The sequence below is a fragment of the Streptosporangium sp. G12 genome, from assembly GCF_052983175.1.
Genome location: NZ_JBRIQO010000029.1, coordinates 1 through 54,320, shown reverse-complemented (window position 1 = coordinate 54,320; position 54,320 = coordinate 1). Strand labels below are relative to the sequence as shown.

Genomic DNA, 54,320 nt, shown 5'->3' with positions numbered 1-54,320 from the left:
CCGAATCCCCGGCCGCGACGATGCGCACGTCGTCCACACTGGTCAACGTCTCGTCCGTGCGCAGACGGCCCAGGGCGTCGGTGCTCAGCCCGCTGCGGCCGGCCAGATCCGGCACGCCGAAGCCGGCGGTCCAGATGGTCACCGTGCTCGGCAGCTCGCGGCCGTCGCTGAGCCGCACGGCGTCGCGGGTCACGGCCGTCACCGTCGCGCCGGGGCCGTCGAGCACGCTCACCCCGAGTTCGGCCAGCCGCCTGGCGACCGAGCGCCGGCCCCGCGGGTGCAGGTACGGGCCGAGCACCTCGCCGCACACCAGGGTCACGCTGCGGCCGGCCTCCGCCAGCTCGGCGGCGGCCTCGATGCCGGTCGGACCGGCTCCGACCACCGTCACCACGGCCGTGGCGGGAGCGGCGTCGACGACGGGCCGCAGCCGCTGCGCCTCCTCCAGGGTGGCGATCGGGTAGGCGAACTCGGCCGCTCCGGGCACGCGCGGATCGGCGCTGCCACTGCCCACCGCGTAGATCAGGTAGTCGTAGCCGACCGTGGCGCCGGTCGCCAATGTCACGCCACGCTCGGAGGCGTGGATCCGTGTCACGGTGTCGACGACCAGCCGGACGCCCTCGGCCAGGACGTCCGCGTAGTCGACGACCGCCTCGTGGGACCCGCCCACCAGCTGGTGCAGGCGGATCCGGTCGACGAAGGCCGGGCGCGGGTTGATCAGGGTCACCGTCACGTCGTCGCGCCGGGTCAGGCGATTGGCCGCCATGACGCCGGCGTATCCGCCGCCGATCACGACCACGTCGGTGTTCTCGGTCATGGTGTGTCTCCTTCGTCTCCAGAGGTACGACCACAAGACACCGCGTGATTGATCGTTGTGACAGCACGTGAGACAGATCACTCCAGCCGGGTTCCGCAGGACATCCGGGTCGACTCCGACCTCGCGGCGACCGCGCGGCCGCACCCCGGCCCGTACGCACGAAACCCGTGCGCACGGGAAAGGCCCGCCCCCATGGGGGCGGGCCCTGCGCTGTCTGTGGGGGTGGTCAGCGGAGGACGGGGTGGCGGCGCACCAGAGGGGTGGTGGCCCACCAGGCGCCGATGCCCCAGGTGGTACCGGCGCCGATCCGCCTGGCGCACCCGACGACTCCGACCAGCCGATCGGCGAGCGTGAGCCGACACCGACGACCCTCCCTCACACGAAAGGGAACACGTCACCAAGACCCCATCCTCGGCGCGACCGTGTCGCGGCTGTCCACACGGACGATCGCCCGGACCCGCGTCGCGACCGCCGTCAGGTGATCGGCGGCGTGGCTCTAGCCGAAACTGCTCCGGTAGGTGTGGGGACTGACGCCGACGACGCGTTTGAACCGGTCGCGGAAGGCGGTGGGCGAGCCGAAGCCCACCTGGGCGGCGATACGTTCCACGGAATGGCGGGTGGTCTCCAACAGGTGCTGGGCCCGGCGGACACGGGCCCGGTGCAGCCACTGCAATGGTGTGGTGCCGGTCTGCTCACGAAAGCGTCGTATCAGGGTGCGGGTACTCGTGCCGGCGTGGCCGGCGATGTCCGCCAGGGTGAGATCGCGGGCGAGGTTGTCCTCGATCCAGCGCAGGAGAGGTTCGATGGCCGAGCCGCGGGGGGTGGGCGGGTACTGCTGCACGATGAACTGGGCCTGGCCGCCCTCGCGTTCCAGCGGCATGACGGACAGCCGGGCGGCGTCGGCGGCGACCGCGGAGCCGTAGTCGCGGCGGATCATGTGCAGGCACAGATCCAGCCCCGCCGCGGCGCCGGCCGAGGTGAGGATCTGCCCGTTGTCGACGTAGAGCACGTCCGGGTCGACGTCGATGTCGGGGTAGGCGGTGGCGAGCCGGGTGGCGGCCAGCCAGTGGGTGGTGGCGCGCAGCCCGCCGAGCAGTCCGGCGGCGGCGAGGATGAAGGTGCCTGAGCAGATGGAGGCGATCCGGACGCCGTCGGCGGCGGCTCCGCGGAGCGCGTCACGGACGGCCGGCGGCAGGGACCTGGCGGGATCGGCGGTGCCGGGCACGATGACCGTGTCCGCGTCCGCGAGTGCCTCCAGTCCCCACGGGGCGCGCAGGGTGAAGAGGCCGGCGTCCACGTCGGGCCGCTCGGCGCAGACCCGCACCCGGTAACCGGGGCGGCCGTCGGGCAACCGGGTGCGGGTGAACACCTCGATGGGGGTGGACAGATCGAAGGGGATCACCTGATCCAGCACGAGAACGACGACGGTGTGCATGGCGAGAACATATCCCCGCACCGGATTCCCGCCAACGGCTCCCAACTGCCCTTCGTCGGCCCGCGGGGCACGAACAGCCGTTGGCGATAACCCGTTGGGAATTGTCATTCCTGCCACTAGGAGCCAGGAGACGCCGCTGGCTAGCCTCGACCGCGTCCCGACACTTCTCAACGAAACGGACACCTTCGTGATCGCCTGGCTCGATACCGTCACAGCCTTCGCGTTCCTCCGCGCGGACGGCGCCGCGGGCACCTCCGCCGCGCCGGGCGGCCGCCGGCAGGAAGGGCACCGACGATGAGCCTCGCCGCACCGATCATGATCGGCGTCGTGTACGTGTGCCTGATGTCCCTGATCCGCGAACCGCACCGACGCAGGTTCAACGCGATCATGGTGGCCGGAGCCGGCGCCGCCTACCTCAGCGGCGGGGGTTTCGGCCCGTGGGAGTTCGCCTTCACCGCCGCCATGACCTACTGCGCCTACCGCGGCCTGGAGTCGTGGACGTTCATCGGCATCGGGTGGCTGCTGCACACCGGCTGGGATCTGCTGCACCACCTGCACGGCAACCCGATCATCCCCTTCGCCGACCACTCCTCCCTGGGATGCGCCATCTGCGATCCCGTGATCGCCGTGTGGTGCCTCTCGGGTGGCCCCCCGGTCACCGCCCTGCTCCGCGCGCGTCTCGGCCGGCCCCGCGTCGAACCGCCCACGACGCCACCGCCCTGATCGCACCGGCACGCATCCCCTCCGGGCGAATCCTGCACGGCGTGGCCAGGTGCTGGGGCCTGTACGGACTTCGGATCTTCTGGGGGTCGAAGGCTTCGGATCCACGAGATGGCTCCGCGTAGATGCAGGCCGGCGAGGTAGCTTTCGGAGGTCTTGTCGAAGCGGAAGGCCGGTCCGCGCCACTCCTTGATCCGGTTGACGCAGCGTTTCGCCGTGTTGCGTTGCTTGTAGAGCTCTGCATCATGGCTGACCGGGCGGCCGCCGCGGGGGCGGCGTTTCTTGCGGTTGGCCGCCTGGTCGGCCTTTTCGGGGATGTCGTGGGTGACGGCCTTGATGCGGCGCTTGCGTAGACAAAGACGGTTACCGCGGGAGGAGGAGGCCTTGTCGGCGGCCACCGTGGCCGGACGAGTGCGCGGTTGGCCGATGGGCGGGCGGATCGTGACCCCGGGCCAGGGCAGCGCGAAACTGCGGGTTGTCGCCGGCGCCTGTGGCGGGCCCCGGCGGCGATCCGCATACGGGCGCGGTGTGGAAGACCGTCCGCGCGTGCGGGGCCGCCGCTCAGGGCCCATCCTTGCCGGCCGCGGACTTGCGCGTGGCGTGCGCTTTTCCGGTACTGCGCAGCAGGGCGGACTGGTCGAGGGCGACGTCTCGGGCCGCGCCGGTGAAATCGGCGAGGAACCGGAGTTGGTCGGTGGTGCAGGCCGTCAGGCGCTGCTGCAGGAAGACGGCCATCGGCCGGTAGAGCTCGCCGAGCTCGGCGAGGCGGTCGGGCAACTGGCTGATGATCACGCGTCGGCGGTCACCGGGGTCGTGCTCGCGCCGGATCAGCCGCTGTTCCTGCATCCGGTCGAGCATCTTCGTGACGGCGCCGGTGGTCATGCCCATGCGCTCCGCGATCTGCGTGGGGGTCACAGCCTGGCCCGAGCCCACCAGGTTCAGACAGTGCAGGTCGTTGACCGGCACGCCGAGCTGGTCGGCCACGGCGTTCTGAAACAGCGTCGTCGCGCTGACGAACTGCGGGATCAGCGCGACGACGGCGGCCTCCAGTTCTCCTCGTCCCTTTGACATCTCGCTCCTCGGCAAAGTAGCTTCCTTAAGAAGTAATCATCTTGAAGATGCTACTTCTTCAAGTTGTTGACTCACCGTGAAGGGTAACCAATGAAAGCTCTGATCATCGGCGGCGGAGTCGCCGGGCCGGTGGCGGCCCTGGCGCTGCAGAAGGCCGGCATCGACTCGACCATCTATGAGGCCCACCCCCTCAGCGCGCACGGCGTGGGCGCCTCGATGGGGCTGTCCACCAACGGGCTGGCGGCGCTGCGAATCCTGAACGTCCACCGCGCCGTCGCCGACGCCGGATTCCCCTGCCCGCGAGGCGTCATGTGGCTCGGCGACGGCCGACGACTGGGTGAAGACGTCCCGACCCCCCTGTCAGACGGCACGACGGCCGTCCAGATCCTGCGCGCCGACCTGTACGCCGTGCTGCACGATCACGTCACAGTCAAGGGTGTGCGTACCGAGTACGGCAGACGCCTCGTCGAGGTCGGCCACCGCGGACAGCACGTCGTCGCACGCTTCGCCGACGGCGGCGAAGCGGTCGGCGACGTGCTCATCGGCGCCGACGGCATGCGTTCGACGACCAGGCGATTCGTGGCTCCCGACGCCCCCCGCCCCCGCTACTGCGGCGTCTTCGGCACCAACGGATTCGCAGAACTCGACCTGAAGGGCGAGCCCGGCACCTTCCACATGGTGTTCGGCAAACGAGCGTTCTTCGGCTACGCGCGACACCAGGACGGCCGCGTCTGGTGGTTCGTCAACATCCCCGCCGGTCAAGAACCCTCCCCCGCCGAACTGGCGGCGATCCCCGCCGGACAGTGGCACCACCGGCTGCAGGAACTCCTCTCGGCCGACACCTCGCCCGCCGCTCGGATCGTCCAGGCCACGCCGGCCGGGTACGACTGGTTCGTGTCCCACCAGATGAAAGCGCCAAGAACCTGGTACCGGGGCCGGACCGTACTGATCGGCGACGCCGCCCACGTCACCTCTCCCAGCTCGGGACAGGGGGCCGCGATGGCCATGGAGGACGCCGTCGAGCTCGCCCGCTGCCTGCGCGACCTGCCGGTGGCCGACGCTTTCGCGGCCTACCAACGGCTTCGCGAGGGACGCCTGCGCAAAGTGCACGCCGGTGCCCAGCAGGTCAACCGGAGCAAGTCCGCCACCGGACCGGGCCGAGTGATCCGCGACGCGATGTTCCCCGTGCTCATGAAGCGGCTCGGCGGCCCGCAAGCCCTCAGCTGGCTGTACGACCACCGCATCGACTTCGACGACAAGGTCACGACCTGAACGGGCACGCCCATCCGACGGTGTTCGCGATGCGGACGACGAGCGAACGGGTGAGGAACCGTCTGGTCGCCCATGCCGACCTCCTGGCGGCTGTTCGTACCCAAGGAATGGGACGACGACGCTGCACGCCGCTTCAGGGCCTGTACGGAGTCGAGATCACAGGGATTCGCCTGCGCTTTGGTCTGCGGTCCGGGTAGGCCATCGTCATGGCGCGTGGAGAGCTCACCGATGAGGAATGGTGCTTGATCGAGCCTCACCTGCCCCTGGGTGAACGAGGCCCGATCCCGGACTTGCGGCAGCAGTTCAATGCGGTGATGTGGCGATGCATCAAGGCCGTCATCCCGGACAAGGCCGACCAGGCGGCCAGCCGCAAGAGACGCGGCTCTCTCGGCGGCCGCCCGATCAACCATGACTCCGAGCTCTACAAGCAGCGCAACCCGGCCGAACGTTGCATCAACCGGGTCAAGGAATGGCGCGGGCCGGCTTTCCGCTTCGATAAGACGCCCGAAAGCTACCTGGCCGGCCCTCATCTACGCGGAGCCGTCTCGTGGCTTCGAAGCCTTCACCCCGCTTAAAGATCCGAACTTCGTACAGGTCCCAGGAGTGCGCCGCGTAACCGGAATGATCACTCTTGAGAGTGAGGGCAGCAGGCGGACGAATCCGGATAATAGGCGGATGTTCGCAGCGGCCCGGGCCAGTAGGACGGTCGACGGGGTACTCACGGTGAGCGTGGTCCTGGCCACGATGGTGCCGCTTCTCCCGCCCGACCCCCATCCATGGTGGATCATCGGGCTGGGGCTGCTGGCGTCGGTACCGGTGGGGTGGCGCAGGCAGGCGCCGATGGCGGTGGCGGTGGTGGTCGGGGCGGCGATGTCGGTGCTGGTGACGTGGGAGAAACCGTTCCTGCCCTTCGGGCCGCTGCTGGCCGTCTACACGATCGCCGACCTGAGCCCCGCCCGGAAGAGGCTGGCGGCGATTCCACTGATCGTGGCGGCCGTGGGTTCCTCATTGGTACTGCCAGGAGAGAGCGAGGAGACCTTCCGGCTGGTGGGGACCGCCTTCGTGGCCGCCTACGCGCTGGGCACCAGCACCAGGGCGAGCCGCTCACGAGCCGCCGAGCTGACCGAGCGGGCGCGGCGACAGCAGCAGGAGCACATCGCGGCGGCGGCCGAGGAACGCACCCGGATCGCGCGCGACATGCATGACATCGTCACCCATTCCGTTGGATTGATGGTGGTCCAGGCCGAAGCCGGGCCAGTGGTGATACGCAGCGACCCCGACAAGGCCGAAACGGTTTTCGACACGATCGCCGACACCGGAAGGGGCGCGCTGACCGAACTCCGAGGGGCGCTCGCCGCCCTGCGAATCCCGGGCGAAAGCAACGGACCGGCATGGGGCCATACCGGCGAGCGCCTGAGCGAGTCACTGTTTCAGCCGCGTCTGGCCAACCTCCCCGCGCTGCTCGACCGCAGCGGTCTCGATGTGGTGAGCACGACCGCCGGCACCCCGCGCCTGACCACAGAAAACATCGAGGCCGCCGTCTACCGCATCGTCCAAGAGGCACTCACCAACGTGCGCAAGCACGCCGGTACGCGTGCCGCACGCCTCACTCTGACCTGGGGACAGAACCTGACAGTGGAAATCGCCGACGACGGGCGAGGACCGGGCGAGGGCGGCGGATACGGGGTGGCCGGGATGCGGGAACGGGCGACGGCATGCGGCGGGACACTCAACGCCGAAGCGGGACGGAACGGAGGATTCATGGTGAGAGCTGAATTTCCGCTTGAATAGCCCGCATGTTACGGGTGCTCATCGCCGACGACCAAGACCTCTTCCGCGCGGGATTCGGGCTGATCCTGGAAGCGCAGCCGGACATGGAAGTGGTCGGTGAAGCCGCCGACGGACAGGAGGCGATCGCCGCGGCCAGGCGACTCCAGCCGGACGTGGTCCTGATGGACGTGCGAATGCCGGGCATGAGCGGCATCGAGGCGACCAAGGAGATCTGCGCCACCACCACCGCCAAAGTACTCGTACTCACCATGTTCGACCTCGACGAGTACGTCTACGACGCGGTCCGGGCAGGAGCGAGCGGTTTCCTGCTGAAGGACATCCGGCGCGACGAACTGGCCCACGCCGTGCGCACCGTCGCCTCGGGTGAGGCCCTGCTGGCCCCGGCGGCGACCAAAAGGCTACTCGACGACCTGGTGCGCAGACCCGCCCACGGCGTCGCCCCCCGCCTGACGACCAGGCTGAACGCACTGACCGAACGCGAGCGCGAGACGCTGAAGCTGGTCGCGCACGGCCTGTCGAACGCGGAGATCGCCGCCGCACTCGTGGTCACCGAACACACGGTCAAGACACACGTCAGCCGCATGCTCGGCAAACTGGACCTGCGAGACCGGGTCCAGGCCGTGGTACTCGCCTACGAATCCGGGCTGGTGGTCGCCGGCGAGAGTGACAACGGAGATCACACCCGCGAGTGACGCGCCGGCCGAGTGCGAGAAAGCACGATCATCGGCATGGCACGCATCCTCCTCACCCTCGCCTCCGCCCTCCTGACGCACTTCGGCACCGGCCTCCACCCCATCTGGTGGCTCACCTGGCTCGCACCACTACCTGTCCTGTTCCTGGCTCGCCAGACGGGCAGAGGCACGGCCTTCACCGCCGGGACACTCGTCTGGCTCGCCGGCCAGGCGCAGATGTTGCCGTACTTCACCGGACCCCTTGAGATGCCGCCCACGCTGGCCGCCGCCCTCATCGCCGGCCCCGCCCTCTGCTACGGCCTGGGCGTGCTGCTCTTCCGCACCCTGCTCGCACGCGGCAGGCCACTCCTGGCGGCCTCAGCCCTACCGGCCGTCTGGGTCACCACCGAGTACGCCATGAACCTCGCCGGACCGCACGGGGCCTGGTGGAGCCTGGCCTACACGCAGGCCGACTTCCTGCCCGTGCTGCAGACCGCCTCGGTCACCGGGGTCTGGGGCATCACCTTCCTCCTGCTGTTCGTACCCGCCTCCATCGCGGTCCTGCGGCCACGCACAGCGGTGATCTCGGGCGCGCTGGTCGCGCTCACGCTCGGCCACGGCCTCCTACGGCTCACGACGCCCGCCGACACCGGAGGACGGAAAGTCGCACTGGTCGCGACGGACAACTCCGAGGACCTCGTCCGCCGGTACGGCGAGGCGGTGGACACCGCGGTGACCCACGGTGCGGAGATCGTGGTGCTGCCCGAGAAGGTTTTCAAGACCACCGACCTGCCGTTCACCCGCCCGGGCGTGGAGGTGATCGTGGGCATCGCCATGGAGACCAACAGCGCGATGAGCTACCCCTCCGGCGTGCGCTACGACAAACACCACATGATCCCCGAGGTGGAGCGCGAATTCCGGCCCGGCACCGACCTGGCCTTCCTCGACGGCAACCGGCTCGGCCTCATCATCTGCAAAGACCTGGACTTCCCCGGCCTGGTCAGGGCCTACGGCAAGGCCGGCGTCGCCGCCCTGCTCGCACCTGCCTGGGACTTCGACGAGGACGCCTGGCTGCACAGCCGCATGGCGGTGGTGCGCGGCGTGGAGAACGGCCTGGCGGTGGCTCGCACCGCACGCGAGGGACGACTGACGGTCAGCGACGCCCTCGGCCGGATCGTGACCGAGCGCCACAGCGACAGAACGGGCATGACCATGGTCACGGCCACCCTGCCTCGGAAGGGCTCGGCCACCCTCTACACCGCCCTGGGGGACTGGGCCGCATGGGCCTCGGCAGGATTGCTGCTGCTCGCACTCGGCGCGCCGGCTCGCACGAAACCCTCCGGCCCGATGAGCGAGGGCCCACTCGACGAGACCACGACAGGCCCGTCGACACCGAGCTCGGCGCGCGGACCGGCGAATCACCCCTCCACCTCTGCGTCCGCCGTCATCGGCACGCCCCCGAAGGGAGAATGAGGCAGACGGGAAGAACCGGCACCCGGACCGGATGCCGCCGAAGGTCACCCGGGGGCGGGGCCGTCGAGCGGCACGTGACGAGTTCGGGCGTCACGGAGAAGCGCACGCCGACATGCGTCCAGCGGCGAGGAAACACCCCGGCCGGGAGGGGCGCCGGCCGGCGCAAGCATGCCATGTCGCCGGAGTCCATCGCGGCGCACAAGAAATGCCGGACCGGCACTCCCGATACCCGACGGGACCTCAACGCCGCGCATGACGGATCCTCAACCGCCCCAATCCCATGGCCCCGGAGATCCGGATCCTCGGCCCGCCGGGGCGGAAACACCGCCGGGGCCGATAGCGCGGGCCCCTCCATCCGGTGCGCAGATCCTCGACGTCGACGATCGCGTCGCGAGGCACCGTGATCCTGGCTCCGCCGGTACCCAGGTACAGCTCGATGTCGACCACCGGATGCTCGATGACCGCCCGGGACAGATCCAGGTGCACCCTCGCGAGCGCGGACTCGACCTTGAGGATCCGAGGTACCCGCCACGCGCCGCGCCGCCGGATCCGTCCGCCGACGGCGGCGATCGTGGACGTGATGCCCGCCTCCTCCGGGAGCGAGGCCAGAGCCGACCCGAGCTCGCCGTGCGTCCCGGCGGTGAGCGCCCGATGGAGGCGCTCGTCCAACTCCTCGTGCGAGATGTGCCCTTCGGCGTACGCCTCCTGCAGACGCCGCACGACCATGTCCCGGTCGTCCTCGCCGATCGGCGACGACCGGCGGTCCGGCCCGTCGGCCCGGGCCCTCACCGGCCCCTGCGCCTGTAGGCACGCAGCGACAACGGGACGAACACCACCAGCAGCACGACCGACCAGAGCAGGACGGCGGCCACCGGATGCGCGAGCGGCCAAGCCGTGTCCCCGAACTCCCCGGACGGCACGCCCGGGTTGCCGAACAGCTCCCGGGAGGCGGCGGTGAGCGCGCTCACCGGGTTCCAGTCGGCCAGGAAACGCAGCCAGCCCGGCATGCCGCCGGTCGGGACGAACGCGTTCGACAGCATCGTGAACGGCAGGAACAGCGGCACCATCGAGTCGGCGACCTGGTCGTTCTTCACCGCCAGACCCACATAGACGCCCACCCAGCTCAGCGCGTACCGCAGCACGATCATCAGCAGGAACGCCTGGACCGTGGGGACCAGGCCGCGATGCGGCTGCCAGCCCACCAGCAGGCCCGCCCCCACCATGATGGCCAGCATCAGCAGGCCGACCAGGGAGTCGGCGCCGGTCTGCCCGAACGGCACCGCCAAGCGCGCCATCGGCATGGAGCGGAACCGGTCCATCACACCGCGGGAGGCGTCGGCGGCCGTCCGCGTCATGACCCCCATCACCGCCGAGAAGGTCACCATCGCGAACAGCCCGGGCATGAGGTACTCGCGGTAGTCGCCGCCGCCCGGTACCTGGATCGCGCTGCCGAAGACGTACCCGAACAACACCACCATGACGGCCGGGAAGACCAGCGCGGCGACGAGTTCGCCCGGATCGTGTCGCAGCCGTCCCAGCTCGCGGCCGACCAGGGTCAGCCCGTCGGTGAACGTCCACCGCAGGCGGCGGCCCAGCGGCGGGGCAAGGTCGGTCATCGGACCAGCTCCTTCCGGTCGGTGAGGCGCAGGAACACCTCATCCAGGGTGGGACGGCGCAGCCGCACGTCGGCCACGGCGACCCCGGCGCGGTCGAGCTCGCGCACGATGCCGGCGAGCCGGAAGCCGCCGCCCGGCAGGGCGACGCTGAGCCGGTCGGCGCCGGTCACCGTGGGATCGGTCCCGGCCAGGGCCTTCAGCGCGGTCACCGCCGGACGCAGGGCGGCGAGGTCTTCGAGAACGACGTCGAGGCGGTCGCCGATCGTGGCCTTCAGCTCGTCGGGCGTGCCCGTGGCGATCACCTGTCCGCGGTCGACGACGGCGATGTCGTCGGCCAGCTGATCGGCCTCCTCCAGGTACTGCGTGGTGAGCAGCACCGTGGTGCCGTCCGCCACCAGCTCGCGGACGTTGTCCCAGATCTCGCCACGGCCGCGCGGGTCCAGACCAGTGGTCGGCTCGTCCAGGAAGAGCACCTCGGGGCGCAGCATGAGGCTGGTGATCAGATCGAGACGGCGCCGCATGCCACCGGAGTAGCCGGTGACCTGCCGATCGGCGGCGTCCATCAGACCGAAGCGTTCGAGCAGCTCGTCGGCCCGCCGGTACGCCTCGCGCCGGGACAGGTGGTAGAGGCGCCCGAACATGCGCAGGTTGCCACGGCCGGTGAGCTTCTCGTCCACGGCGGCGTACTGGCCCGCGAGCCCGATCCTGGCGCGCACCTTGCCGGCCTCGCGGACGACGTCGTACCCCGCGATGCGGGCGTGCCCGGCATCGGGATCGGACAAGGTCGCCAGGATGCGCACCGCGGTCGTCTTCCCCGCGCCGTTGGGCCCCAGCACGCCGCAGACCGTTCCTCTCGGAACGCTCAGGTCCAGCCCCCGCAGCGCCCGGGTGTCGCCGAAGGACTTGTGCAGCCCCTCGGCGAAGACGACCGGATCCGCCATGATTCCTCCACTGGGTACATTGTACGCGGTCAAGGCGGCCAGGCTAAGTTACTGGGTACTATGTACGCAAGTAGGGGGTGCAACAGTGACCGACACCGAATACGTGAACATCTGGATGCGGCCCGAACGCCCCGCCCGCGGGCCGAAGCCGACCTACAGCCGCACCCAGATCACCGAGGCAGCCGTCCGGATCGCCGACACCGAAGGCCTGGAGGCCGCCACCATGCGGCGGATCGCCGCCGAGATCGGCACGGGCGCGATGTCCCTCTACCGCTACGTCCCAAGCCGCGACGACCTCATCGCACTCATGGCCGACCGGCTGATGGGCGAAATCGACCTCGCCGGACTACCCTCCGACGACTGGCGCGCGGACCTGACACGCTACGCCGACGAACTGCGGGCGATGTGGCTGAGACACCCGTGGATCGCCACCGTACAAAGGTCACTCCCCAGCTTCGGCCCCAACCAGCTGCTCCTGATCGAACGGCTGATGGGAGTGCTCGACACCCTCGTCTCCATCGACGAGAACCTCAGCCTCATAGCCATGCTGAACAGCTACATCGAAGGCACCGTCCGCGAGGAGATCAGCTCGGCCAAGGAAGTCCGCCGCAGCGGGCTCAGCGAGTCGGAGTGGATGGCACGGAGCTACCCGTACATCGACCGGCTGGTGAAAAGCGGGGAATACCCGATCTTCACCAAGATCGTGATGGAGGCGCGCCAGCCGCACCTGAGCCGCGACGACCAGTTCCGGTACGGACTGAAGCGCGTCCTCGACTGCATCGCCACGGCCCTCCCGTCAACGTCCGAATCTCCGAGGTCGGCGCACCGGGAGGAGCGGGAAGACCGCGACGGTTAGCGACGGCCGGGCGACGGCCGACGGCCCGCACCGCACCTCACCGCCCAGGACTCCCCCCACCGGACCGGGACCGCCGGACAGGACCCGGACCGCGGCCGCCCGCACCGGCCCCGAGGAGGACTAACCGTGACTGCCCTCCGGAACACTGTCCGCGGACATGCCCCCCTCCCCCGGAGCGCTCGTCAGGTAGACGTGCTGGTGACCGTGGCCGGCGTCGACATTGATCTGGTCGAGTTGTGTCGCCGCGACAGACCACGTCGCGACGGCCGCGGACCGCTGACGGGCCGCCAGATCGAGGAAGGGCTGCCGCAGATCCGCGGGGAGCCCCCGGCCGGACGCGTACGAATCGACCGCGATCGCCATGGCGTCCACCGCACTACGGAATCCCGCACGAGCCACGTTGGTCGCGGTCGTCCCCGAGGGAGTCTCCGCATGCCTGTCGACGGCCCGCCGCAGAACGCTCCGCCACCCGTCGACCTCCGCCGACTCCGCCGACCGCGCGCCGGGCTTCCCATCCCGGGGAAGCACCTCCGCGAGCCCGGACAGCACCCCGTTCAGCTCACCGGCGGTCACCCGCGCCGTGGAGGTCAGCTCACCGATCTGCTGGACGTCCCGCTTCGTCTCCGCCTCCCGCATCTCGGCGACGGCGACCTGGGAGGCGTCGGGGCTACCGAGGAGATAGCCCACCGGCCCGGCTATCGCGACGGCGGCGAGAACGGCCGCGACGTGACGCGCCCGGACGGACGGGCGAACGTCCGGCCGGGACGGGACACGGGGTGGCCTGACCGTTTTCGAGGACATCCAGCGGCTCCTGTCACCTGGCTACCCGGCCGACGCTACCGCTTTCAACGATCTACGTCCACGATCCCGCCGAACCCCGGAGGCCCCCCGTCTTTTGGTGGGCGCCTTCAGTCCGTCATGCTTTTTTTGATCTTGAAACTGCCCGACGCCTTTACAATGTAGATTTATAACGAGGCATCGACCTCGCCGGCCGTTCCCAGTCCGACGCGACAGCGGACACCACCCCCTCGTTTCACAAATGAAAACGATTATCGCTATCATTGGCTCACCCGTCCCCCTCCCAGGAGTGAAGACGCTTGGCCAGAAACGACGTGAGACCGGTGATCAAGCTGCGATCCACCGCGGGCACCGGATACACCTACGTGACCCGCAAGAACCGCCGCAACGACTCCGACCGGCTCAGCCTGCGCAAATACGACCCGGTCGTCCGCCGGCACGTGCTGTTCCGAGAGGACCGCTGACGCGACGAGAGAAGACGTCCACCCCGACCGCCACCCCGTGGCGTTCCGCTCCCAGGAAGGAAACCGCATGTCCGCCCACTGCCAGCTCACCGGCGTCAAACCGGTCTTCGGCAACAACGTCTCCCACTCCCACCGGCGCACCCGCCGCCGCTGGAGTCCCAACATCCAGCCCCGCCGCTACTGGCTGCCCGCCGAGGGCCGCTTCGTACGGCTGACGCTCAGCGCCCGAGCAGTCAAGACCATCGACAAGATCGGCGTCGAGGCCGCCGTGGCCCGCATCCGCGCCCGGGGAGAACGGATCTGATGGCGAAGAAAAGCAAGATCGCGGCCAACGAGCGGCGCAAACTCGTCGTCGTCCGCCACGCGGAGCGCCGGGCAGAGCTCAAGGAGATCATCCGTACCGGCTCCCCCGGCGAGCGAGCCCGGGCCGTCCGCGAGCTGAGCCGCCAACCACGCGACGCCAGCGCCACCCGGGTGCGCAACCGCGACGCCACCGACGGCCGCCCGCGCGGCCACCTGCGCAAATTCGGGCTCTCCCGGATCCGCTTCCGCGAGCTGGCCCACCGCGGCGAACTGCCCGGCGTCACCAAATCCAGCTGGTAAGGAACACCCCGACATGGCCGTCCCCAAACGCAAGACCTCCCGCAGCAACACCCGCCACCGCCGCTCACAGTGGAAGGCCACCGCACCCGACCTCGTCCCGGTCACCATCGGCGCGCACGAGCTGCTGATACCACGCCGGCTTGTCCGCGCCTACCGGCGCGGCCTCCTCACTCCCTGAGAACCACCTTCCGAGAGCCGCCTTCCGGGAACCGCCCCGAAGGCCGGCCCGCACCCCGGAGCCGCCACCGCGAACCCGCGCGGTGAACCCCGTACCACGAGAGGAGCCGTCATGTCCGTCCCCGTCGTCATCGTCGCAGGACTGCATCCCGAACCGCGCTCGGCCCTGGTCGACCGCCTGCTCGCCGAGCATCCCGGATCGGTGGCGATCCACCACGACCTGCGACAGGTGAGCACCGGGCGCGTGGAACGCGTCGTGCGCGACGCGTCGGGGACGCTGGATCTGCACGAGGTGCGGCTCGCGCACGGCTGCGTCACCTGCACCGTGCGCGAGGACCTCGTTCCCGTCCTGCTGTCGCGGGCGGACTCGGCGCCGCTGCTCATCGTGGAGCTGTGGGACTCGGTCGAGCCCAGGACCGTGGCCGAGGCCCTCGCCTGGCACGAGGACACCGTGCACCGCCTGCGCCTGACCGGGGTGCTGACCGCGCTGGACGCGGCACGCGCGACCGAGGACGTCTGCTGTGGCGACACCCTGGCCGCGCACGGCAAACACGCGGCGGCCGGTGACGAGCGCCACCTGGCCGGGGTGCTCACCCGCCAGATCGAGTACGCCACCGCACTCGTCGTGTCCGGCGCGGACGAGGAGGACGTCGAACTGGCCCTGGCCGTGCTCGGCCACCTCGCCCCCACCACCCCGGCCGGTCCCCCTGACCTCGTGTTGCCCGCCGTCACCGGTGCGGGGATCGACGTGGAGATGCTCGGGGCCCGCGTCGACCCGGCGACCGCCCAGCTGCCCTGCGACGCGCGGACCGGGGAGATCTCCACCGTGGTCTGGCACCGGCTGCGCCCCCTGCACCCCCAGCGGCTGTTCGACGCCGTCGACGAGCTGGTCACCGAGACCGTCCGCAGCCGCGGCCGGTTCTGGCTGGCCAACCGGCACGAACGCCTGCTCGCCTGGGACGCCGTGGCGGGTGTCGTCAGCGTCGAGGACGCCGGCCCCTGGCTGGTCACCCTGCCCGAGGCCGCCTGGGAGATGGAGAGCCCCGCCCGCCGCATGGCCGCCACCCTCGACTGGACCCCCCAGCTCGGCGACCGCGTCCAGCACCTCGCCTTCACCGGCCCCGACCTGGACCGCGACCGCATCCTTCGGCTGCTGGACTCCTGCCTGCTCACCGAGGACGAGACCCTGGCCGGCTCCGACGTCTGGGCCGGGTACCCCGACCCGTTCGCCTTCGTCCTCGACCTGAAGGAGACCTCCGTGTGAAACCTCGCCACGCGCACGCCGCCCTCCCCGCGCGAGGTGCCCGCCGGGTACGCGCCGCGGCCCGGTGGGAAAAGGACCGTCAGGCGTCGACTGCGGCCGGGACGCACTCGACGACGGTGTGCCGCGCCGTGATGTCGCGCACGGCGGCGATCCGCAGCCCGGCGGCCGCGGCCAGCGCCCGGTAGTCGTCGACGGTCCGTTCCCGGCCACCGGCCAGGACCAGCATCCGCAGGTTCATCTCCGCGAACATGGCCGGGTCCTCCCCCGAGACGATCGGTGACTCAAGGATCAGCACCCGGCCGCGCCGGCCCGCCGCACCGGCGCAGCGGCGCAGGATGGCGGTCGCCTCGGCGTCGGCCCAGTCGTGCAGCACGCGGTTGAGCACGTACACGTCGGCGCCGCCGGGCAGCTCGTCGAAGAAACTCCGCCCGACCGTCTCGCACCGGTCCGCCAGCCCGCGCCCGGCCAGGCACCGCTGCGCGCGTGACGCGGTGTCCGGCAGGTCGATCAGCACACCGCGCAGGCCCTCGTGGCGCGACAGCAGCTCGGCCAGCAGCGCCCCGGTACCGCCGCCGACGTCGGCCACCCGGGTCAGCGCCGACCAGCCGTAGGCCTCCGCCAGCTCGCCGTACCCGGTGTTGGCCGCCATCGTCGCGTCGAAGGAGGCGCTCAGCTCGGGGTTCGCGTCGAGATAGTGCCAGAACGGTGCGCCGAACACCGCCGGCCAGGCCGGTCGGCCGGTGCGTACCGTGTCCGCCAGGCCGGTGAAGGCCAGGTCCATCCGGCCGCCGAACCCGTCCAGGTCCAGCCACCGCCACATCGCGGAGGGGTGGTCCCGGCGCAGCAGGACGGCCGTCCCGTTCGCCGCGAACGTGCCGGGCCGGGGCTCGACGAACACGTCGTGGCAGACCAGATGGCGCAGCAGCCGGCCCAGCGCGTCCGGGTCCGCGCCGGCCCGGGCGGCCAGGTCGTCGATGTCCGAACCGTCCTCGTCCACCAGATCGGGCAGTCGCAGGGTGACGGCCACCCGGAGCGCCATCGGGGTCACCAGATCCATCAGCGGTGTCAGGGCCCGCCACGCGGTGAGCCCGTCCATCGTGGCGCCGCCGGTCGTCGCGGTCGCCTCGTCGTTGCTCGTCATACGCACCTCCTGTCCATATGGTGCGCGCCGAGGGCGGCCGTGGCTTGGACGAATCGGTGCTCGTTCTTCCCCGCCGCGCGTCTTCGAGACCGCCGGCGGGAGAGGGCCGGTAGACCGCCGAGCTTCTCGCGTCGAGGCCTGCCGCCGAGACGGGCCCACGATTTCAGGATTGGGCTGATCATATTCGATCAAATATTGACACATAGATGTTTCAAAGTATTCACTTTTGATCATCCCCGTTGGGTGCGCGCCATACCGGTTCGTGGCGGGCACCTGCGGAACCACGTAGGAGGGAGACCGCCGTGGTCATGGAGGCCGCGCTCCCGCGGCGGCGACGCCGCGGATCCGCTTCCGGCCGGTCCATGACCCGGGCCACCCCCGCCGGCCTCGCCGGGCCCCGCATCTCCGAACCACCACCCCCCTGAGGAGATTCCATGCAACGAACACGCCATCGGCGACGACTGCTGCACTCCGTCGTCGTCTGCGTCGTCGGCCTCGCCATGCTCGTCGTCGGCGCGCCGCAGGCCGGCGCCGCCCCGGCCCAGCCCTCGCCGTTGACGACGCCGTGGACGGGTCAGGCGTTGAACGGCACGCCGCTGCCGGAGTACCCCCGCCCGCAGATGACCCGGCCGGACTGGCTGAACCTCAACGGAGAGTGGCAGCTGCGGCAGTCGACCACGAACGACGCCCCCGTGTTCGGCCAGACGCTGCCGGAGCGCGTCAACGTGCCGTTCCCGGTGGAGTCCGCCCTGTCGGGCATCAAGCGGCCGGCGAACGACAACCGCTACTACCTGTTCTACCGCCGGACGTTCACCGTGCCGGCCGGCTGGACCGGCCGCCGGGTGCAGCTGCACTTCGGCGCCGTGGACTGGCAGACGACCGTGTGGGTGAACGGCGTACAGGTCGGCGGGCACACCGGCGGCTACGACCGGTTCGAGTTCGACATCACCCCGCAGCTCAACGGCGGGACGAACGAGCTGATCGTGCGGGTCTTCGACCCGTCGGACTCCGGGGCGAGCGGGACCAACCCCGCCCGCGGCAAGCAGGTCCGCAACCCCGGCGGCATCTTCTACACGCCCTCGTCGGGCATCTGGCAGACGGTGTGGCTGGAGCCGACCCCGGCCTCGTCGATCTACAGCGTCGACTTCTACCCCAACCTCGGCAACAACACCCTGCGGGTGCGCGTGTTCACCCGCGGCGACGTGTCGGGACACTCAGTGTACGCCGAGGCGATGAACGGCTCGACCGTCGTCGGCACCGCGACCGGCGGGTTCACCGATTTCAGTGTCCCCGTCCCCAACGCGCGGCGCTGGTCGCCGGACGATCCGTTCCTGTACAACCTGCGGATCTCCCTGCGGAACGGCGCGAACGCGACCGTCGACCAGACGACGCACTACTTCGGGATGCGCGAGGTCGGCAAGGCCGTGGTCAACGGGCGGCTCGCGCTGACGCTCAACGGCCAGTTCGTCATGCAGAACGGCGTGCTGGACCAGGGCTTCTGGCCGGACGGCCTGCACACGGCGCCCACCGACGCCGCGCTGGCGAGCGATCTGCAGAAGACCAAGGACCTCGGCTTCAACATGGTCCGCAAGCACATCAAGGTGGAGCCGCAGCGGTGGTTCTACCACGCCGACCGCCTCGGCCTGCTGGTCTGGCAGGACATGCCGAGCATGGGCGGGGGCAACGCCGCCCACCACACGCAGTGGGAGAGCGAGCTGAGGGAACTCGTCGACGAGCACCGCTCCTCCCCCGCGGTCGTCGCCTACGTCCCGTTCAACGAGGGATGGGGCGAGTGGAACCTCGCCGACACCACCCGGATCATCCAGAACGTCAAGAACCAGGATCCCACCAGGCTCGTCAACGGGCACAGCGGCTACAACTGCTGCGCCTCCAAGGGCGACCCGGGCAACGGCGACATGATGGACTGGCACATCTACGTAGGACCTGACTCGCCGACACCGTCGAGCACCCGGACCGCCGTGCTCGGCGAGTACGGCGGGCTGGGCGTGCGCGTCCCCGGTCACGAGTACAGCCCCAACGGCCAGTTCGGCGCGTACGAGATGCACCCGAACGCGCAGTCGATCACCGACCGGTACGTGAGCCTCGTCAGCCAGTCGGCGAACCTCATGCACACCCGCGGGCTCAGCGCGCTCGTCTACACGCAGCCGTTCGACGTCGAAGGCGAGGTCAACGGCTTCTGGACCTACGACCGGCAGGTGGTGAAGTTCGACGCCGCCCGGGTCCGGGCGGCCAACCTCGGCATCATCGCGGCGTCGAAGCGGCTGAACACCGCCCCGCCCCCGCCCGGCCGGCCGATCAGCGCCCCCGGGAACAAGTGCGTGGACGTGGCCGCCGACGACACCGGCGGCAACGGCTCCGCCGCGCAGCTGTGGGACTGCCAGATCAACGCCGCCGACCAGCACTGGACCAGGGACGGCACGGCGCTGCGCACGCTGAACCGGTGCCTGGACGTGACCGGCAACGCGACGGCGAACGGGTCACCGGTCCAGCTGTGGGACTGCAACGGCGGCGGCGCCCAGCAGTGGGTACCGCAGGACAACGGCGCGCTGCTCAACCCCCAGTCCGGCCGCTGCCTCGACTCACCGAACGGCTCCACGGCCAACGGGGCCAGGCTTCAGCTGTGGGACTGCAACGGCGCCGCGGCGCAGACGTTCCGGCTGGGCGGAGGCTCCAGCGGGGCCACGTTCGTCAACGGCCCCGGCGGCAAGTGCGTGGACGTGGCCGCCGACGACACCGGCGGCAACGGCTCCGCCGTGCAGCTGTGGGACTGCCAGCCCCACGCCGTCGACCAGCACTGGGCGTGGGACGGCACGGCGCTGCGCACGCTGAACCGGTGCCTGGACGTGACCGGCAACGCGACGGCGAACGGGTCACCGGTCCAGCTGTGGGACTGCAACGGCGGCGGCGCCCAGCAGTGGGTACCGCAGGACAACGGCGCGCTGCTCAACCCCCAGTCCGGCCGCTGCCTCGACTCACCGAACGGCTCCACGGCCAACGCCGCGAGGCTGCGGCTGTGGGACTGCAACGGCAGCCCGGCGCAGACGTTCAGAAGGCAGTAGCCCGGCGGGGATGGGGGCGGGAGCCGCGGCTCCCGCCCCCGGTTCACGTGCGGGAGGGCGGCGGGGGCGGAGGGGTGCCGGCGTGGACCGGCCGATCGGCCGGATACCGGGCACCGCGCCTCCGGATGGACCGGATGTCACGGCGATCCCGGGAACCGGAGAAGGCCGGGGTTCCTTCCTGGCGTGATCGCGAAATGTACGTGATCATTGGACCCACCATGCAGCGCCGTGCTCTTGTCCGTACCGTCGCGGGATTGGGCGCCGTCGCCTTCTCCGGCCTCCTGCGGCGTCGCGGACGCCGCGCCGGCGTCGTCCGTGACGACCGAACCCCTCCACCCTGACGCCGCCCCGCCCCCGACCCCCGTCCAAGGAAAGAAGAAAGAGGACACACCCCCCATGGCTCTTGCCGGTGTCTTCCTGCCCATCGCCCTCGCGGTCATCATGTTCGGCCTCGGCCTGGGCCTGACGATCGCCGACTTCCGCCGAGTCGTCGCCTATCCCAAGGCCACCGTGGTCGCGCTCGCCTGCCAGATCCTGGTGCTGCCCGCGATCTGCTTCGGCCTGGTGCTCGCCTTCGGCCTGCCGCCCGCGCTCGCCGTGGGCATGATGCTCCTGGCCGCCTCCCCCGGCGGGACCACGGCCAATCTCTACAGCCACCTGTTCGGCGGCGACGTCGCGCTCAACGTGACGCTCACCGCGATCAACTCGGTGCTGGCCGTCGTCACGCTGCCCCTGGTCACCAACCTGTCGCTGGGCTACTTCGCCGCCGACTCGGCCGCGCTGGGCCTGCAGTTCGACAAGACCGTCCAGGTGGTCGCGATCGTGCTCGTCCCCGTCGCGATCGGCATGGCGATCCGGGCGTGGCGGCCGCGGTTCGCCGACCGGATGAACACGCCCGTGAAGATCGCCTCGGCGGTCATCCTGGTCGTGGTGATCGTCGGTGCCCTGCTGCAGGAGCTGGACAACCTCGGCGGCTACATCCGCTCGGTCGGCGCGATCACACTGGTGTTCAGCGTGCTCAGCCTGGCCATCGGCTACTGGGTGCCGCGCCTGGCCGGGATCGAGCGCGGCCAGGCCGTCGCCTCCTGCATGGAGATCGGCATCCACAACGCCACGCTGTCCATCGCGGTCGCGCTCACGCTGCTGGGTGACACCCAGATGGCCATCCCCGCCGCCACCTACGGCGTGCTGATGTTCTTCACCGCCGCCGCGGCCGGATTCCTCCTCAGGTCCCGTACGGCGAAGCTCGCCCCCGACGCGGCTCTGTGAGAAGGGGTGCCCTTCCGCTCCCCGGGCTCCTCGGGTGACCGCGGGAGGTCGCGGGCACCTGCTCGCGACCTCCCGCGACGGTCGGTAGGGCCGCCGGTACGGACGGGGTACGAGTGGTGCTGCTCGGGGGAAGTCGGGAAGCCGACCGTCGCCCGGGCGGTGACCCACCTTGGTCTCCGGATCGGCGGGACGGGCCTGGGATACCCTATGTTTACGTAAACATAGGCCGGACGGTCTCCCTGGACGACAGGCAGGAGCGGGAGTGACAGCTGACCACGGGCCGCGCTGGCTTCGCTGGCCCTCGGAGACCTCGCGGCGCCGGCTGGCCTTCGGCGCGGACTACAACCCGGAACAGTGGTCGCGGGAGGTGTGGCGGGACGACGTCCGGGCGATGCGCCAGGCCGGAGTGAACATCGTCTCACTGGCGATCTTCTCGTGGGCACGGCTCCAGCCACGGGTCGACCGATGGACCTTCGACTGGCTGGACGAGGTGATGGACCTCCTGCACGCGCACGGCATCGCCGTGGACCTGGCGACCGCCACCGCGTCCCCGCCGCCGTGGCTGACCGCCAGGCACCCGGAGATCCTTCCCGTCGACCACGAGGGCCGCACGCTGTGGCCGGGCGGGCGCCAGCACTGGCGCCCGACGTCGCCGATCTTCCGCGAGCACGCCCTGCGCCTGGTCCGGGCCATGGCGAGGCGGTACGGGAGCCATCCGGCGCTCGCCGCCTGGCACGTCTCCAACGAGCTCGGCTGCCACAACGTCTACGACTTCTCCGAGGACGCCGCCACGGCGTTCCGCGCCTGGCTGCGCGACCGGTACGGCACGGTGGAGGAGCTGAACCGGGCGTGGGCGACGGCGTTCTGGTCCCAGACCTATGACGGCTGGGAGGAGGTCCTGCCGCCGCGCCTGGCCACCTCCTATTCCAACCCCACCCAGCAGCTCGACTTCAAGCGGTTCTCCTCCGACGCCCTGAAGCACTACCTGCGGGCCGAACGCGGCGCGCTGGCCGAGCTGACGCCCGAGATCCCGGTCACCACCAATTTCATGGTCATGGGCGAGACCAAGGGAATGAACTACGCCGACTGGGCGCGCGAGGTCGACTTCGTCTCCAACGACCACTACCTGCAGACCGGCCCGCAGGCGCAGGACGAGCTGTCGTTCTCGGCCAACCTGACCGGCCGGCTCGCCGGGGGCGAGCCCTGGTTCCTGATGGAGCACTCCACCGGCGCGGTGAACTGGCAGCCGGTCAACACGGCCAAGAGGCCCGGCGGTATGGTCCGCGACTCGCTGACCCACGTGGCGTACGGTGCGGACGCCGTGTGCTTCTTCCAGTGGCGGCAGTCGGCGGGAGGGGCCGAGAAGTACCACTCGGCGATGATCCCGCACGCCGGCACGGACAGCGAGGTCTTCCGCTCGGTCGTGGACCTCGGCGCGACCCTGGAGAGGCTCGCGCCGATCGCGGGGACGCGACGCCGGCGCGCCGCGGCCGCGATCGTATTCGACTGGGACTCCTGGTGGGCCAGCGAGCTGGACTCCCACCCCACGTCACGGCTGCGGTACCGGCAGGAGGCGCTGGACTGGTACTCGGCGTTCGCGGCGGCCGGAGTGCGGGTCGACGTCATCACCTCCGCCGACGCGTTCGCGCACTACGACCTGCTCGTCGCCCCGGTCCTGTACGTCGTTCCGCGGGGGCTCGCCGACCGCCTGAGCGAGTACGCGACCGGCGGCGGCCATCTCGTCACCACCTATTTCTCCGGCATCGTGGACGAGCACGACCACGTGTGGCTCGGCGGCTACCCCGGCGCGCTGCGCGATCTGCTCGGCATCCGGATCGAGGAGTTCGGGCCGCTGCCGGACGGCGACCGGGTGGACCTCGACCTCGGCGTCTCCGGCACACTGTGGAGCGACCGGATCGACGTCGCCGGGCCGGACGTCGAGGTCGTCGCCCGCTACACCTCCGGCGAGTACGCGGGCCGGCCCGCCGTCACCACCCGCACGGTCGGGACCGGCTCGGCGTCCTACGTCTCGACCAGGCTCGGCCCCGAGGGCCTGGGCCCGGTGCTCTCCCGGCTCCTGGCGGCCGGAGGGGTGCGCCGCGAGCTTCCGGCCGCCGTCGCCGGAGCGGTGGAGCTGGCGGTCCGCACCGGTGACGACGCCGACTACTGGTTCCTCATCAACCGCACCGACGAGAGCGTCGCCGTGGGCGATGCCGGTGAGGTCGCGGGCGAGGTCCTCCAGGCCCCGTGCCTGGCCGCGGACCTCACCCTGGCTCCCCGCCAGGTGTGCGTCCTGCGCCGGCCGGCCCTGCGGCGGGACGAGGAGCACGGCGGGGTCACCGGACGGTGAAGCCCTGTTCCCTGCCGTACGCGACGGAGGCGTCCTGCCACGCCTTCAGGCCGTCCTGCAGGGTGACGCCGCTGATGTAGGCCTTGCCCGCGGTGTCGTTGAAGATCCTGTTGGCGTAGACCTGGTAGGGCAGGTAGGACCAGCCTCCGACGACCTGGCCCGCCGACTCGGCGAGGATCCGGTTGACCCGCTGGCCGCCGAAGTAGGGGAACTCCTTGTCCTGGAAGGCCGGGGAGGCCAGCTCAGCGGTGGTGGCGGGGAACGCGCCGCCGTCCAGCCGGGTCCGCACCCCCTCGTCGACGCCGGCGTACTTGAGGAAGGCGTAGGCGAGCGTCTTGTTCGCGCTCGCCTCGGGAATGGCCAGCGAGCTGCCACCGCTCTCCGAGGTGGCCCTGCCGCCGCTCTCCCACTGCGGCATGGGGGCGACCCGCCACTTGCCGAACCCGGCCTTGACGCCGGTCTCGAGGTTGGCGGGCATCCAGGCACCGATCACGAGCGTGGCGATGGTGCCGTCGCCCAGGCCCTTGTACCAGGCGTCGGTCCACCCGGTGACCGGCGCGACGAGCTTGTCGCCGACGAGTTGCTGCCAGGCCGAGGTGAACTTCCGCGTGCCGGCGTCGCCGAAGTCGACGCTCACCGTGGTGCCCTCGACCTTGTACGGCTTGCCACCGGCCTGCCAGATCATGCTGGTGACGAACCCGGGGTCGCCGGTGTCGCTGGTGATGTAGGCCTTGGGGTCGGCGGCGTGCAGTTTCCTCGCCGCCGCGATGTACTCCTCCCAGGTGGCCGGGACCTCGATGTCGTGCTCGTCGAAGACCTCCTTGTTGTAGAACAGGGCCATCGGCCCGGAGTCCATGGGCATGCCGTGGATCCCGCCGCCGGAGCGGACGGCGTTCCAGGGGCCGGGGGTGAAGGTGCCGTCGAGCTTGTCCGCGCCGAAGCCCGTCAGGTCGGCGACCGACTTGGCGAGCACGAACTGCGGCAGGGCGAAGTACTCGATCTGGGCGATGTCGGGGACGCCCGACCCGGCCTTGATCACGTTCTGCAGGGCGGCGTAGTGGTCGTTGCCGGTGCCGGCGTTGACCAGGTTGACCTTCACCTTCGGATATTTGGCCTGGAAGCCGGTGACCACCTGCTTCAGGGTCGGTTCCCAGGCCCAGATCGTGATGCCGCCACCGGCGTCCAGCGCGGCCTGGAGGTCGGTGGCGGACGCGCTCCGGGCGGGCGGGGCGGCCCCGGAGCCGCCGCCGGAGGGGGCGCAGGCGGCGGTCATCAGCGACACCGACAGTGCGGCGCCCAGCAGGAGGGCGTGGCGGCGGGTTGTCGTCATGGATGTCCCTTTCGTGGTTGTACCTGGGGACGGTTCGGGCGCGGCCTGGGTCACTCCTTGACGCTTCCGGCGGCCAGGCCCGACTGCCAGTACCGCTGGAGCAGCAGGAACGCCGCGATCAGCGGGACGATGGTGAGCAGCGAACCGGTGATCACGAGGTTGAAGATCGCCTCGCCCCCGATGGTGGACGCCTGGGCGTTCCACTCCTTGAGGCCGAGGGTGAGCGGATACCAGTCCGGGTCCTTCAGCATGATCAGCGGCAGGAAGTAGTTGTTCCACGTCGCGACGACCGCGAACAGCAGGACCGTGACGATCCCGGGCGCCAGCAGCGGCAGGCCGATGCGCAGGAACGCCTGGAACTCCCGCGCCCCGTCCACCCGCGCCGACTCGAGGAGCTCGTCCGGTACGGCGTCGGCGGCGTAAATCCACATGAGGTAGAGGCCGAACGGCGAGATCAGCGACGGGATGATGATCGCCCACGGGGTGTTGGTCAGGCCCATCCCGGAGAACATCAGGAACGTCGGGACGGCCAGCGCGGTGCCCGGCACCGCCACCGCGCCGATGACGACGGCGAAGACGGCCTTCCTGCCGGGGAAGTCGAACTTCGCCAGCCCGTACCCGGCGACCGTGGCCAGCAGCGTCGCGCCGCCCGCGCCCACGACCACGTAGAGCAGGGTGTTGAGCAGCCAGCGGGTGAAGATGCCGTCGTCGTAGGTGAAGGTGTCGGCGATGTTGCGGAACAGTGCGAAGTCGGGGTGGAACCACAGGCCGGACGAGCCGAACAGCCCCTCCTGCGTCTTGGACGCGTTGATCAGCAGCCAGGCCAGCGGGAGCAGCGCGTAGACCAGCATGATCGCGGTCAGGGCGGTCAGGGTGGCGCTGCGCCGGTTTCGCCGCGCGGGGTGGTGCCGGCGGCCGCGCCGGATCACCAGCGGGCCGGACGAGGCCCGCGCGCGGGGCTTCCGGGTGGTCGCGGGGGTGGCGGTCACGGTCGGTCCCTCCTCATCCCGCGGAGCTGGACGACATAGGCGATGATCATCGTGATCACGCCCATGACGATGGCGACGGTCGCCGAGTAGTTGAACCGCTGGCCGTCGAAGGACAGCGAGTACGCGTAGAGGTTCGGCGTCAGGTAGGTCGTGATCACGTTCGGCGCCAGGGTCCTGAGGATGCTGGGCTCGTTGAAGAGCTGGAAACTACCGATGATCGAGAAAATCGTCGCGATCAGCAGTGCTCCGCGCAGCGCGGGGAGCTTGATCGCGTAGACGATCCGGAGCTGGCTCGCCCCGTCGATCTCCGCGGCCTCGTACAGGGACGGATTGACCACCCGAAGGGCGGAGTACAGGATCAGCATGTTGTAGCCGACGAACTCCCACGTCACGATGTTGCCGATCGACGCGAGGATCAGCTCGGACGACAGCGGGTCCGGCAGCGACACCCCGAACGTCTCGTTCAGGTTGCCGACGAGGCCGAACCGGGTTCCGTACATGAAGCCCCACATGAGCGTCGCGACCACCGCGGGCACGGCATACGGCAGGAACACCGCGATGCGGAAGAAACTCGTCCCGTACAGCCGGCCGCTGTCGATCGCGAGAGCCACCAGGAGCGACAGGAACAGCATGATCGGGACCTGCACGACCAGGAAGAGCGTCACGTTGCCGAAGGCGGACCAGAAGCGCGGGTCGCCCAGCACCGCGAGGTAGTTGTCGGCGCCGACGAAGGCGGTCCCGCCGATCAACCGGGTGCGGAACAGGCTCAGGTGGATCGAGTACACGACCGGCGCCAGGAAGACGAGCGCGAACACCGCGATGAACGGCCCGACGAACCGCCATCCCGCCCACGACCGCCCCCTGCGGGGCGCCGTCCTCCGGCCGGCCGTCGTGCTCACCCGCGGTGCTGCGACCACCGGTTCCCTCCCGCCTACCGATGATGTTTACGTAAACATCACCCCCGGAAGGAAGTGTCTAATAAAACCGACACAAGGTGATGAGTGATAATCCGTAAGTAATGATTACGTAAACGTTCGTGCGGTATCGTGACACCGGTCACACAGGTCGTCAAGGTTTCCCCGGCGCCGACGGCCGTCCGGAACACACCAGAAGGGTGAGAACGATGAACGGCGGTGGCCGGCAGCAGCCGGGAACGACCCCCGGCGGCGCGCAGCGCGGCGGGTCGGGCGTCCCCGGCGGACGCCGCAAGCAGCGCGTCTCCATGGCCGACGTCGCCATGTTGGCGGGCGTCTCGTCCCAGACCGTGTCCCGGGTCTCGAACGGCCATCCGGGAGTGGTCGACTCGACCCGCGAGCACGTGCTCGCGGCGATGCGCGAGCTCGGCTACCGGCCCAACAGCGCGGCCCGCGCGCTACGGTACGGCCAGTTCAACACCATCGGCGTCATCCTCTTCAGCCTCGCCTCCACCGGCAACAGCCGCACGGTCGAGGCGATCGCCACCCACGCCGCCGCCGAGGGGTACGCCATCACGCTGATCCCCGTCGACGTGCCGACCCAGGACAACGTGCTGGGGGCGTTCACCCGGATGGGCGAGCTCGCCGTGGACGCGGTCATCGTCATCATCGAGATCCACCTGCTCGACGCGGGCACCGTGACCCTGCCCCCCGGGGTCCCCGTCGTCATCGTCGTGGACTCCGACGCCGGCGACCGCTACGGCGTCGTCGACACCGACCAGGCCGACGGGGCCCGGCGGGCCGTCCACCACCTGCTCGACCTGGGACACCGGACCGTCTGGCACGTGACGGGACCGCGGGCCTCCTACGCCGCCCAGCGCCGCACCCAGGCCTGGCGCACCACGCTCGAGGAGGCCGGACGGCCGGTGCCGGCACCCCTGCACGGCGACTGGTCGGCCGAATCCGGCTACGCCGCCGGTCTCGCGCTCGCCGACGAGCCCGGCTGCACGGCGGTGTTCGTCTCCAACGACCAGATGGCCCTCGGGCTGCTGCGCGCCCTGCACGAACGCGGCCGGGTGGTCCCGGACGAGATCAGCGTGGTCGGCTTCGACGACATCCCGGAAGCGGCCTTCTTCATCCCGCCCCTGACGACCGTCCACCAGGACTTCGCGGAGGTGGGCAGGAGATGCGTGCAGCGGGTCCTGGTCCAGATTCGCGAGAACCAGACCTCCCGGCCGGGCACCGATCTCGTCCCGACCCGCCTGGTGGTACGCGACAGCACGGCCTCCCCCGGAAGGTGACCGGGCCCGGCCGCCGCCCTCGCGCGGAGGGCGGGCGAAGAGATCCCGGGTCCGGCGAGCCGCACGGCGGCTCGCCGGAGATCACGTCGTCACGCGGAAGGTGGCGTCACCGCGGCCCTGCGCGTCGCCGATCGGGTCGAGCCGGAGCAGGTAGTCGTAGTGCCTGATGTACCGGTCGGGGTAGTTGTACGACTGGAAGGACGTCCACGACGCGTTGGCGAGCCCGGCGACCTGGCGGAACGTGGCGTCCCCCGCGAAGGTGGCGGTGCCGTCGTCGGGCGCGAGAACGAAATCGTACCCGTAGTGCCGCAGGTAGTACCCGGGGTAGTTCACCGACGCGAAGGACACGTGGCCGCTGCCGTTCGCCAGGCCGGGCACCAGCCGGAACTGCGCGTCCTGGGCGGGGCTGACGTTCGCGTCGATGCGCACGTCGAGGTTCGCGTGCCGCACGTAGCGGGTCTGGAAGTTGTACGACTGGATGCGGTTGACCGGCGCGGTGGCGCCCCAGCGGCCGAGGACGCGGTCCTCCTCCGCGGCGGTCAGGTTGAGGATGGAGCCGTGGCGCTTGCGGTTGGTGCCCATGCCGTAGTCGGAGCGCGTCTGGAAGTTGCGCGTGCTGCCCAGGTTGGTGGAGGTGATGGGCATGTAGCCGCGGCCGGTGGCGTACTGGTCCAGCCACAGGGCCCACTCGTTGCGGCCGTTGAACTGCGCCCACATCGGGCCCTCCACGACGTTGCCGCCGCCCGTGCCGTTGGAGATCCCCATGTGCGACAGGTTCCCGAGGGTCGTCCAGGAGCCCAGGATCGAGTTGCTGGCCTCGATCGTGATGTGGCCGTCCGCCGAGGCCCGGTAGTACCGGTAGCCGCCGACGCCGCCGGGCACGTCGACGATCTGCGTGTCGATGATGCCCTGGCCGGTCCCGCGGTCGATGTACAGCTGCGGTGCGGAGAAGCTGCGGAAGTCAGCGGTGCGCGTGTACCAGATGCGGTGCTTGGTCACGCCGTTGCGGAGCGAGTTCGTCGCCCAGTACAGGACGTAGTCACCGGTCTCGGGGTTGTAGATGGCCTCGGGCGCCCAGGCGTTGCCGGCGCCGGGGATGGCGCCCGCGACGTTGATCAGCCACGGAGCCGACCAGTTCACCAGGTCGCGCGACTCCCACACGACGAGCGAGGTGCTCCCCCGGTTCGCGGCGTCGCTCCACGAGGTGCCGGCGGCGATGCGCAGGTCCGTCGCGACGATCCAGTACCGGTCGCCGGCGGGAGACCGGACGAGGGCGGGGTCGCGGACCCCTCGGGTGCCGACCGTGGAGCGCAGGACCACCGCGCCGTTGTTCAGGTCGGTCCAGCGCAGGCCGTCGTCGCTGTGGGCGAGGTAGATCTGCTCGCCGCTCGCCGACTCCCCGGTGAAGTGCGCCATCAAGTACCCGGTGAAGGGTTCGAGGGCGGCCGCCTCCTTCGGGACGGCCAGCGACCACGAGGTGAACATCAGGCAGGCGGCGAGCACCGCGCCCACCCGGGACAAGGCTTTCAACATGCGTTTCTCCTTCGGGAGCGGGCACGATGGGGCGGACGGCGCCGTCAGCGGCGATCCATCCGGTCGAGGGTGGTCTCCCTGCCTCCTCGTCGTCGGCGGCGCCGGGCTCGGCGCCGTTGGGAGCTGGACGGGTACAGGGGCCGCGTGCCGTGCGGGCCGGCCGGGGCGGGCCGGCTCCCGTGGCCGGGCGCGGGCCGGCGGCCTCGCGTACGCCCGGGTCCGAGGGACACGGGCGCGTCACATCTCCCCCCGCCTATCGGGTCAGGAATGTTAGCGCTAACAATTCATATCGCGAAGATTTATCTTTTATGACATTGTGTGGCCGCCGACATGCCGAAACGCAAACAGACAACCGCGGCCGGGCAGGGGTTACATCGGCGTCACATCAGTGTGATCGCCAACATCCGGCCGGTCAATACCCCCATGACACCCGGCCGGCGAGCGATCACCTCCGACCGGCCGTCGAGCGACGACAGGCCTCTTGAAAGAGCAGGTCAGCGGTACCGTATCGGCCTGCCGGCAGAGCACGGGCCGCTCCCGTCCGGTAATCCGGGTGTTGACAACCTTGCTGTCATCGTTAACACTCTGCGAAACGCGCCGGAAACACGGACGCGGCCCGATCCTCACCGTCCATCGGCGATCCGGGATCCGGTCATCACTCCAAGGATTACCGAAACCTCGGGCAGAAAAAAATGTTAGCGATAACATAACCTCGCCACGCCGACCGCCGGCATGCAGGGCCTGCGCTCCTGCACCGCGCCGATCAACGCCAAGCACGCCACCATCACCCCGATCACCGCGGTGGAACCGGCTCACGTCGTGCGACTTCCCGGACCGCTGCATCCGGCACTCCGGCCACGTGCTGCGGGAGGTCCCCGAGCCGGCCGGTCGCGCGCTCGACGGCTGTGCGCTCGACGGCCGCGTCAGCTCGGCGCGGTTCCGGTGCTCTCCCGCACGATGAGCTCGGGCTCCACCAGCCGCCGGGGCTGGCTCGGTCTGCCCGCCATCTGGTCGAGCAGCACGTGGAAGGCGTGGCTGCCGACCTCCTCGAAATCCTGCCGGACCGTCGTGAGCGGGGGCCAGAAGTAGGCGGACTCCGGCACGTCGTCGAAGCCCACCACGCTGACGTCCTCGGGAACGCGCCGCCCGGCCTCGCGCAGCGCTCTCAGCACGCCCAGGGCCATCTGGTCGTTGCCCACGAAGATGGCCGTGACCTCGGGGTCCTGTGCCAGGCGGCGGCCGAGCTGGTAGCCGGAGCGCGAGCTCCAGTCCCCGCGCAGCACCTCGGGAACCCGGTGCCCTCCGGCCTCCAGCACCTCGCGCCAGCCCTCGACCCGGCCGTTGGCGTCGATCCAGCTGGCCGGGCCCGCCACGTGCCACACCGTCTCATGGCCGAGGCTGAGCAGGTGCCTGGTCGCCCGTGCCGCTCCCGCCCGCTGGTCGACCATGACCACGGGGACGGAGAGGCCGGCCCCGGCGTCGACCGCGACCACGGGGATCTCCGACGACAGGTGGCGCAGGCCGTCGGCCGCCGACTCGTGCGGCGCGACGATGATGACGCCGTCCACCGACTGGGACCGCAGCTGGCGCAGGCTCTCCTCTATCGAGCGACGGTCGAGCGTGCTCAGGCTGGCGATGCTCACGGCGTAGTCGTTGAGCCTCGCGGCACGCTCGATGCTGTAGAGGGTCGAGGCCGGACCGTACAGGGTGGTGTCGATGCTGACCACGCCCAGCACCCCCGACCGTCCCGTGGCGAGCTGGCGGGCGGCGGCGTTGGGCCGGTAGTCCAGCTCCTGCACCGCGGCCAGCACGCGCGCCCGGGTTTCGGTGTGCACCCTCTCGGGCGCGTTGAGCGCCCGGGAGACGGTCATCGCCGACACTCCGGCGAGCGCGGCGACGTCCTCCAGCACAGCAGGTCTGGAGCGCGGCGGGCCGTCGTTCGATTTCGCCTTCAAAGCAGCTCACCCCCTATGCGATAACGCTAACAGGAGTTCCGGGCCCGTTCCGCTACGACGGGCACCGTCCGTACCGGGATCGGGTCACGAGGACGACCTCGTCGGCGGCACCGCGATGTCCGATGCCGCCGTGGCGAGAGGTGGGGCCGCGTCCATGACGAACGACTCCGGCGGTGACAGGGTGCCCGGGGTGGAGAAGGCGAGCACCGCCGCCCTATTCGAAGAGGGACGGGTCTCCGGTGCCTCGGCGGAGGATCTCGGGCTCACCCTGCGAGAAGTCGACGACCGTCGTCGGGACGGCGCCGCACTCGCCGGAGTCGATCACGGCGTCCACCACGTGGTCGAGCCTCTCCTTGATCTCCCAGCCCTGCGTCAGGGGCTCGGTCTCGTCGGGCAGCAGCAGGGTGCTCGACACCAGCGGTTCGCCGAGTTCGGCCAGCAGCGCCTGCGTGACGACGTGATCGGGGATCCGGACGCCGACCGTCTTCTTCCGGGGATGCAGCAACCGCCGCGGTACCTCCTTGGTCGCGGGCAGGATGAAGGTGTAACCGCCGGGGGTCGCCGCCTTGACCGAGCGGAACAGCGCATTGCTTACATGCACGAATTGGCCGAACTGAGCGAAATCTCTACAGACCAGGGTGAAGTGGTGGTCGCTGCCAAGGTCGCGGATCTCCCTGATCCGGTCGATCCCCTCCTTGTTGCCCAGCCGGCACCCCAGCGCGTAGCCGGAGTCCGTCGGGTACGCGATCAGCCCGTCCCCACGCAGAAGCTCGACCACCTGGCCGATCAGCCGGGGCTGGGGACTGTTCGGATGCACATCAAGGTATTTCGCCACACCCCGAGCTTAGAAGCGAATACCACCCCGCGTGACACCGGCGCGGCTCACCGTACTGACCATCGAGACGTTCCGCCCGTTCCACGAGGCCCACTTCCGCCTCCTGATGGGTGAGGTCGTCTTCGCCGACCAGCACGGCGACCATCGCGAGCAGACGGCGTCCTCACCGTCCGTCCCGGAGGGGGTCACCTCCTGCGGGCGGTCACCAGGGTGAAGCCGAGGAACTCGCCGCCGTCCGCGACGAGCATGTCGATCACCGGCTGATGCGCGACACGCTTTTCCGGCCGGTGGTCGGCGCAGGCTCTGGCCCAGAGCAGCCAGTTCTCCCAGCCGCCCTCCTGCAACCGGGCGGAGGTGACCTCCACCAGCTCGGTGATCTCCCACTGGAAACGCCACCACTGTGGCGTGTGCCAGGCGATGGCCTCCCAGCCGACCACTTCCTTGATGTGCGCGGGGATCGCCCCGAGCTCGCGGACCTCGCGCGTCATCCCGGGGGTGGCCATCCCGAGCCGGCCTCCGGGACGGAGGAACCCCACCAGGTAGGGCAGGTAGCTGTCGGCCGTGCCGAAGTACTCGAAGGCGTCGATGCTCACGATGGCGTCGAAGCTCTCCTTCTCGAACGGCAGGACGTGGGCCTCGGCGCGCACCGCCTCCACCCGGTCACCGACGCCGGCCTCGGCGAAGACCTCCGCCGCCTCGTCCGCGCCGATCCACCAGTCGGTCGCGACGACCTGGACACCGTACTCGCGGGCCAGGAACACCGACGTCGCCCCCTTGCCGGAACCGAGGTCCAGCACCCGCATGCCGGGTTTCAGGTCGAGGTCGCGGGCGAGGTCTTCCAGCATCCACAGCGGATGGGGTCCCATGTCGAGTCCGAGCAGCCAGGCCGGATCGTAGGCGGAGGAAAGCGGGTAACGGTCGGGACGCACGAGTGCGTCGAATGCGGTCACGGGATCCGACCCAACATCATCCCGTTTCCCGCGCGCAATCGGGTTTTCCGGCCGGTGGGACCTCCGCCCGCGCCGGTCGGACCCCTTCCGGAGGAGCCGGACATGAGCGGCCCCGAGACCACCGGCTCTGGATCGCCGGTTCCAGCGGGTCGGTGTCGGCGCGGAAGCGGTCGGCCTTCCTGCCTCGTTCGACGGCCTGGACCAGATGCTCCAGGGTCGCGTCCGCGGCCTTGAGGTCTTCGAGCTCGAGGTTCGCGTCGAACATGACCCGGTACAGGTCGGGGTGGTCCAGGGCGTTGCGGAGGTGGGCGGCGACCATGCCGGCCGCCTAGAAACGTTCGGCGTACCAGGTCGGAGACTCACCGAACATGTCCTTGAAGTCCCGGACGAAGTGCGCCTGGTCGGCGTACCCGAGTTCGGTCGCCAGCCCCGCCCAGTTCACCGACGCGCCCCGCGCCAGCCGCTCGGTGACCTCGTGCAGCCGGTAGCGGCGGATCACCCATTTCGGACCGATACCGACGTACTCCGCGAACAGCCGCTGCAGTTCCCTGACACCGGTCTCGAGATGGTGGGCCAGCGTGGCGACCCGGGTGATCTCTGGATTGGCGGCGATCGTCGCGACGATCGCCGCGGCCCGCTCCGCCCTGGCGTCGCGCTCAGGCAGTCGCGCCCTGAGGAAGTCCTCGACGCCCGCGACGTCGACCGGGTCGGGCAGGTCACCGGCGAACACTTGGCTCGCGTCGACGGACCGGTTCGTGATCGTCGAGACGGGCGCGCGCAGGAACGGCCGGAATCCCCCCGGCCGGAACGTCACTCCGAACACACCGTTCCTGCCTTCCAGCACCTTGATCTGATGCCCGCCACAGACGCCCTGCACCGTCGCGCCGCCGTCACGGAAGGTCAGATGCACGTTGGGGTACGGCACGACCAGCTGCTCGTAGGGCTCAGCGTAGTCCCACGAAACCACCCAGTAGCGTTCGACGTACGGCGCCAGATCGGGGGACGGTCTCGGGAAGGAGTGACGCTGGAACCTCGTCCACGCACCGGCGAGTTCACGGACGTCCCTGGACATGCGGTCGAGCCTATGTCGCGTTTGTTCAATACACCCGTCGCGCGCCGTGTTTTCTTGGTCGCCATGCATGACAGAGAGCTGATGATCCGCGCGGCCGCGCCCTTGACGGAGATCATCCACACCATCGAGCCGAACCAGCTGAATGCCCGGACCCCGTGCTCCGAGTACGACGTGCGCGGGCTGGTCAACCACCTGCTGTTCTGGGGACCGTCGCTCGAGGCGTCCGCGCGCAAGGAGTCCGTGCCGCCCCCGGCGGGGAGCGAGACGGACGTGGACCTGACCGAGGGGGACTGGGCGGCCGCCCTTGAGATCCAGGTCAAGCGCACCGTGGCCGCCTGGGGCCGGCCCGCCGCGTGGGAGGGGACGACGCGCATGGGCGGCCCGATGGAGCTGCCGGCGTCGCTGGTCGGAGGCATGGTGGTGGGCGAGCTGGTCGTGCACGGCTGGGACCTGGCGCGGGCGATCGGCCGGCACCCGGCCTGGGACGACGACCTCGTCACGTACCTGTACGGCGAACTGGCGAAGAACGCCGCGCAGGGCCGGGAAATGGGCGTCTACGGACCGGAGGTCACCGTTCCGGCCTCATCGTCGCCGTTGGACCGCGTACTCGGTCTCACCGGCCGCGACCCCGCCTGGACCGGCTAAGAACACCGCGCGGAGCGCACGGGACCGTTCCGACGCCGTCGAAGGCGGCGCGAACATGGCCATGATCGACTGGTTTGCCGGAATCCTAGAACCCGCCGGGCGGGGCCACCTCGGCAGGACCCGCCGGACGCGGTTCTCGACCGTCCCGTTTGACAGATGTTCCGTACGGTGTACGGTATCTCGTACGGTCCCTTACCCGCCACCGGACGGTGCTCCGTGCCGTCCGGTGGCGGGTGAGGGACCGGCAGGACGCGTCGTCGACGAAGGAGCGGAACAGTGTCAGAGGTCCAGGAATCCCCGTTCGGTAGCGGTGCCTTCACGCCGACGGCCGACGACCGGGAGAGCGTCGAGGCGTGGTTCGCCGAGTACGACGCCCACAGCGCGAAGGTCGACGTCGAGCGCATGGCGGACATGGCGATGTTCCCGCTCAACGTGGTGACCGACGGTCCCGATGGCGACGGCCTGGCCGACCGGTGGACGAGGGAGCGGTTCACGCGCACGATGGCCGAGGTGATGGGAGGCGGGGAGGCGGGCGACGTCACGATGGAGTCGGTCCGCACCCCCCACTTCCTGACCGCGAACCTGGTCGTCGTGGTCACCGACGCGACGATGACGGTCAACGGCGAGGCGTACGGCATGCGTTACGCGGACCTGCTGGTGAAGTCGGGGGGCCGGTGGGTCTTCCAGACCATGGTGCAGGGAGGGTGGGCCGACGCCTGGAAGGAGACCACCGGCTCCAGGCAGGAGGCCTCCCCCGCCGGCCGGTAGAGCTCCACCGGCGCGGACTCGACCTCGGCGTGCCCGTCGATGCCGTCGTGGCCACCCCGCGGAAACACCTCGACCAGGTCGGGTCACGGCCAGGCACCCGCTGGACGCGATCGCCGGGTCGCCACCGCCGGGCGGGGTGCGGACGGTCCCGTGCGAGCTGGTCCTGCGCGAGTCGGCCGGGGTCACCCTCGGCCGAGCGGGACCCGCGCCCGGGTCCCGCCGTCGCCGGGCGCCGCGGAGTTCGGTCACCGCGGCTGCCAGCGGCCGATCTTCTTGGAGACGAGAGTGGCGCCGATGCGCGCGTAGAAGCGCTGCGCGGCCACGTTGGCCTCGGCCACCTCCCAGCGGATCACCTTGCCGTCGGCGGCTTCGGCGACGGCCCGCATCAGCAGCTCTCCCGCGCCGTTGCCGCGTTCGGCGCCGGTCACGTACAGGTCGTCCAGGGCGAGGTGGTCCTCACCCGACCAGAAGCCGATGCGCTGCAGCCAGGAGACGTAGCCGACGACCGCGCCGTCCCGCTCGGCGATCAGGTAGGTGATCTCCGGGCGGGCGAGCATCCGCTTCAGGTCGTCGACGCTCACCGTGACGCTCCGGGACTGGTTCTGGTGCTCGGCCAGCTCGCGGATGAGGCCGTGCACGGTGGGGGCGTCATCGGGCGTGGCGCGACGGATGTCCATCACGATGGTCCTTTCGGATGGGCGTTCGAGGAGTGGGTGGGGTGGTGCGCTCTCAGGCCGGTCGCCGTCGCCTGCCGGACGGGACGGGGCCCGGTCGCGCGGCGTCGGGCCGGGGGCGTTCGCCGCGCCGATGGACGGTCGCCGGGGGTGACCCGACGGCCGGGAGAACCCATCGGCCAGGAGGAGACGCTACCGGGGTCAGGTATATGGGCAGATGAGGAAACCGTACCCCGGCATGGTATGGACGAGACGGACGGATCCGGCGGGAAAAGCGTTCCGGAGGTGGGGTCAGCCGTGTTCCGCGTGCCGGCCGTGGTCGGTGACCTGGGCGTCGAACCACGCGTGCAACGCCGTGACTAGCGACGCGTCGGAGGTGGTGTAGGTGATCCGGGCGCCCGCGGGCAGTTCGGTGTAGCGGATGTCGATGCGGCTGTGGCCCTGTTCGAGGTCGCGCAGGCCCGGCATCTCACCGCCGTGGATGGAGGCGGGGTCGCCGTAGTCGCCCCTGCCGAAGCCCGCGGCCTCGGCGGTCAGGTGCTCGCGGATCAGCGTGACCTGCTCGGCGTCGGCGGGATCGTCGGAGGTGACCGTCTGCACGCCGCCGGTGGCGGACTTGGCGAAGTGGTGCGTGGTGCGCTCCAGGTCGAACGGCATCACCTGCCGGCTCCTGGCCGCGATCTCCGCCTGCCGGGCGGCCAGCGCCCACTGCTCGTTCAGGCTGGTGAGCACGTACGCCGTCGCGGCGACGACGATGAGTGCGAGCGCCGCGGCGAGCGCCTGAACGCGTCGATCCTCAAGTTTCATCCATGGCCTCCGTGAGAGTGGTCAGGGCGCGCAACACGTCGGCGCGTTCGCCCTCGGGGACACGCTCCAGAACGGCGGAGAACCGCGCGGCTCTGGCCTCGGCCAGCCGGGCCGCGGCCTTCACCCCGTCCGGGGTGAGCCGGACCAGCACACCGCGCCCGTCGTCGGGCGCCGGGGTGCGCTCGGCCCAGCCGCGGTTGATGAGCTGCGTGACCAGCCTGCTGGTGGTGCTCTTCTCCAGCCGGAGCCGGTGCGCCAGGTCGCTCTGCCGCAACGCGCCGTCCCTGGCCAGCTCGCCCAGCGCGTGGGCCTCCGACACCGGGAGGGGCTGCCCGCAGGGAGTCCGTTCCGGCTGATGGAGCCCGAAGGCCCGCACGAAGCGGGCCACGGCCTCCTGGAGTTCGCGATCATCCGCCATGGTTCGACCATACAACCAGATAGTTGCATGAGGCAACCAGATGCGGGCGGGACGGGCACGGCGCCGTCCGGCCGGCTCTGCGACGTGGCGGCCGGGACGGTGAGCCGGTGAGCCGGTGAGCCGGTGAGCCGGTGAGTCGGTGAGCCGGTGAGCCGGTGAGTGCCGATCGAGCGACGCGGCCCGGCCATCCCCCGACACCACGCGAGGACCCGGCCGCGGGCCCGGGGCATCGGCGCGACGAGCCGAACGCCACGCACCGGCACTCTCGCGGCAGCCGGCGTCAGTCGCCCGGCGCGCCCCCGTCCGCGACCTTCGCCGTCGCGGCGGGCCGGTAACGCACGTTCACGATCAACGTGGGGTCGCCGTCGCCGACCAGGTGGAGGGGGATCCGCGCACCGCCGGGGTTGTCGTACAGCCGGATGCCCTCGCCGAGCAGGACCGGCGCGATGTGCAGGTCGATCTCGTCGATGAGCCCGCGCTCGAGAAGCTGGCGGCCGATGCTCGGCGAGAGCACCTCGAGGTTCTTGCCGCCGGCCGCCGCGAGCCCGATCCGCACCGCCTCGGCCGGGTCGCAGTTCAGGAACGTGACCCCGTCGGCGGGCTTCGCGTCCTCGGGGTGGTGGGTGAGCACGAAGACCGGTCCGCTCCAGGCGCCGCCGTACACGCCGCTCGCGTCCGGGAACCGGTCCCAGCCGTCCCGGCCTCCCAGCACGGCGCCCGTGGTCTCGACGTACTCGCCGATCAGGCCCGGACGGGACGGGGTCCCGATCATCCAGTCCATCTCGTGGTCCGGCCCCGCCACGAATCCGTCCAGCGACATCGTGAAGTGCCAGAGCACCTTCCCACCCGCGGTCTGCGGCTCGGTGTCGGTCATTCGTCGCCTCCGTAATCTGCTTGCATTTTGCAATCGGTAGCCTCACGCTAGGCCATGCCGGTGGTAAATTGCAACCAGGTGGGGAGTATCGGAAGCGGGGTGCGAGGTGGCGGAGCCGGCGCGTTCGGGATGCCCGATCAATGCCGCGGTGGAGGCGTTCGGCGACAGCTGGAGCCTGCTCGTGCTGCGGGACATGATGTTCGGCAACCGGCGCTACTTCAGGGAGCTGCTCACCGGCTCGGAGGAGGGGATCGCCTCCAACATCCTGGCCGACCGGTTGAAGCGGCTGGTCAACGCCGGGCTGCTGACCCGCGAGGACGCGGGGCCGGGACGGCGGGCCGCCTACAGCCTGACCGAGGCGTCGATCCGGCTGGTGCCCGTCTTCGCCCAGCTCGGCGAGTGGGGTCTGCGCCACCGGCCGACCACGAAGCGGCTGCGGGTGCGGGCGGAGCTGCTCGCGGCCGGCGGGCCGGAACTGTGGGAGGAGTTCATGGCCGAGCTGCGGACCGTGCACCTCGGCGAACCGGCGCAGGAACGGAACGGCCCGGGCGTGCTGGAACGCCTCGCCCAGGCCCACACCGACGCGCTCTGACACCCCGTACGCGCCTCCCGGCCCCCCGGCTCGTCCTGTACGGGCGGCCTCGGGCGCGCCCGGAGTCAGGGCGTTCGGGCACGAGCACCCGCGCGGCCCCGCTTCCGTCAGGCGAGGATCGGCGTGGTCTGGGCGGAGGCGATCCTCCAGGTGCCGTCCTCCTTGACCATCACGTACGTGAGCCGCCCCGACGTGGCGGGCAGCGCGCTCACCGGAGCGTCACCACTCTCCCGCCGCCGGTCGTGGACGTGTTTGACGCTCGCCACGATCGCCACGTCCTCGCGGAGGAAGCGGATGTCCTCGATCTCGGCCGTGGTGGTCACGTCGGCCAGCGACGACGCCAGAGCCCGGCGCATCGCCTCGGCCAGCGCGTCGCGTCCCGCCACCCTGCGACCGCCGAAGTTGACGACGGCCGCCTCGGCGGCGTGCAGGGAGATGAACCTGTCCACGTCGCTCTGGAACTTCACGGCGTCCGCTACCACCCGGCGGATGGCGGCGTCCTCGGACAGATCAGCGCTCATGTCGGTTCTCCCTGTTCGGGCACTCGGCGGGATGGGACCTGATCGTCCCCGAGGAGAACCATGCATCCTCAACCGAACGTGAGGTCAAGCGTGATCCGCCTCGCCGGCCCCTGCCGGTTCCGAAACCGAGGAACCCGGGCAGAGCGGGTGTCGCCCGCACTCCCCCCTAAGCAACTCATGTTGACTAACATCGGATTAGTCAATTAATGTTGCTTACATGCCCGCGAACGACATCCCCGCCCCCCAGGACCCAGCCGACGCTCTGGCGGCCGTGGTGGCGCTTCGGCGCCTGGCCGACCAGCTGGAGGACGCCGCCGTCGAGCGGGCGATGCGCGAGGGCTGGAGCTGGCCGCAGGTCGCCGAGGCGCTCGGCGTGACCCGCCAGGCGGTCCACCGGAAGCACGCCCGGCGGCTCATCGCCGCGGGCGTCACGCTGAGGAGACGTTCACCATGAACACGTTCGACAGATACCTCCACACGGTCCTCACGGAGGGGGCGGTCGAGGCGCAGCGGCACGGATCGGCCACGGTCGAGGCGCACCACCTCCTGCTCGCCGTCGCGGCCCAAAGAGGCACCGCCCCCCAGCGTGTCCTGGCCTCCGTCGGCCTCGACCACCAGGCGGTCCTGGCCGCTCTCGACCGGGAGTTCGAGCACAGCCTGAGCACGGTCGGGGTCTCCCCCGCCGCCTTCGACCTCCCGGCGCCGAGCACCGTGCTCAAGCGCCCGCCCACCATGGGCGCGACGGGCAGGCTCGCCCTTGAGCGAAGCTTCGCCTCGGTCTCCCGCAAGAAGGACCTGCGACCGGCGCACGTGCTGCTCGGGATCCTGCAGGCCGAGGTCGGCACGGTGCCACGCGCGCTGGCCCTGGCCGGCGTCGACCGCGCCGACCTGCTGGCCCGCGTCCACACCGCCGTCGCGAACGGCGACCTCGAATAACGACCACGGCGGTCCCCTTCCGGCATGCCGTGCCCCTCCCCTCGGCCCCCGGTTCTTCTTCCATGCCTCAGGAGGCAAGATGTCGATGTTCCATGCCCGCGCGAGCCTGCTCGCCGCCGCCCTGGCGGTGGGAGGGGCCGCCATGATGACCCCCGCCCCCGCGGCCGCCCGCGACCGGGGCCACGCCGGGCTCCGGCGTGCGCTCGACCGGGTCGTGGCCGACGGCGGCGGCCCCGGCGTCGTCGCCGAGTTCAGGGACGCCCGCTCGGCGCCGTGGTTCGGCACGGCGGGGGTGACCGACATGACGACCGGCCGCGAGCGCCGGCCGGGTGAGCACTTCCGCATCGGAAGCCTCACCAAGATGTTCACCGGCACGGTGGTCCTGCAGCTGGTGGCCGAGGGAAAGCTGACCCTGGACGACACGGTGGCGAAGTGGCTGCCCGGCGTGGTGGAGGAACACCTCGGCGCGGACGGCACCGGGATCACCGTCAGGCGGCTGCTCAACCACACCGGCGGGCTCCCCGACGCCGTCCTCGGCCAGGAGCCCCCGCGGCCGGAGGAGGCGGGGAAGCGCTTCATCTACTCCAAGGTGAACTACACTCTCGCGGGAATGATCGTCGAGCTCGCGACGGGCACGACCCTCGCGGAGGAGATCGAGCACCGTCTCGCCCGCCCGCTCAACCTGACGGGAACCTACCTCCCCGGCACCGAGGGGACGGTCCGCGACCCGCACGCGCGCCACTACTCCAAGCTGGGCGAGAGCGGCCCCGGCGCGGAGATCCACGACGTGACCGAGATGGACGTGAGCTGGGCCGGGGCCGCCGGCGGCATGATCTCGACGACCTCGGATCTGCACCGGTTCCTGAACGCCCTGCTGGGCGGCCGTCTCCTGCCGCCCGCCCAGCAGGAGGAGATGTTCACCACCGTCTCGACGGAGGGCTCGGGCTGGGTCCCGGACACCGGGTACGGCCTCGGCGTCTACTCCCAGAGGCTCCCGTGCGGGGTCACTCTCTGGGGCGGCGGCGGCTTCATCCAGGGCTCGATGTCGTACGCGATGGGCGACCGCCAGGGCACCCGCGTGCTGGTGAGCAATCTGAACGGCGACTGGAACGACTTCCAGGAGACCTTCACCACGCTCTTCGAGACGACCTTCGGCACGGCCGTCCCAGCGCCGGGCGGCGCGGGCGGGTGACCGGGGGACGACGGGCCCGCCGGCGCGCGACGTCCGGTTTGTCGAAATTCATCGGATCCGGCTAGTCTCTCGTCGATTAGGAAAGGCTAACCTACTTCAGGCGAGCTCTCCGCCCAGCCCGTCCAGAGCCGCCCGAAAGAGCCCCCATGTCCCCCTCACCTGCGCACTGTCGCCGCTGGTCGTCGATGTCCTGGCGGTGCGGCCTCCCTCTCCGGCACAACTACCGGCGGGGGTGGTGACCGTGAGTCCGGGCGGAGCCCGTTTCGCGTGGCCGCCGGCCGGACGGGCACGCGCACGACAGGGACGGGCATGACCGGAACGCGCACGACAGAGGCGGGCATGACCGGCGCGAACGTTCTGCGCAGGACCATGAGACGCAACGCCGCACGCCTGGGCGCGGGCACCCTGCTGCTCAGCCTGCACCAGGTGTGCGAGGCGAGCGTGCCGATCCTCATCGGTGTGATCGTCGACCGCGCGATCGGCCCGGGCGACGGCGGGTCGCTGCTGTGGTGGCTGGCCGCGCTGGCCGTGCTGTTCACCGCGCTGACCCTGGCCTACCGGTACGGCGCGCGGACCCTCATGCGCGCCATCGCCCACGAGGCCCACCTGCTGCGCATGGAACTCGCCGCCAAGATCATCGATCGGCGTGGCCTGGACACCGGCCTGCGCGCGGGCGAGCTGCTGACGATCTCCTCCAACGACGCCGGCAACACCTCCGAACTCCTGGACCATCTGCCACGCGCGGTCGGGGCGCTGGTCGCGGCGGCGATGTGCGCCGTGACGCTGCTGCTCATCGACGTGCCCCTCGGCGTGGCCGTCCTGGTGGCCACGCCGTTGACGCTGCTGGCGTTGCACGCCGGCACGCCGTACATCACCCGGCACGTCGCCGCCCAGCAGGAGCTGGCCGGTCAGGCCGCGTCGCTCGCGACCGACCTGGTCAGCGGCGTGCGGCCGCTGCGGGGCATCGGCGCCGAGGCGGCGGCCTCCCGGCGGTACGAGCGGGTCAGCCGGCTCTCGCTGGCGGCCGCGCTGCGGGCCGGCCGTACCCAGGGAATCTACGCGGCCGTCTCCGGCGCGGGCGGTGCGCTGCTGGCGTGCGGGGTCGCGGTGCTCGCCGGGTGGCTCGCGTTGCGCGGCCGGATCTCCGCCGGCGAGTTCCTGACGGTGATCGGTCTGGCGCAGTTCCTGATGGAACCCGTGGGCACGCTGACGCTGGTGCCCGGCTGGGTGGCCGAGGCGCGCGCCTCGGCCGACCGGGTGGCGCGCGTGGCCGGCGCGCCGGTACTGCTGCCCGGCGGACCTCCGTCCGGCGGGCCCGGCGGCGCCGGCGCGGCGGGCCCGCCGGACCCGGTGGACGGGGGGCTTCCCTGGCTGGAGGTCTCCGGGCTGAGCTACGACGCGCTCGCGGGGGTGGACCTGGTGGCCGGGCCCGGCGAGTTCGTCGGGGTGATGGCCCACCGCCCCGCCGACGCCGACGCGCTGGTGCGGGTGCTGTCCGGGCGGGTGAGCCCCGCCGAGTACGGCGGAAGCGTGAGGATCGGCGGCCGGGTCCTCGTCGAACCCCACCACACCGACCTGTTCGAGGGCACCCTCGCCACCAACCTGACCGTGGGCGGCGAGCCCGGGAGCCCGGAGGAACTCGCGGCGGTACTGGCCGCCTCGGCGGCCGACGACGTGGTCGCCGCCCATCCCGACGGCCTGGAACATCAGGTGGTGGAGCGGGGCGCGAGCCTGTCGGGCGGCCAGCGCCAGCGGGTGGCCCTGGCCAGGGCGCTCCTGGCCCGCCCGCCGATCCTGGTGCTGCACGATCCGACCACGGCCGTGGACGCGGTCACCGAACAGGGCATCGCCCGTGGCCTGCGCTCCCTGCGCCACCCCGGGGGCGGCGACACCTTCACCACCCTGGTCGTGACCAGCAGCCCCGCCCTCCTCGCCGCCGCCGACCGGGTGTTCGTGCTGGACGGCGGCAAGGTGGTCGCCGAGGGATCACACGCCGATCTGGGGGCCACCGACGACGACTACAGGCGGGCGGTGCAGCGATGAGCACAGCGGGGGAACAGGACCTTCTGCCGGTCGCGAGCGGCGGTGAGACCTGGCGCTGGTTGCGCGCCCGGCTGCGCGAGCGCCGCGGCACGGTGGTCGTGACGCTGCTCGTGGGCGTGCTCGGCGCGACGGCGTCGGTCGTCCCCGCGTACGTGATGGGCGTCCTCGTCGACCGGGTGCGCGAGCAGTCGGGCACCGCGGTGATCGTCGCGATCGCCGTGGTCATCACGCTGTCGGCCCTCACCGGCGGTGCCGCCACCGGGCTGACGTCCTACCTGGTGGCCAGGCTGGGCGGCCAGATCCTGGCCGTCCTTCGCGAGCGTACGGTCGCCCGCGCCCTCACGCTCCCGCTCACCAGACTGGAACGCGCGGGCAAGGGCGACCTGCTGTCGCGCGTCAGCGCGGACGCCGCCGAGGTCACCAAGGCCGTCTCCGACGTCATCCCCGGCGTGATCGCCTCGGTCCTGCTCGGCACGCTGAGCCTGGCCGCGATGGTCGGCCTCGACTGGCGGCTCGGCCTGGCCGGCGCCGTCTCGGTGCCGCTGTACGCGCTGGCGCTGCGCTGGTATCTCCCCCGGGCCGCCCCTCACTACGCGAAACAGCGCATCGCGGTCGCGCGCTCGTCGCAACGGCTGGTGGAGAGCATGCAGGGTGTGCGCACGGTGCACGCCTACCGCGTGGAGGAAGGTCACCTGCGCGCCATCGAGACCGCCTCGCGCGACTCGAGGGAGGTGTCGGTGGGGGTGCTGGACCTGTTCACCCGTTTCGTGGGACGGGTCAACAGGGCCGAGTTCTGCGGCCTGACCACCATCCTGGTCGCCGGCTTCCTGCTGGTCCGCGCGGGCGCCGTCACCGTCGGCGAGGCCGCCGCCGCGGCGGTGCTGTTCCACCGGCTGTTCAACCCGATCGGCATGTTGCTGTTCGTCTTCGACGAGGTACAGGCGGCCGGGGCGAGCCTGGCCAGGCTGGTCGGCGTCGCCCACCTGGAGTCCGCTCCCGAGCCCGAGGGGGGACCGGCACCGGCCGACGCCTCACTCGACCTGGTCGACGTGCGCTTCAGCTACGACGGCTCCGCCGAGGTCCTGCACGGCGTCACCCTTCGCGTGCCCGCCGGGGCCCGGGTGGCCCTGGTCGGCTCGACGGGCGCGGGCAAGTCGACCCTGGCCGCCGTCGCGGCCGGGTCACTGCGCCCGACCGGCGGCAGCGTGCTGATCGGCGGGGTCCCGCCCTCCTCGCTGGACACGACGAGGCTGCGCGGACACGTGGCGATCATCACGCAGGAGACCCACGTCTTCGCCGGGCCCCTCGTCGAGGACCTGCGCCTGGCCCGCCCCGGCGCGACGGCCGAGCGGGTCGCCTCGGCCCTGGAGGTGGTCGGGGCGCTGCCGTGGGTGCTGGCGTTGCCCGAGGGCCTCGACACCGTGGTCGGGGAAGGGGGCCACGAGCTCTCGCCCGCCCAGGCGCAGCAGCTCGCCCTGGCCCGCCTGGTGCTGGCCGACCCGGCCGTCGCCGTACTGGACGAGGCCACCGCGGAGGCGGGCAGCATGGGCGCGCGCGTGCTGGAGGACTCGGCCGCCGCGGCCACCCGCGGCAGGACCACCCTGGTCGTGGCGCACCGGCTGACCCAGGCCGTCTCCGCCGATCGTGTCGTCGTCCTGGAACACGGGCGGATCGTCGAGGAGGGGCCCCACGAACGGCTGGTCGCCGCCGGGGGCCGCTACGCCCGTCTCTGGGAGGCCTGGGAGTCGCGCTAGAGGCCGTTCTGCGCGGGCGTGGACTGGTTCTTCACCAGGACCCGGTTCCCTGCGGTGAGGGTGATGCCGTCGATCGTCTGCAGGCCCGACAGGGTGATGTTGGCGGCGGTGGCCGCCCGCACCGCGGGTTTCACGGAGATGCCGGCGGCGGCGACCTGGATGTCGGCCAGGCGGGCGGCGTCGTTCGGCCCGGACGGCGCGCCGAGCCCTGTGAGCCGGTACCCGGCCAGCGCGACGTCAGCGCCGGGCACGGCCATCTGGTCGAGCCGGTTGGCCCGCACCTGCGCGGTGAAGTCGGAGATGGTGCTCGCGAGCTGCGTGCCGGTGTGGTTGGCGCGGGCCAGAGGGTTCGTCGCGAGTTTCGACAGGGCGATGTTCGCGCCGCTGCTGATCTTCGCGTCGGTCACGCTGCCGTCCGCGACGTCGTCCAGGGCGAACCACGCGCCGCCTGCGGTGCGCCACTTGATCTTGCCGGAGCCGGTGTCGCCCCAGAGCTGGAAGAGGGCTGGGGTGGCGGGCTCGGTGCCACCGGACTCCGGGACGAGTCCCAGGACCGGGATGCGGTTGTTGTTGTGCTGTGAAAACCAGTTCGGCATGGCAGTTCCCCGTGTTAGGTGAGGCGGAGCAGGCCGGCCATGGGGACGGCCCAGGTGACGCGCACGGTGGTGGGGGTCGGGTACGACGGATCGCCCTCGATGGGCTCTCCTGAGGCGGTGTAGGTCGTGACGCGGGGTTCGCGGCCGAGGTTGTGGGTGACCTCCCACACGTAGGCCGGGGCGGCGATCGTGTGGTCGTACTGGCCGGCGCCACCCTCAGGGCCCGGCGGCCCCGGCTCCCCGGGCTCCCCTGCCGGGCCAGGCTCCCCGGCGGGCCCCGCGGGGTCCTGCGCGCCGGGAGCTCCGGCGGCGCCGGGCGGCCCGGCCGCGCCCTGGATGCCAGGGACGGCCACGGTGACGGCGACAGGCTCGGCCTGCTGAACAACCACGACGTGGCCGCCAGGCGAGGTGATGGTGACGTCGATGCCACCGCCCGGCTGGACGATAACGTCGATCGGCGGCAGGCCGGTCACCGGGTGACCTCCGGGTCCACCCGGAACGCGCCCTTCAGCAGCCGGGTGACCTTCCCGTCAGGGGAGACGATCTCCAGGTCGTAGACCGCTTCGGTCCACAACCAGGCCGAGGAGTCCTCACCGGGGATGGTCACGGTGATGTGCCCGGCCGGGCCGTCGATGGCCAGGCCGCCGCCGTCGCTGGTCAGTTCGTACAGGACCACGGTGTCGCGGCCCCGGTTCGGCCGGACTTGCGCGCGAGCGGAGTACCCGGTCAGCACGAGCGGCTGAGGGTTCGTCCCTTGCGTGGTGAGCTGCAACAGCCTGTCGTAGTCGGAGCCCTGCTCGATGTCGATGTCGAAGATGCCCGCCGCCATGCCGCACAGGGTGCCGGGGCGGGCTCCTACCGTCAGCCCTCGCCGGAGGCGTCAACCTTCCACGTCGGGTTGGGGGCGTTGATCTCGGCGTACACGCGCCGGTAGTCCGCCGCGTGCTGGGTGTAGTGTTCCCGTCCAGCCTCGATGATCCGGAGAAGCAGCAGCGACGTGCGCGCGTCGTTTTCAGACGGGTTCGTCAGGTGCCGAATGTCTTCATGCTCGGCCAGCGGCCCGCCCCGGAACCCGGTCAGCGCGCTGAGCGCGGTGCTACTACGGGTAACCCAGTCCTTGACTTACCGCTCTCCAGCAGACCTCTCGCCAGTCTCTCCGCCACCTCGATGGGGCGCGGGTTCGCGCACGTTCCCTGCTCCTGCTCGATGAGCGCCTGCACCTGGTCGGGGTGCTACATGTCTCGGCATGCCAGCTCGGCTAGAAGCTTCTATGAGGGGCGGGACAACAGTCCACGGGGCTTGGGCCCTGTGGTCGGTCAGTCCTTGGTGGGCTCCCTCCAGGGGCGTTTCGGGGTCGTACGATTCGAGAGAGCAGAAACTAACCCGTCTCGCTGCGGTACAGCGCCCGGTGCTCTCTCAGCTGAACTTGGTTGCTGCGTCCGTTATCGCTACAGCTTTGATCTGCGCTGGAGTCATCCCTATGATCTCGGTTAAGTCTGCGCCTTTCAGATCCGCGCCTTTCAGGTTCACCCTGGTCAGGTTTGCACCGCTCAAGTTCGTCTTGTTTAGGGTCGCATTGGCCAATTGCGCATCGGTTAGATCCGCACCACTGATGTTCGTCCTGGTTAGGTCCGAGTCGGTTAGGTTCGCCCTGACCAGGGTCGCGTCGGTCAGGGTCGCGTCGGCCAGGATTACCTTGGTCAGGGTCGTAGCAGTCAGGTCCGCCCTGGTCAGGTCCGCGTCGGTCAGGGTCGCGTTGGTTAGGTTCGCTTTGTTCAGGGTCGCATAGGCTAGGTGTGCGTTGGTTAGATCCACCTTCACTAGGTTCGCCCTGGTCAAGGTCGCTCTACTCAGGTCCACCTTGACTAGGTGTGCGTCAGTCAGTGTCGCGTCAGTCAAGTCCGCCGCGGTCAGGTTTGTCCTGGTCAGGGTCGCACTTTTCAGGTCCGCGTCGGTCAGGATCGCGTTGGTTAGGTTCGCCTTGGTTAGGTCCGCGTCGGTCAGGATCGCGTAGGCCAGGTCCGCGTCGGTCAGGATCGCGCCGACCAAATTCGCCCTGGTGAGGTTCGCCTTGGTCAGGTTCGCCTTGGTGAGGCTTGCCTTGGTTAGGGTCGTGTCGGTCAGGTCTGTATCGGCTAGGAGCGCGTTGATCAGCTTCGCCCTGGTCAGGGTCGCGCCGGTCAGATCCGCGTCGGATAGAATTGCCCCGGTTAGGGTCGCCCTGGTCAGGGTCGCGCTGGTCAGGTCCACATTACTCAGGTCCGCGTCGGTCAGGGTCGTGTCGGTCAGGGTCGCGCCAGCCAAAATCGCGTTGTTCAGGTCTGTCCTAGTTAGGTCCGCGTCGGTCAGGTTTGCGCTGGTCAGAGTCGCGTCGGTCATGGTCGCGTCAGTCAGGGTCGCGCGGTTTACGTCCGCATCGAATAGGTTCGCGCGGGGCAGGTACATGCCGTGGAAATCGACGTCCATGAGATCGAAAGCGGATGGTCTCGAAGGTTTAGGCTCCAAACGGGTGATCACGTTAATTGCGGCGACCACGTCCACGAGAGCCTGGCCCTTGACCATCTGAGATTTCGGAGGATGTGCGTGAACCCGGACGTAGGCGATAAGAACGTCGATGACGGTTGGCTTGTCGCGGGTTGAGTCCAAAGCTAGGCGCTGGAGAGCGTAGATCCCACCGAGCCTGACGTCGGTCTTTGGCGAGCCGAGTTGCTCAACTGCTTTCGTGTAGCGGTCAGCGACCTGGCCCTCGCGTGTAGCGTCCAATGTTTGCGCGGACACGTCCAAGGTGCGGGCGGTGTAGACGAGACCTGCACCAGTGAAGACCAGTCCACCGACGACCACGAGTCCGGTCGCCGCTTGCACCAGCGTGGCCCGCGCGTTGTTGACCACGTCGATTCGGTCCTTTACCGACAGCCGCTTGCGATCGCGGGCGGTGAAGGGCTGCGGCTCTCCGGCCATCCGTCGCGCGACCGGCCCCAGCAGGACGCTCATGCCAAACCCAGTCGTGATTGCGGTGAAGACGCCGACGACCGTCCAGAGCAGCCACTCGGGCCCCGGCATGCCGAGAATCATCCACCAAATTACCGCCAGCGTCACCACGGCAGCCGTCACCAGCCAGCGCCACATGCTCTTGATTCGCCGCACTGTTCCATTTCAGTGGGATCCGTCTGAGGTTGTGCGCCTTGTGGAGGGTTGACGCCAGAGTGTGACCCATCGGTACTGGAACGCCTCGCTAGTTGGCGGCGGAGGAGTCGTGTACCTGCTCATGGACATGAGCGGCCCGGCCTGCGCCGACCAGTGGCTGTTCGCCGAGCTCGCCGCCGCCCAGGAACAGGTGAGCCGGGGAGACGATCGTCTGTTCACGCCTGGCGCGCATCTCCGCAACGACGGCCATATTCGGGGCGACGCTGTAATCCATGTCCGCGTGGAAGCGCTGGTAGATGTCCTGCTCATCACCTCGATCTGCATGTCCCGCCAGTCGGGCGGGCCGACGAACGGCGTCAGGGCCTTGATCCGCCGCTCCAGCGACTCGCACTCTCCGGACCAGCAGCCGTGGTGCGCGTGGCCGCGGGCCCGATACATGTCGTACCAGAGGTCGAGGAACTCGTCGCGGACGGCGGCGTGGAGTGCGCGGGTGCGGCGGTCGCCGGACCGCTTCTGGCTCACCACTTCCACCCGGACCGGTCGACAGAGCGCAGGATGCGGAGCATCCGCTTCCGGAAGCACCGCATGTCCTGGGAGGGGCCGGTCAGGGTGAGGAGGTTCATCCGGAACAGCCGCCCCCCGTCGTGCTCGACGGTGACGTCCAGGCCGGTGGACTTGGCGAGCAGGATGGTGCGGCGCAGGCGCCGGCGGGCGGCGGGCGAGTATTGGCGTGTCCAGATCGGCCAGAGGATCATCGACCGGTCGGGGTAGGCGGAGAGGTTCGACAGCATGCGGACTCCCAGGTGGTGGTGGGAGTCCGCAAGGTAGACGGCGGCCGGCGCTTAGGTCTCGCTACGATCCGGCGCGAGAACCTTCAGCTATCTGGCGTCGAACGGTAACACCAGGATGTCGCTAGTTCTGGCGTCCGGTGCGGGCTGGGCGGGGCCCACCACCTGCCATCCCCACCGCTGGTACATGGCGTGGGCGGAGGCCTCTGGGTCTGCCAGCAGCGTGGCGTACGGCGCGTCCTGCTGGCCGAGGAGCGTTGCCAGGAGGATCGCCCGCCCCGCCAGCGAGCGGGAGAAGCCGCTGTGGACGTATGCCGACAACGTGGCGACGGCGGCGCGACGCCTCGCGGCCCGCTACCACGAGCTGCGCGCCCTCCCCATCGAGGAACTGGTGCTCAGTGGGGTTCCGCTGCTGGCCGACGTGATGCTGGAAAACGTCGATGTCGCCCCGGTATGACCCGGAGGCGGTCGCCGAAGCCGAGTACCTCCAGGAGTCCGCGCCCGGCTGGCTGGTCATGTGGCGGCCATGGCGGCAACGCTTCACCGCCTGGGAATGCCGCGACCACCGCCAGGTCCGCATCCTCGAAGCGAAAACCACCGACGAACTGCGTCGCGACATGCAGTTCGTCGAACTTGAGCTCTGGCAGATCCTTCCCCGCCCCGCGGCCGACCAACTCACACCCAACATGGTCGGTCACCAGGGTCTGCCAGACCCCGCCCCGCGACCCCGGGACGAATCGCTGACTCTCGGAAGGGCAAACTCCGGAGGGTTGGAACGTCTCCCGGGGTCGCGGCTACCACGCGGGGTGGCCCTTTACGAGGGGTGACGCCCTCCGGGGGACGGCTTGTGATCAGCTCCGGCTCCGGTGGCACCCCTGCCCGACGGGTGTCTGCTGCTTGTCCACGGCGTGGAGAATGCCGACCTGGACCGTTTATGTCCGGGTCCGGGGACCATCGCCCCTGAACGTGACGGCCGTCAACGCGACCATGCTGAGGCTCTGCCTCTGCGACCCTGGAACCTTATAGGTTGCCGAGACCTTGATCTCTGATCTTGAATGAGCGATGTCGGACTATGCGACTGGTCGTAGTTAAATCCGGCTGCCAGAACGGCGGTCCGCTGGATGACCAGAAAAAATCGTCGATACTCCTCCTGGAGTCCGAATCGTCCACATCAAGTACAGATAGGGATATTCATGACGAAAAGTAGCTTCGCCCGGGCAATCGCACTTGCCAGTGCAAGCGTCATCCTGTCGCTGGGCCTGAGCGCGCTGAACACGCCAGCGCAAGCGGGCTCTACCAGCATCAACGCTGGACAGGGATCAGCGTCGACCATGGCCAACACCTGCAACTTTCCGACGTCCGCACGTCCCGGCAGCAGGTGGGTCGAAAGTTGGACCAACTGCAAGACCTGCCAGGTCAGCGAGGTTCAGTGGCAAATCACCTACCCCTGGCGCGACTATTACTGCACCTACAACCCCAGTAACAACATGAACGACCTGCATTGGATATAGGTAGATAGGGTTCTGACCTGAGGTCGCCCAACGGCTCTGATCAGAATTACCTTTACGTTCTAAGGACGGCCTGACGGCCGCACCAGGGTTCTGTCCGGTTCCTGGGACGGCGTCTAACCAGGTCAGCGCAGTAGAGCCGCTGCGGAAGTCAACCCGGTCCCATGCCAGGCACGGCTATCCACATCCGAAACCCCGGCTTCCGCACCTACCGCCTGACCTGCGGTCTCCAGAGGACGCGGCCCGTTTCCGCCGTATTCCGGTGGCATCTCTGGCGCGGAAGCTGGGGTTGATCACGCGGTGGCGCCTCGGCCGTGGACGTCGATGGGCGGCGGAAGCGTCCGTAGCCGCTCGCGGAGATCCCGCACCGTAGCGATGTCCGCGTCTCCCAGCGTGGCCACCACCCGCAGCAGGCGCTCGCGGGACGTGGACCGTGAACCGCGCCGGGATTGCTGGAGGCTTTGATGTACTCCGGCTTTCGTGGAGTCGTTTTGATTGACTACATGCCTCTGCCCCCTTCGAGAGGTCGGCATGTCGAAGAGATATCCCCCTGAGTTCCGCCGCAAGGTCCTGGACCTGCTGAAGGCCGGCCGGACCGTCCGCCAAGTGGCCTTCGATCTACAGATCAGCGACCAGACGATCTACAACTGGCGCGAGCAGGAGCTGATCGACACCGGTCAGAAACCCGGCATCACCTCCTCGGACCACACCGAGCTGGTCGCGGCCCGGCGCCGGATCGCCGAGCTGGAGACCGAGCTGGCCGTAACCAGGCGCGCCGCCGAGCTGTTGAGAGCTGATGCACCGCGCCGGCATCAAAGGCCTGCCCGGCAACAAGCGTCGCCGGCCTGTTCATCAGACACCCACCGCCGCGGATCTGGTCGACCGCCGGTTTACCCGGGGCGCACCCAACGAGCTGTGGGTCACCGACATCACCGAGCACCCCACCCGCGAGGGCAAGGTCTACTGCTGCGTCGCCAGAGGACGTCTACTCTCGCCGGGTGGTGGGCTGGTCCATCGATGCCGGCCAGACCGCGACGCTGGTCACCAACGCGCTCGGCATGGCCATCCACAACCGCACACCGCCTCCTGGAACGCTGATCCACTCCGATCACGGGGTGCAATTCACCTCCTGGGCCTTCACCCAGCGCGCCAAGGCCTCTGGCCTGGTGCCGTCCATGGGCTCGATCGGTGACTGTTTCGATAACGCGGTCATCGAGTCGTTCTGGGGGCGGATGCAGACTGAACTGCTCAACCGCAAACGGTGGAAGACCCGCATCGAACTGGCGAATGCGATCTTCGAGTACCTGGAGATCTTCCACAACCGGCAACGACGACACAGTGCCCTGGGGATGCTCACCCCCATCGAGTACGAGATGCTCTATCCGAACGTCCAGTTGGCATGAGAGTCAACCAAGCCGACTCCACCGAACTCGGGGTACATCAGGTCATCGCCGACCGAATAGCAGCTGTGGAAGTAGGTGACGCCATGGGTGCGGTGGTAGGTGGCCGGCAGCCGGTCGGGGCGCCCTTGCCTGGCCCACCCTGATCCGGAGGTGGGGCGGATGCCCAGCGGTCCGAACTCGTCGAAGGCGAAAGTCCGTTCCGGCCGCTGGGTCAGGGCGTACTCGATCCGGTCCAGCTTGGCGTCGAAGTCGGGGTCGGGGGATTCCTTCCAGGTCTTGGTGCGCTGGAAGGTGATCCCCTGGCGGGTGAGCAGGGTGCGTAAGGTCTCCCGGCCGATGAGGAGCGGCCGGCCGGGCAGGCGTTGCAGGTAGGCGGCCAGTTTGCGGATCGACCAGCGGGTGAAGGGCTGCCCGAGCTTGGCCGGGCGGGTGGTGGCCATCTGGATGACGAGGGCTTCCTCGTCATCACTCAGCAGGCGGGGACGGCCTCCCGCCCACCGAGGGTCCAGGCAGGCCAGCCCGATCTCGTTGAACCGGTGAATCACCTCGCGGACGGTGTCCTCATCGGCGGCCACTAACCGGGCGATCACCGGGACGGTGTTACCCCCGGCCGAGGCCAGCAGGATCATCGCCCGCCGATACCGGACCGAACTGGTGCTGCCCCGGCGGACGATCTGCTGCAGCTTCTGACCTTCGGCGTCCATCAGTCTTCGTACTCTGACCGGTTCTCCCACCGCGCCTCCTCGCGTCAGTCGGACGTGTAGGACACATCCAACCGACGCCAGCGGCTACACGCGAGACCGGTGAAGGTTTCCGGTCACAGCACTAGTATGATGCGCCGCAAATTCAGAGGGTAAGTTGCTACCATTTCCGAGTGTCGCATCCTGGACCTTCTGCCGTGGTGATCTCGCTGTCTGAGGACGAGCGTGCCGAGTTGGTGCGTCGGGCGGAGTCGCGAGACCGGAGAGCGGC

55 protein-coding genes and 4 pseudogenes (1 of these 59 running past the window's edge) are annotated in these 54,320 nt (G+C 70.0%); 29 read left to right on the top strand and 30 right to left on the bottom strand.

The window, feature by feature from the left end:
• A protein-coding gene (locus tag ACVCAG_RS36360; RefSeq protein WP_447191219.1) for an NAD(P)/FAD-dependent oxidoreductase crosses the window boundary here: on the bottom strand, window positions 1-814 show its 5' portion. It extends 380 nt beyond the left edge of the window; only the first 814 of its 1,194 coding nucleotides appear in the window; it begins with the start codon at window positions 812-814; the stop codon falls past the left edge of the window.
• A 496-nt stretch (window positions 815-1,310) separates the two neighbouring features.
• Window positions 1,311-2,249, bottom strand: coding sequence for a helix-turn-helix domain-containing protein (locus tag ACVCAG_RS36355; protein ID WP_440089231.1), 939 nt, complete (start codon window positions 2,247-2,249; stop codon window positions 1,311-1,313).
• 294 nt (window positions 2,250-2,543) lie between these two features.
• Here ACVCAG_RS36355 and ACVCAG_RS36350 point away from each other — a divergent pair, with 294 nt between their 5' ends.
• Window positions 2,544-2,972 carry a DUF6010 family protein gene (locus ACVCAG_RS36350; RefSeq protein ID WP_440089230.1) on the top strand — a complete coding sequence of 143 codons (429 nt, stop codon included), beginning with the start codon at window positions 2,544-2,546 and terminating at the stop codon, window positions 2,970-2,972.
• An 89-nt stretch (window positions 2,973-3,061) separates the two neighbouring features.
• On the opposite strand, the pseudogene ACVCAG_RS36345 reads toward ACVCAG_RS36350, so the two are convergent.
• Window positions 3,062-3,455 (bottom strand): annotated as a pseudogene (locus ACVCAG_RS36345) (IS5/IS1182 family transposase); the annotation flags it as partial.
• Window positions 3,456-3,530: 75 nt separating this feature from the next.
• Window positions 3,531-4,040, bottom strand: a complete 510-nt coding sequence (locus ACVCAG_RS36340; RefSeq protein WP_440089228.1) for a MarR family transcriptional regulator — start codon at window positions 4,038-4,040, stop codon at window positions 3,531-3,533.
• 90 nt (window positions 4,041-4,130) lie between these two features.
• On the opposite strand from ACVCAG_RS36340, the gene ACVCAG_RS36335 reads away from it, so the two are divergent.
• From ACVCAG_RS36335 to ACVCAG_RS36315, 5 genes and pseudogenes are all read left to right on the top strand, one after another.
• Window positions 4,131-5,312, top strand: coding sequence for an FAD-dependent oxidoreductase (locus ACVCAG_RS36335; protein WP_447191218.1), 1,182 nt, complete (start codon window positions 4,131-4,133; stop codon window positions 5,310-5,312).
• Window positions 5,313-5,632: 320 nt separating this feature from the next.
• Window positions 5,633-5,887, top strand: a pseudogene (locus ACVCAG_RS36330) (hypothetical protein); the annotation flags it as partial.
• 100 nt (window positions 5,888-5,987) lie between these two features.
• Window positions 5,988-7,103 carry a sensor histidine kinase gene (locus tag ACVCAG_RS36325; RefSeq protein ID WP_447191217.1) on the top strand — a complete coding sequence of 372 codons (1,116 nt, stop codon included), beginning with the start codon at window positions 5,988-5,990 and terminating at the stop codon, window positions 7,101-7,103.
• Window positions 7,104-7,108: 5 nt separating this feature from the next.
• Window positions 7,109-7,795, top strand: coding sequence for a response regulator (locus tag ACVCAG_RS36320; RefSeq protein ID WP_440089222.1), 687 nt, complete (start codon window positions 7,109-7,111; stop codon window positions 7,793-7,795).
• A 36-nt stretch (window positions 7,796-7,831) separates the two neighbouring features.
• Window positions 7,832-9,247 (top strand): nitrilase-related carbon-nitrogen hydrolase, encoded by a 1,416-nt coding sequence (locus ACVCAG_RS36315; protein WP_440089221.1) that lies wholly within the window; start codon window positions 7,832-7,834, stop codon window positions 9,245-9,247.
• A gap of 240 nt (window positions 9,248-9,487) precedes the next feature.
• On the opposite strand, the gene ACVCAG_RS36310 is transcribed toward ACVCAG_RS36315, so the two are convergent.
• Genes ACVCAG_RS36310 through ACVCAG_RS36300 form a run of 3 tightly spaced genes read right to left on the bottom strand, consistent with a single transcriptional unit; the run spans window position 9,488 to window position 11,804 of the window.
• Window positions 9,488-10,036, bottom strand: coding sequence for a DUF1707 SHOCT-like domain-containing protein (locus ACVCAG_RS36310; protein WP_440089220.1), 549 nt, complete (start codon window positions 10,034-10,036; stop codon window positions 9,488-9,490).
• Window positions 10,033-10,863: an ABC transporter permease gene (locus ACVCAG_RS36305; protein WP_440089219.1), complete on the bottom strand. Its 831-nt coding sequence runs from the start codon at window positions 10,861-10,863 to the stop codon at window positions 10,033-10,035. The genes ACVCAG_RS36310 and ACVCAG_RS36305 overlap by 4 nt, the downstream gene beginning before the upstream one ends.
• Complete coding sequence (locus tag ACVCAG_RS36300; RefSeq protein WP_447191216.1) at window positions 10,860-11,804, bottom strand: ATP-binding cassette domain-containing protein; 945 nt, start codon at window positions 11,802-11,804, stop codon at window positions 10,860-10,862. The genes ACVCAG_RS36305 and ACVCAG_RS36300 overlap by 4 nt, the downstream gene beginning before the upstream one ends.
• Before the next feature lie 85 nt (window positions 11,805-11,889).
• On the opposite strand from ACVCAG_RS36300, the gene ACVCAG_RS36295 reads away from it, so the two are divergent.
• The gene (locus tag ACVCAG_RS36295) at window positions 11,890-12,660 is read left to right on the top strand and encodes a TetR/AcrR family transcriptional regulator (protein WP_447191215.1); all 771 of its coding nucleotides are present in this window, start codon (window positions 11,890-11,892) and stop codon (window positions 12,658-12,660) included.
• A gap of 120 nt (window positions 12,661-12,780) precedes the next feature.
• Here the strand turns inward: ACVCAG_RS36295 and ACVCAG_RS36290 are convergent, their stop codons facing one another.
• Complete coding sequence (locus ACVCAG_RS36290) at window positions 12,781-13,461, bottom strand: hypothetical protein (protein ID WP_440089214.1); 681 nt, start codon at window positions 13,459-13,461, stop codon at window positions 12,781-12,783.
• A 296-nt stretch (window positions 13,462-13,757) separates the two neighbouring features.
• On the opposite strand from ACVCAG_RS36290, the gene rpmG reads away from it, so the two are divergent.
• The 5 genes from rpmG (at window position 13,758) to ACVCAG_RS36265 (ending at window position 15,966) form a co-directional block, all read left to right on the top strand.
• Entirely contained in the window at window positions 13,758-13,922 is a 165-nt protein-coding gene (gene rpmG / locus ACVCAG_RS36285) for a 50S ribosomal protein L33 (RefSeq protein ID WP_440089212.1), read from the top strand.
• A 67-nt stretch (window positions 13,923-13,989) separates the two neighbouring features.
• On the top strand, window positions 13,990-14,226 hold the full coding sequence (gene rpmB / locus ACVCAG_RS36280) for a 50S ribosomal protein L28 (protein WP_440089211.1): 237 nt from the start codon (window positions 13,990-13,992) through the stop codon (window positions 14,224-14,226).
• Window positions 14,226-14,525 (top strand): 30S ribosomal protein S14, encoded by a 300-nt coding sequence (gene rpsN / locus ACVCAG_RS36275; protein ID WP_440089209.1) that lies wholly within the window; start codon window positions 14,226-14,228, stop codon window positions 14,523-14,525. The genes rpmB and rpsN overlap by 1 nt, the downstream gene beginning before the upstream one ends.
• 13 nt (window positions 14,526-14,538) lie before the next feature.
• A complete protein-coding gene (gene rpmF, locus ACVCAG_RS36270) occupies window positions 14,539-14,703 on the top strand; it encodes a 50S ribosomal protein L32 (RefSeq protein ID WP_440089207.1) in 165 nt (54 codons plus the stop codon).
• A 111-nt stretch (window positions 14,704-14,814) separates the two neighbouring features.
• Complete coding sequence (locus tag ACVCAG_RS36265; RefSeq protein WP_440089206.1) at window positions 14,815-15,966, top strand: GTP-binding protein; 1,152 nt, start codon at window positions 14,815-14,817, stop codon at window positions 15,964-15,966.
• A gap of 79 nt (window positions 15,967-16,045) precedes the next feature.
• Here the strand turns inward: ACVCAG_RS36265 and ACVCAG_RS36260 are convergent, their stop codons facing one another.
• Entirely contained in the window at window positions 16,046-17,107 is a 1,062-nt protein-coding gene (locus ACVCAG_RS36260; protein WP_440089204.1) for a methyltransferase, read from the bottom strand.
• A gap of 434 nt (window positions 17,108-17,541) precedes the next feature.
• On the opposite strand from ACVCAG_RS36260, the gene ACVCAG_RS36255 reads away from it, so the two are divergent.
• The 3 genes from ACVCAG_RS36255 to ACVCAG_RS36245 all read left to right on the top strand — a co-directional run bounded on the left by ACVCAG_RS36255 (window position 17,542) and on the right by ACVCAG_RS36245 (window position 23,806).
• Complete coding sequence (locus ACVCAG_RS36255) at window positions 17,542-20,187, top strand: ricin-type beta-trefoil lectin domain protein (RefSeq protein WP_440089202.1); 2,646 nt, start codon at window positions 17,542-17,544, stop codon at window positions 20,185-20,187.
• 396 nt (window positions 20,188-20,583) lie between these two features.
• The gene (locus tag ACVCAG_RS36250; protein WP_440089201.1) at window positions 20,584-21,456 is read left to right on the top strand and encodes a bile acid:sodium symporter; all 873 of its coding nucleotides are present in this window, start codon (window positions 20,584-20,586) and stop codon (window positions 21,454-21,456) included.
• A 262-nt stretch (window positions 21,457-21,718) separates the two neighbouring features.
• Window positions 21,719-23,806: a beta-galactosidase gene (locus ACVCAG_RS36245; protein WP_447191214.1), complete on the top strand. Its 2,088-nt coding sequence runs from the start codon at window positions 21,719-21,721 to the stop codon at window positions 23,804-23,806.
• On the opposite strand, the gene ACVCAG_RS36240 is transcribed toward ACVCAG_RS36245, so the two are convergent.
• Genes ACVCAG_RS36240 through ACVCAG_RS36230 form a run of 3 tightly spaced genes read right to left on the bottom strand, consistent with a single transcriptional unit; the run spans window position 23,793 to window position 27,042 of the window.
• A complete protein-coding gene (locus ACVCAG_RS36240; protein WP_440089198.1) occupies window positions 23,793-25,136 on the bottom strand; it encodes an extracellular solute-binding protein in 1,344 nt (447 codons plus the stop codon). The genes ACVCAG_RS36245 and ACVCAG_RS36240 overlap by 14 nt on opposite strands.
• A gap of 50 nt (window positions 25,137-25,186) precedes the next feature.
• Window positions 25,187-26,125 carry an ABC transporter permease subunit gene (locus ACVCAG_RS36235; RefSeq protein WP_440089196.1) on the bottom strand — a complete coding sequence of 313 codons (939 nt, stop codon included), beginning with the start codon at window positions 26,123-26,125 and terminating at the stop codon, window positions 25,187-25,189.
• Window positions 26,122-27,042, bottom strand: coding sequence for a carbohydrate ABC transporter permease (locus ACVCAG_RS36230; protein WP_440089194.1), 921 nt, complete (start codon window positions 27,040-27,042; stop codon window positions 26,122-26,124). The genes ACVCAG_RS36235 and ACVCAG_RS36230 overlap by 4 nt, the downstream gene beginning before the upstream one ends.
• A 206-nt stretch (window positions 27,043-27,248) precedes the next feature.
• Here ACVCAG_RS36230 and ACVCAG_RS36225 point away from each other — a divergent pair, with 206 nt between their 5' ends.
• Window positions 27,249-28,340, top strand: a complete 1,092-nt coding sequence (locus tag ACVCAG_RS36225) for a LacI family DNA-binding transcriptional regulator (protein ID WP_447191213.1) — start codon at window positions 27,249-27,251, stop codon at window positions 28,338-28,340.
• 81 nt (window positions 28,341-28,421) lie between these two features.
• Here the strand turns inward: ACVCAG_RS36225 and ACVCAG_RS36220 are convergent, their stop codons facing one another.
• The 3 genes from ACVCAG_RS36220 to ACVCAG_RS36210 all read right to left on the bottom strand — a co-directional run bounded on the left by ACVCAG_RS36220 (window position 28,422) and on the right by ACVCAG_RS36210 (window position 32,663).
• Complete coding sequence (locus ACVCAG_RS36220; protein ID WP_440089191.1) at window positions 28,422-29,873, bottom strand: glycoside hydrolase family 43 protein; 1,452 nt, start codon at window positions 29,871-29,873, stop codon at window positions 28,422-28,424.
• A gap of 923 nt (window positions 29,874-30,796) precedes the next feature.
• Entirely contained in the window at window positions 30,797-31,828 is a 1,032-nt protein-coding gene (locus ACVCAG_RS36215) for a substrate-binding domain-containing protein (protein WP_440089189.1), read from the bottom strand.
• Between the two features lie 214 nt (window positions 31,829-32,042).
• Window positions 32,043-32,663, bottom strand: coding sequence for an L-threonylcarbamoyladenylate synthase (locus tag ACVCAG_RS36210; RefSeq protein ID WP_440089187.1), 621 nt, complete (start codon window positions 32,661-32,663; stop codon window positions 32,043-32,045).
• A 31-nt stretch (window positions 32,664-32,694) separates the two neighbouring features.
• Between ACVCAG_RS36210 and ACVCAG_RS36205 the strand changes: the two genes are divergently transcribed.
• On the top strand, window positions 32,695-32,877 hold the full coding sequence (locus tag ACVCAG_RS36205) for a hypothetical protein (protein WP_440089186.1): 183 nt from the start codon (window positions 32,695-32,697) through the stop codon (window positions 32,875-32,877).
• On the opposite strand, the gene ACVCAG_RS36200 is transcribed toward ACVCAG_RS36205, so the two are convergent.
• From ACVCAG_RS36200 to ACVCAG_RS36190, 3 genes are read right to left on the bottom strand one after another with little or no spacing between them, the layout of a single operon-like run.
• Window positions 32,849-33,613: an SAM-dependent methyltransferase gene (locus ACVCAG_RS36200; RefSeq protein ID WP_447191212.1), complete on the bottom strand. Its 765-nt coding sequence runs from the start codon at window positions 33,611-33,613 to the stop codon at window positions 32,849-32,851. The two genes, ACVCAG_RS36205 and ACVCAG_RS36200, sit on opposite strands and share 29 nt — an antisense overlap.
• A gap of 16 nt (window positions 33,614-33,629) precedes the next feature.
• Window positions 33,630-33,932 carry a hypothetical protein gene (locus tag ACVCAG_RS36195; RefSeq protein WP_440089184.1) on the bottom strand — a complete coding sequence of 101 codons (303 nt, stop codon included), beginning with the start codon at window positions 33,930-33,932 and terminating at the stop codon, window positions 33,630-33,632.
• Between the two features lie 9 nt (window positions 33,933-33,941).
• Window positions 33,942-34,685 carry a DUF6597 domain-containing transcriptional factor gene (locus ACVCAG_RS36190; protein WP_440089183.1) on the bottom strand — a complete coding sequence of 248 codons (744 nt, stop codon included), beginning with the start codon at window positions 34,683-34,685 and terminating at the stop codon, window positions 33,942-33,944.
• A gap of 63 nt (window positions 34,686-34,748) precedes the next feature.
• On the opposite strand from ACVCAG_RS36190, the gene ACVCAG_RS36185 reads away from it, so the two are divergent.
• Window positions 34,749-35,330, top strand: a complete 582-nt coding sequence (locus tag ACVCAG_RS36185; RefSeq protein WP_447191211.1) for a TIGR03086 family metal-binding protein — start codon at window positions 34,749-34,751, stop codon at window positions 35,328-35,330.
• Window positions 35,331-35,606: 276 nt separating this feature from the next.
• The gene (locus ACVCAG_RS36180) at window positions 35,607-36,098 is read left to right on the top strand and encodes a nuclear transport factor 2 family protein (protein ID WP_440089180.1); all 492 of its coding nucleotides are present in this window, start codon (window positions 35,607-35,609) and stop codon (window positions 36,096-36,098) included.
• A gap of 245 nt (window positions 36,099-36,343) precedes the next feature.
• Here the strand turns inward: ACVCAG_RS36180 and ACVCAG_RS36175 are convergent, their stop codons facing one another.
• The 4 genes from ACVCAG_RS36175 to ACVCAG_RS36160 form a co-directional block, all read right to left on the bottom strand.
• On the bottom strand, window positions 36,344-36,775 hold the full coding sequence (locus ACVCAG_RS36175) for an N-acetyltransferase family protein (protein WP_447191210.1): 432 nt from the start codon (window positions 36,773-36,775) through the stop codon (window positions 36,344-36,346).
• A gap of 288 nt (window positions 36,776-37,063) precedes the next feature.
• Window positions 37,064-37,579, bottom strand: coding sequence for a hypothetical protein (locus ACVCAG_RS36170; protein WP_447191209.1), 516 nt, complete (start codon window positions 37,577-37,579; stop codon window positions 37,064-37,066).
• Window positions 37,569-37,997: a MarR family transcriptional regulator gene (locus ACVCAG_RS36165; RefSeq protein WP_440089177.1), complete on the bottom strand. Its 429-nt coding sequence runs from the start codon at window positions 37,995-37,997 to the stop codon at window positions 37,569-37,571. Before ACVCAG_RS36165 ends, ACVCAG_RS36170 begins: the two co-directional genes overlap by 11 nt.
• Before the next feature lie 280 nt (window positions 37,998-38,277).
• Complete coding sequence (locus ACVCAG_RS36160) at window positions 38,278-38,871, bottom strand: dihydrofolate reductase family protein (RefSeq protein WP_440089175.1); 594 nt, start codon at window positions 38,869-38,871, stop codon at window positions 38,278-38,280.
• Window positions 38,872-38,977: 106 nt separating this feature from the next.
• Between ACVCAG_RS36160 and ACVCAG_RS36155 the strand changes: the two genes are divergently transcribed.
• Window positions 38,978-39,463, top strand: a complete 486-nt coding sequence (locus ACVCAG_RS36155) for a winged helix-turn-helix transcriptional regulator (RefSeq protein ID WP_447191208.1) — start codon at window positions 38,978-38,980, stop codon at window positions 39,461-39,463.
• 107 nt (window positions 39,464-39,570) lie between these two features.
• On the opposite strand, the gene ACVCAG_RS36150 is transcribed toward ACVCAG_RS36155, so the two are convergent.
• A complete protein-coding gene (locus ACVCAG_RS36150) occupies window positions 39,571-39,984 on the bottom strand; it encodes an SgcJ/EcaC family oxidoreductase (RefSeq protein WP_447191207.1) in 414 nt (137 codons plus the stop codon).
• Between the two features lie 217 nt (window positions 39,985-40,201).
• On the opposite strand from ACVCAG_RS36150, the gene ACVCAG_RS36145 reads away from it, so the two are divergent.
• The 5 genes from ACVCAG_RS36145 to ACVCAG_RS36125 all read left to right on the top strand — a co-directional run bounded on the left by ACVCAG_RS36145 (window position 40,202) and on the right by ACVCAG_RS36125 (window position 45,909).
• On the top strand, window positions 40,202-40,438 hold the full coding sequence (locus ACVCAG_RS36145) for a hypothetical protein (protein WP_440089172.1): 237 nt from the start codon (window positions 40,202-40,204) through the stop codon (window positions 40,436-40,438).
• Window positions 40,435-40,920: a Clp protease N-terminal domain-containing protein gene (locus ACVCAG_RS36140; RefSeq protein ID WP_440089171.1), complete on the top strand. Its 486-nt coding sequence runs from the start codon at window positions 40,435-40,437 to the stop codon at window positions 40,918-40,920. Before ACVCAG_RS36145 ends, ACVCAG_RS36140 begins: the two co-directional genes overlap by 4 nt.
• A 79-nt stretch (window positions 40,921-40,999) precedes the next feature.
• Window positions 41,000-42,112, top strand: coding sequence for a serine hydrolase domain-containing protein (locus ACVCAG_RS36135; RefSeq protein ID WP_447191206.1), 1,113 nt, complete (start codon window positions 41,000-41,002; stop codon window positions 42,110-42,112).
• 309 nt (window positions 42,113-42,421) lie between these two features.
• On the top strand, window positions 42,422-44,155 hold the full coding sequence (locus ACVCAG_RS36130) for an ABC transporter transmembrane domain-containing protein (RefSeq protein WP_440089168.1): 1,734 nt from the start codon (window positions 42,422-42,424) through the stop codon (window positions 44,153-44,155).
• Window positions 44,152-45,909 (top strand): ABC transporter transmembrane domain-containing protein, encoded by a 1,758-nt coding sequence (locus tag ACVCAG_RS36125; protein ID WP_440089167.1) that lies wholly within the window; start codon window positions 44,152-44,154, stop codon window positions 45,907-45,909. The genes ACVCAG_RS36130 and ACVCAG_RS36125 overlap by 4 nt, the downstream gene beginning before the upstream one ends.
• Here the strand turns inward: ACVCAG_RS36125 and ACVCAG_RS36120 are convergent.
• The 6 genes from ACVCAG_RS36120 to ACVCAG_RS36095 all read right to left on the bottom strand — a co-directional run bounded on the left by ACVCAG_RS36120 (window position 45,906) and on the right by ACVCAG_RS36095 (window position 50,440).
• A complete protein-coding gene (locus ACVCAG_RS36120; protein ID WP_440089166.1) occupies window positions 45,906-46,505 on the bottom strand; it encodes a hypothetical protein in 600 nt (199 codons plus the stop codon). The genes ACVCAG_RS36125 and ACVCAG_RS36120 overlap by 4 nt on opposite strands.
• A 14-nt stretch (window positions 46,506-46,519) precedes the next feature.
• The gene (locus ACVCAG_RS36115) at window positions 46,520-46,978 is read right to left on the bottom strand and encodes a hypothetical protein (RefSeq protein WP_440089164.1); all 459 of its coding nucleotides are present in this window, start codon (window positions 46,976-46,978) and stop codon (window positions 46,520-46,522) included.
• Window positions 46,975-47,334, bottom strand: coding sequence for a hypothetical protein (locus ACVCAG_RS36110; protein ID WP_440089162.1), 360 nt, complete (start codon window positions 47,332-47,334; stop codon window positions 46,975-46,977). The genes ACVCAG_RS36115 and ACVCAG_RS36110 overlap by 4 nt, the downstream gene beginning before the upstream one ends.
• A 587-nt stretch (window positions 47,335-47,921) precedes the next feature.
• A complete protein-coding gene (locus tag ACVCAG_RS36105; protein WP_440089160.1) occupies window positions 47,922-49,649 on the bottom strand; it encodes a pentapeptide repeat-containing protein in 1,728 nt (575 codons plus the stop codon).
• Between the two features lie 88 nt (window positions 49,650-49,737).
• On the bottom strand, window positions 49,738-49,899 hold the full coding sequence (locus tag ACVCAG_RS36100; protein WP_440089159.1) for a hypothetical protein: 162 nt from the start codon (window positions 49,897-49,899) through the stop codon (window positions 49,738-49,740).
• Between the two features lie 268 nt (window positions 49,900-50,167).
• On the bottom strand, window positions 50,168-50,440 hold the full coding sequence (locus tag ACVCAG_RS36095; protein WP_440089157.1) for a hypothetical protein: 273 nt from the start codon (window positions 50,438-50,440) through the stop codon (window positions 50,168-50,170).
• Between the two features lie 115 nt (window positions 50,441-50,555).
• On the opposite strand from ACVCAG_RS36095, the gene ACVCAG_RS36090 reads away from it, so the two are divergent.
• The 4 genes and pseudogenes from ACVCAG_RS36090 to ACVCAG_RS36075 all read left to right on the top strand — a co-directional run bounded on the left by ACVCAG_RS36090 (window position 50,556) and on the right by ACVCAG_RS36075 (window position 53,348).
• Window positions 50,556-50,894: a hypothetical protein gene (locus tag ACVCAG_RS36090; protein WP_440089155.1), complete on the top strand. Its 339-nt coding sequence runs from the start codon at window positions 50,556-50,558 to the stop codon at window positions 50,892-50,894.
• Window positions 50,878-51,264 carry a hypothetical protein gene (locus tag ACVCAG_RS36085; protein ID WP_447191205.1) on the top strand — a complete coding sequence of 129 codons (387 nt, stop codon included), beginning with the start codon at window positions 50,878-50,880 and terminating at the stop codon, window positions 51,262-51,264. The genes ACVCAG_RS36090 and ACVCAG_RS36085 overlap by 17 nt, the downstream gene beginning before the upstream one ends.
• Before the next feature lie 366 nt (window positions 51,265-51,630).
• The gene (locus ACVCAG_RS36080; RefSeq protein ID WP_440089154.1) at window positions 51,631-51,948 is read left to right on the top strand and encodes a hypothetical protein; all 318 of its coding nucleotides are present in this window, start codon (window positions 51,631-51,633) and stop codon (window positions 51,946-51,948) included.
• Between the two features lie 528 nt (window positions 51,949-52,476).
• Window positions 52,477-53,348, top strand: a pseudogene (locus tag ACVCAG_RS36075) (IS3 family transposase).
• A gap of 32 nt (window positions 53,349-53,380) precedes the next feature.
• On the opposite strand, the pseudogene ACVCAG_RS36070 reads toward ACVCAG_RS36075, so the two are convergent.
• Window positions 53,381-54,052: pseudogene (locus tag ACVCAG_RS36070) on the bottom strand (IS630 family transposase); the annotation flags it as partial.
• Between the last annotated feature and the right edge of the window lie 268 nt (window positions 54,053-54,320).

Excerpts from the sequence above, each read along its gene's own strand:
- ACVCAG_RS36355 (WP_440089231.1), bottom strand. The coding sequence starts at position 2,249 with ATGCACACCGTCGTCGTTCTCGTGCTGGATCAGGTGATCCCCTTCGAT.
- ACVCAG_RS36350 (WP_440089230.1), top strand. The coding sequence starts at position 2,544 with ATGAGCCTCGCCGCACCGATCATGATCGGCGTCGTGTACGTGTGCCTG.
- ACVCAG_RS36340 (WP_440089228.1), bottom strand. The coding sequence starts at position 4,040 with ATGTCAAAGGGACGAGGAGAACTGGAGGCCGCCGTCGTCGCGCTGATC.
- ACVCAG_RS36335 (WP_447191218.1), top strand. The coding sequence starts at position 4,131 with ATGAAAGCTCTGATCATCGGCGGCGGAGTCGCCGGGCCGGTGGCGGCC.
- ACVCAG_RS36325 (WP_447191217.1), top strand. The coding sequence starts at position 5,988 with ATGTTCGCAGCGGCCCGGGCCAGTAGGACGGTCGACGGGGTACTCACG.
- ACVCAG_RS36320 (WP_440089222.1), top strand. The coding sequence starts at position 7,109 with ATGTTACGGGTGCTCATCGCCGACGACCAAGACCTCTTCCGCGCGGGA.
- ACVCAG_RS36315 (WP_440089221.1), top strand. The coding sequence starts at position 7,832 with ATGGCACGCATCCTCCTCACCCTCGCCTCCGCCCTCCTGACGCACTTC.
- ACVCAG_RS36305 (WP_440089219.1), bottom strand. The coding sequence starts at position 10,863 with ATGACCGACCTTGCCCCGCCGCTGGGCCGCCGCCTGCGGTGGACGTTC.
- ACVCAG_RS36300 (WP_447191216.1), bottom strand. The coding sequence starts at position 11,804 with ATGGCGGATCCGGTCGTCTTCGCCGAGGGGCTGCACAAGTCCTTCGGC.
- ACVCAG_RS36290 (WP_440089214.1), bottom strand. The coding sequence starts at position 13,461 with ATGTCCTCGAAAACGGTCAGGCCACCCCGTGTCCCGTCCCGGCCGGAC.
- rpmB (WP_440089211.1), top strand. The coding sequence starts at position 13,990 with ATGTCCGCCCACTGCCAGCTCACCGGCGTCAAACCGGTCTTCGGCAAC.
- rpsN (WP_440089209.1), top strand. The coding sequence starts at position 14,226 with ATGGCGAAGAAAAGCAAGATCGCGGCCAACGAGCGGCGCAAACTCGTC.
- rpmF (WP_440089207.1), top strand. The coding sequence starts at position 14,539 with ATGGCCGTCCCCAAACGCAAGACCTCCCGCAGCAACACCCGCCACCGC.
- ACVCAG_RS36265 (WP_440089206.1), top strand. The coding sequence starts at position 14,815 with ATGTCCGTCCCCGTCGTCATCGTCGCAGGACTGCATCCCGAACCGCGC.
- ACVCAG_RS36260 (WP_440089204.1), bottom strand. The coding sequence starts at position 17,107 with ATGACGAGCAACGACGAGGCGACCGCGACGACCGGCGGCGCCACGATG.
- ACVCAG_RS36255 (WP_440089202.1), top strand. The coding sequence starts at position 17,542 with ATGCAACGAACACGCCATCGGCGACGACTGCTGCACTCCGTCGTCGTC.
- ACVCAG_RS36250 (WP_440089201.1), top strand. The coding sequence starts at position 20,584 with ATGGCTCTTGCCGGTGTCTTCCTGCCCATCGCCCTCGCGGTCATCATG.
- ACVCAG_RS36240 (WP_440089198.1), bottom strand. The coding sequence starts at position 25,136 with ATGACGACAACCCGCCGCCACGCCCTCCTGCTGGGCGCCGCACTGTCG.
- ACVCAG_RS36225 (WP_447191213.1), top strand. The coding sequence starts at position 27,249 with ATGAACGGCGGTGGCCGGCAGCAGCCGGGAACGACCCCCGGCGGCGCG.
- ACVCAG_RS36220 (WP_440089191.1), bottom strand. The coding sequence starts at position 29,873 with ATGTTGAAAGCCTTGTCCCGGGTGGGCGCGGTGCTCGCCGCCTGCCTG.
- ACVCAG_RS36195 (WP_440089184.1), bottom strand. The coding sequence starts at position 33,932 with ATGGTCGCCGCCCACCTCCGCAACGCCCTGGACCACCCCGACCTGTAC.
- ACVCAG_RS36190 (WP_440089183.1), bottom strand. The coding sequence starts at position 34,685 with ATGTCCAGGGACGTCCGTGAACTCGCCGGTGCGTGGACGAGGTTCCAG.
- ACVCAG_RS36185 (WP_447191211.1), top strand. The coding sequence starts at position 34,749 with ATGCATGACAGAGAGCTGATGATCCGCGCGGCCGCGCCCTTGACGGAG.
- ACVCAG_RS36175 (WP_447191210.1), bottom strand. The coding sequence starts at position 36,775 with ATGGACATCCGTCGCGCCACGCCCGATGACGCCCCCACCGTGCACGGC.
- ACVCAG_RS36170 (WP_447191209.1), bottom strand. The coding sequence starts at position 37,579 with ATGAAACTTGAGGATCGACGCGTTCAGGCGCTCGCCGCGGCGCTCGCA.
- ACVCAG_RS36165 (WP_440089177.1), bottom strand. The coding sequence starts at position 37,997 with ATGGCGGATGATCGCGAACTCCAGGAGGCCGTGGCCCGCTTCGTGCGG.
- ACVCAG_RS36160 (WP_440089175.1), bottom strand. The coding sequence starts at position 38,871 with ATGACCGACACCGAGCCGCAGACCGCGGGTGGGAAGGTGCTCTGGCAC.
- ACVCAG_RS36150 (WP_447191207.1), bottom strand. The coding sequence starts at position 39,984 with ATGAGCGCTGATCTGTCCGAGGACGCCGCCATCCGCCGGGTGGTAGCG.
- ACVCAG_RS36145 (WP_440089172.1), top strand. The coding sequence starts at position 40,202 with ATGCCCGCGAACGACATCCCCGCCCCCCAGGACCCAGCCGACGCTCTG.
- ACVCAG_RS36140 (WP_440089171.1), top strand. The coding sequence starts at position 40,435 with ATGAACACGTTCGACAGATACCTCCACACGGTCCTCACGGAGGGGGCG.
- ACVCAG_RS36135 (WP_447191206.1), top strand. The coding sequence starts at position 41,000 with ATGTCGATGTTCCATGCCCGCGCGAGCCTGCTCGCCGCCGCCCTGGCG.
- ACVCAG_RS36130 (WP_440089168.1), top strand. The coding sequence starts at position 42,422 with ATGACCGGAACGCGCACGACAGAGGCGGGCATGACCGGCGCGAACGTT.
- ACVCAG_RS36125 (WP_440089167.1), top strand. The coding sequence starts at position 44,152 with ATGAGCACAGCGGGGGAACAGGACCTTCTGCCGGTCGCGAGCGGCGGT.
- ACVCAG_RS36120 (WP_440089166.1), bottom strand. The coding sequence starts at position 46,505 with ATGCCGAACTGGTTTTCACAGCACAACAACAACCGCATCCCGGTCCTG.
- ACVCAG_RS36110 (WP_440089162.1), bottom strand. The coding sequence starts at position 47,334 with ATGGCGGCGGGCATCTTCGACATCGACATCGAGCAGGGCTCCGACTAC.
- ACVCAG_RS36100 (WP_440089159.1), bottom strand. The coding sequence starts at position 49,899 with ATGGCCGTCGTTGCGGAGATGCGCGCCAGGCGTGAACAGACGATCGTC.
- ACVCAG_RS36095 (WP_440089157.1), bottom strand. The coding sequence starts at position 50,440 with ATGCTGTCGAACCTCTCCGCCTACCCCGACCGGTCGATGATCCTCTGG.
- ACVCAG_RS36090 (WP_440089155.1), top strand. The coding sequence starts at position 50,556 with ATGTCGCTAGTTCTGGCGTCCGGTGCGGGCTGGGCGGGGCCCACCACC.
- ACVCAG_RS36085 (WP_447191205.1), top strand. The coding sequence starts at position 50,878 with ATGTCGCCCCGGTATGACCCGGAGGCGGTCGCCGAAGCCGAGTACCTC.
- ACVCAG_RS36080 (WP_440089154.1), top strand. The coding sequence starts at position 51,631 with ATGACGAAAAGTAGCTTCGCCCGGGCAATCGCACTTGCCAGTGCAAGC.